The organism is Thermanaeromonas sp. C210 (assembly GCF_013167955.1).
Taxonomy (GTDB): domain Bacteria; phylum Bacillota; class DSM-521; order Neomoorellales; family Neomoorellaceae; genus UBA12545.
Map to the genome: position 1 here is coordinate 1 of NZ_BLWF01000004.1, position 57,393 is coordinate 57,393.

Annotated in this window: 55 protein-coding genes, 2 tRNA genes and 2 pseudogenes; 22 read left to right on the forward strand and 37 right to left on the reverse strand. The window is 57.4% G+C overall.

Annotated features, from left to right (window positions below; translation table 11 throughout):
* From TAMC210_RS10290 to TAMC210_RS10325, 8 genes are all read left to right on the forward strand, one after another.
* Positions 1-269, forward strand: a 269-nt coding sequence (locus TAMC210_RS10290; protein ID WP_173298737.1) for an ATP-binding protein, incomplete at its 5' end; no start/stop codon positions are given.
* Positions 270-334: 65 nt separating this feature from the next.
* Positions 335-2,617 (forward strand): vitamin B12-dependent ribonucleotide reductase, encoded by a 2,283-nt coding sequence (locus tag TAMC210_RS10295; protein WP_173298738.1) that lies wholly within the window; start codon positions 335-337, stop codon positions 2,615-2,617.
* 16 nt (positions 2,618-2,633) lie between these two features.
* The gene (locus TAMC210_RS10300) at positions 2,634-3,773 is read left to right on the forward strand and encodes a glycosyltransferase family 4 protein (RefSeq protein WP_173298739.1); all 1,140 of its coding nucleotides are present in this window, start codon (positions 2,634-2,636) and stop codon (positions 3,771-3,773) included.
* Positions 3,774-3,779: 6 nt separating this feature from the next.
* On the forward strand, positions 3,780-5,258 hold the full coding sequence (gene gltX, locus TAMC210_RS10305) for a glutamate--tRNA ligase (protein ID WP_173298740.1): 1,479 nt from the start codon (positions 3,780-3,782) through the stop codon (positions 5,256-5,258).
* 41 nt (positions 5,259-5,299) lie between these two features.
* Positions 5,300-5,373: transfer RNA gene (locus tag TAMC210_RS10310), tRNA-Gln, on the forward strand.
* A gap of 418 nt (positions 5,374-5,791) precedes the next feature.
* Positions 5,792-6,016 (forward strand): hypothetical protein, encoded by a 225-nt coding sequence (locus TAMC210_RS10315; RefSeq protein ID WP_173298741.1) that lies wholly within the window; start codon positions 5,792-5,794, stop codon positions 6,014-6,016.
* Between the two features lie 172 nt (positions 6,017-6,188).
* Positions 6,189-6,407, forward strand: a complete 219-nt coding sequence (locus TAMC210_RS10320; protein ID WP_173298742.1) for a hypothetical protein — start codon at positions 6,189-6,191, stop codon at positions 6,405-6,407.
* A complete protein-coding gene (locus TAMC210_RS10325) occupies positions 6,382-6,663 on the forward strand; it encodes a type II toxin-antitoxin system RelE family toxin (RefSeq protein WP_173298743.1) in 282 nt (93 codons plus the stop codon). Before TAMC210_RS10320 ends, TAMC210_RS10325 begins: the two co-directional genes overlap by 26 nt.
* A 678-nt stretch (positions 6,664-7,341) precedes the next feature.
* On the opposite strand, the gene TAMC210_RS10330 is transcribed toward TAMC210_RS10325, so the two are convergent.
* Positions 7,342-8,319 carry a PucR family transcriptional regulator gene (locus TAMC210_RS10330; RefSeq protein WP_173298744.1) on the reverse strand — a complete coding sequence of 326 codons (978 nt, stop codon included), beginning with the start codon at positions 8,317-8,319 and terminating at the stop codon, positions 7,342-7,344.
* Positions 8,276-8,881, reverse strand: coding sequence for a hypothetical protein (locus tag TAMC210_RS10335; RefSeq protein WP_173298745.1), 606 nt, complete (start codon positions 8,879-8,881; stop codon positions 8,276-8,278). The genes TAMC210_RS10330 and TAMC210_RS10335 overlap by 44 nt, the downstream gene beginning before the upstream one ends.
* A 439-nt stretch (positions 8,882-9,320) precedes the next feature.
* Between TAMC210_RS10335 and TAMC210_RS10340 the strand changes: the two genes are divergently transcribed.
* Positions 9,321-10,694 carry a hypothetical protein gene (locus TAMC210_RS10340; protein ID WP_217267357.1) on the forward strand — a complete coding sequence of 458 codons (1,374 nt, stop codon included), beginning with the start codon at positions 9,321-9,323 and terminating at the stop codon, positions 10,692-10,694.
* A 342-nt stretch (positions 10,695-11,036) separates the two neighbouring features.
* Entirely contained in the window at positions 11,037-11,666 is a 630-nt protein-coding gene (locus tag TAMC210_RS10345) for a hypothetical protein (protein ID WP_173298747.1), read from the forward strand.
* 111 nt (positions 11,667-11,777) lie between these two features.
* On the opposite strand, the pseudogene ltrA (TAMC210_RS10350) reads toward TAMC210_RS10345, so the two are convergent.
* Together ltrA (TAMC210_RS10350) and TAMC210_RS10355 are read right to left on the reverse strand one after the other, a co-directional pair.
* Positions 11,778-13,036, reverse strand: a pseudogene (ltrA, locus tag TAMC210_RS10350) (group II intron reverse transcriptase/maturase).
* Between the two features lie 580 nt (positions 13,037-13,616).
* Positions 13,617-14,801, reverse strand: coding sequence for a hypothetical protein (locus tag TAMC210_RS10355; RefSeq protein WP_173298748.1), 1,185 nt, complete (start codon positions 14,799-14,801; stop codon positions 13,617-13,619).
* Between the two features lie 138 nt (positions 14,802-14,939).
* Between TAMC210_RS10355 and TAMC210_RS10360 the strand changes: the two genes are divergently transcribed.
* Positions 14,940-15,251, forward strand: coding sequence for a hypothetical protein (locus TAMC210_RS10360; protein WP_173298749.1), 312 nt, complete (start codon positions 14,940-14,942; stop codon positions 15,249-15,251).
* A 102-nt stretch (positions 15,252-15,353) separates the two neighbouring features.
* Positions 15,354-16,196: a deoxyribonuclease IV gene (locus TAMC210_RS10365; RefSeq protein WP_173298750.1), complete on the forward strand. Its 843-nt coding sequence runs from the start codon at positions 15,354-15,356 to the stop codon at positions 16,194-16,196.
* 104 nt (positions 16,197-16,300) lie between these two features.
* Here the strand turns inward: TAMC210_RS10365 and TAMC210_RS10370 are convergent, their stop codons facing one another.
* Together TAMC210_RS10370 and TAMC210_RS10375 are read right to left on the reverse strand one after the other, a co-directional pair.
* A complete protein-coding gene (locus tag TAMC210_RS10370) occupies positions 16,301-17,266 on the reverse strand; it encodes a hypothetical protein (protein WP_173298751.1) in 966 nt (321 codons plus the stop codon).
* A 215-nt stretch (positions 17,267-17,481) separates the two neighbouring features.
* Positions 17,482-17,557 (reverse strand) — tRNA-Glu (locus TAMC210_RS10375).
* A gap of 173 nt (positions 17,558-17,730) precedes the next feature.
* Between TAMC210_RS10375 and TAMC210_RS10380 the strand changes: the two genes are divergently transcribed.
* Together TAMC210_RS10380 and TAMC210_RS10385 are read left to right on the forward strand one after the other, a co-directional pair.
* Positions 17,731-17,934, forward strand: a complete 204-nt coding sequence (locus tag TAMC210_RS10380; RefSeq protein WP_173298736.1) for a hypothetical protein — start codon at positions 17,731-17,733, stop codon at positions 17,932-17,934.
* Positions 17,927-18,715 (forward strand): IS4 family transposase, encoded by a 789-nt coding sequence (locus TAMC210_RS10385; RefSeq protein WP_254388639.1) that lies wholly within the window; start codon positions 17,927-17,929, stop codon positions 18,713-18,715. The genes TAMC210_RS10380 and TAMC210_RS10385 overlap by 8 nt, the downstream gene beginning before the upstream one ends.
* A gap of 266 nt (positions 18,716-18,981) precedes the next feature.
* On the opposite strand, the gene TAMC210_RS10390 is transcribed toward TAMC210_RS10385, so the two are convergent.
* The gene (locus tag TAMC210_RS10390) at positions 18,982-19,458 is read right to left on the reverse strand and encodes a MarR family winged helix-turn-helix transcriptional regulator (protein WP_173298753.1); all 477 of its coding nucleotides are present in this window, start codon (positions 19,456-19,458) and stop codon (positions 18,982-18,984) included.
* Positions 19,459-20,003: 545 nt separating this feature from the next.
* Here TAMC210_RS10390 and TAMC210_RS10395 point away from each other — a divergent pair.
* The 5 genes from TAMC210_RS10395 (at position 20,004) to TAMC210_RS10415 (ending at position 24,969) form a co-directional block, all read left to right on the forward strand.
* Entirely contained in the window at positions 20,004-20,369 is a 366-nt protein-coding gene (locus TAMC210_RS10395) for a hypothetical protein (RefSeq protein ID WP_173298754.1), read from the forward strand.
* Positions 20,370-20,451: 82 nt separating this feature from the next.
* A complete protein-coding gene (locus TAMC210_RS10400) occupies positions 20,452-21,132 on the forward strand; it encodes a hypothetical protein (RefSeq protein WP_173298755.1) in 681 nt (226 codons plus the stop codon).
* Positions 21,133-21,203: 71 nt separating this feature from the next.
* Positions 21,204-22,361 carry a hypothetical protein gene (locus TAMC210_RS10405; protein WP_173298756.1) on the forward strand — a complete coding sequence of 386 codons (1,158 nt, stop codon included), beginning with the start codon at positions 21,204-21,206 and terminating at the stop codon, positions 22,359-22,361.
* Positions 22,355-23,425: an ABC transporter ATP-binding protein gene (locus tag TAMC210_RS10410; protein WP_173298757.1), complete on the forward strand. Its 1,071-nt coding sequence runs from the start codon at positions 22,355-22,357 to the stop codon at positions 23,423-23,425. The genes TAMC210_RS10405 and TAMC210_RS10410 overlap by 7 nt, the downstream gene beginning before the upstream one ends.
* A gap of 95 nt (positions 23,426-23,520) precedes the next feature.
* Complete coding sequence (locus tag TAMC210_RS10415; protein ID WP_173298758.1) at positions 23,521-24,969, forward strand: NAD-dependent succinate-semialdehyde dehydrogenase; 1,449 nt, start codon at positions 23,521-23,523, stop codon at positions 24,967-24,969.
* 137 nt (positions 24,970-25,106) lie between these two features.
* Here the strand turns inward: TAMC210_RS10415 and TAMC210_RS10420 are convergent, their stop codons facing one another.
* The gene (locus tag TAMC210_RS10420; protein ID WP_173298759.1) at positions 25,107-25,256 is read right to left on the reverse strand and encodes a hypothetical protein; all 150 of its coding nucleotides are present in this window, start codon (positions 25,254-25,256) and stop codon (positions 25,107-25,109) included.
* A 160-nt stretch (positions 25,257-25,416) separates the two neighbouring features.
* Between TAMC210_RS10420 and TAMC210_RS13675 the strand changes: the two genes are divergently transcribed.
* The 3 genes from TAMC210_RS13675 to TAMC210_RS10430 are packed head-to-tail and all read left to right on the forward strand — an operon-like array spanning position 25,417 to position 27,298.
* Entirely contained in the window at positions 25,417-25,551 is a 135-nt protein-coding gene (locus tag TAMC210_RS13675) for a hypothetical protein (protein ID WP_256366493.1), read from the forward strand.
* 20 nt (positions 25,552-25,571) lie between these two features.
* Positions 25,572-26,996 (forward strand): hypothetical protein, encoded by a 1,425-nt coding sequence (locus tag TAMC210_RS10425; RefSeq protein ID WP_173298760.1) that lies wholly within the window; start codon positions 25,572-25,574, stop codon positions 26,994-26,996.
* A 26-nt stretch (positions 26,997-27,022) separates the two neighbouring features.
* Positions 27,023-27,298 carry an EscU/YscU/HrcU family type III secretion system export apparatus switch protein gene (locus TAMC210_RS10430; RefSeq protein WP_173298761.1) on the forward strand — a complete coding sequence of 92 codons (276 nt, stop codon included), beginning with the start codon at positions 27,023-27,025 and terminating at the stop codon, positions 27,296-27,298.
* A gap of 583 nt (positions 27,299-27,881) precedes the next feature.
* Here the strand turns inward: TAMC210_RS10430 and TAMC210_RS10435 are convergent.
* From TAMC210_RS10435 to cobI, 29 genes and pseudogenes are all read right to left on the reverse strand, one after another.
* Positions 27,882-29,165, reverse strand: coding sequence for an aminotransferase class I/II-fold pyridoxal phosphate-dependent enzyme (locus TAMC210_RS10435; RefSeq protein WP_217267358.1), 1,284 nt, complete (start codon positions 29,163-29,165; stop codon positions 27,882-27,884).
* Between the two features lie 30 nt (positions 29,166-29,195).
* On the reverse strand, positions 29,196-30,212 hold the full coding sequence (locus TAMC210_RS10440; RefSeq protein ID WP_277997711.1) for an AAA family ATPase: 1,017 nt from the start codon (positions 30,210-30,212) through the stop codon (positions 29,196-29,198).
* Positions 30,213-30,614: 402 nt separating this feature from the next.
* Complete coding sequence (locus TAMC210_RS10445; RefSeq protein ID WP_173298762.1) at positions 30,615-31,007, reverse strand: DUF1540 domain-containing protein; 393 nt, start codon at positions 31,005-31,007, stop codon at positions 30,615-30,617.
* A 137-nt stretch (positions 31,008-31,144) separates the two neighbouring features.
* A pseudogene (gene ltrA, locus TAMC210_RS10450) lies at positions 31,145-32,403 on the reverse strand (group II intron reverse transcriptase/maturase).
* A 603-nt stretch (positions 32,404-33,006) separates the two neighbouring features.
* Entirely contained in the window at positions 33,007-33,258 is a 252-nt protein-coding gene (gene hfq, locus TAMC210_RS10455) for an RNA chaperone Hfq (RefSeq protein WP_173298763.1), read from the reverse strand.
* Between the two features lie 43 nt (positions 33,259-33,301).
* Positions 33,302-34,282 carry a tRNA (adenosine(37)-N6)-dimethylallyltransferase MiaA gene (gene miaA / locus TAMC210_RS10460; protein ID WP_173298764.1) on the reverse strand — a complete coding sequence of 327 codons (981 nt, stop codon included), beginning with the start codon at positions 34,280-34,282 and terminating at the stop codon, positions 33,302-33,304.
* Between the two features lie 3 nt (positions 34,283-34,285).
* Positions 34,286-36,118: a DNA mismatch repair endonuclease MutL gene (gene mutL / locus TAMC210_RS10465; protein WP_173298765.1), complete on the reverse strand. Its 1,833-nt coding sequence runs from the start codon at positions 36,116-36,118 to the stop codon at positions 34,286-34,288.
* Positions 36,119-36,132: 14 nt separating this feature from the next.
* The gene (mutS, locus tag TAMC210_RS10470; protein WP_217267359.1) at positions 36,133-38,778 is read right to left on the reverse strand and encodes a DNA mismatch repair protein MutS; all 2,646 of its coding nucleotides are present in this window, start codon (positions 38,776-38,778) and stop codon (positions 36,133-36,135) included.
* Positions 38,775-40,094, reverse strand: coding sequence for a tRNA (N6-isopentenyl adenosine(37)-C2)-methylthiotransferase MiaB (gene miaB / locus TAMC210_RS10475; RefSeq protein WP_254388640.1), 1,320 nt, complete (start codon positions 40,092-40,094; stop codon positions 38,775-38,777). Before miaB ends, mutS begins: the two co-directional genes overlap by 4 nt.
* A 421-nt stretch (positions 40,095-40,515) precedes the next feature.
* Positions 40,516-40,998 carry a bifunctional nuclease family protein gene (locus tag TAMC210_RS10480; RefSeq protein WP_173298766.1) on the reverse strand — a complete coding sequence of 161 codons (483 nt, stop codon included), beginning with the start codon at positions 40,996-40,998 and terminating at the stop codon, positions 40,516-40,518.
* 142 nt (positions 40,999-41,140) lie between these two features.
* The gene (locus TAMC210_RS10485; protein ID WP_173298767.1) at positions 41,141-41,584 is read right to left on the reverse strand and encodes a PPC domain-containing DNA-binding protein; all 444 of its coding nucleotides are present in this window, start codon (positions 41,582-41,584) and stop codon (positions 41,141-41,143) included.
* Positions 41,585-41,611: 27 nt separating this feature from the next.
* On the reverse strand, positions 41,612-42,724 hold the full coding sequence (locus TAMC210_RS10490; RefSeq protein ID WP_217267360.1) for a DUF362 domain-containing protein: 1,113 nt from the start codon (positions 42,722-42,724) through the stop codon (positions 41,612-41,614).
* A gap of 40 nt (positions 42,725-42,764) precedes the next feature.
* Positions 42,765-44,219 (reverse strand): IMP dehydrogenase, encoded by a 1,455-nt coding sequence (gene guaB / locus TAMC210_RS10495; protein WP_173298768.1) that lies wholly within the window; start codon positions 44,217-44,219, stop codon positions 42,765-42,767.
* Positions 44,220-44,581: 362 nt separating this feature from the next.
* A complete protein-coding gene (locus tag TAMC210_RS10500; protein WP_173298769.1) occupies positions 44,582-44,809 on the reverse strand; it encodes a helix-turn-helix domain-containing protein in 228 nt (75 codons plus the stop codon).
* 42 nt (positions 44,810-44,851) lie between these two features.
* Positions 44,852-45,472 carry an alpha-ribazole phosphatase gene (gene cobC / locus TAMC210_RS10505; protein ID WP_254388641.1) on the reverse strand — a complete coding sequence of 207 codons (621 nt, stop codon included), beginning with the start codon at positions 45,470-45,472 and terminating at the stop codon, positions 44,852-44,854.
* Entirely contained in the window at positions 45,469-46,599 is a 1,131-nt protein-coding gene (cobD, locus tag TAMC210_RS10510) for a threonine-phosphate decarboxylase CobD (RefSeq protein WP_173298771.1), read from the reverse strand. Before cobD ends, cobC begins: the two co-directional genes overlap by 4 nt.
* Entirely contained in the window at positions 46,521-47,471 is a 951-nt protein-coding gene (locus TAMC210_RS10515; RefSeq protein WP_173298772.1) for a GHMP kinase, read from the reverse strand. Before TAMC210_RS10515 ends, cobD begins: the two co-directional genes overlap by 79 nt.
* 19 nt (positions 47,472-47,490) lie before the next feature.
* Positions 47,491-48,252, reverse strand: coding sequence for an adenosylcobinamide-GDP ribazoletransferase (gene cobS, locus TAMC210_RS10520; RefSeq protein WP_173298773.1), 762 nt, complete (start codon positions 48,250-48,252; stop codon positions 47,491-47,493).
* The gene (gene cobT / locus TAMC210_RS10525; RefSeq protein ID WP_173298774.1) at positions 48,249-49,310 is read right to left on the reverse strand and encodes a nicotinate-nucleotide--dimethylbenzimidazole phosphoribosyltransferase; all 1,062 of its coding nucleotides are present in this window, start codon (positions 49,308-49,310) and stop codon (positions 48,249-48,251) included. The genes cobS and cobT overlap by 4 nt, the downstream gene beginning before the upstream one ends.
* Before the next feature lie 71 nt (positions 49,311-49,381).
* On the reverse strand, positions 49,382-49,603 hold the full coding sequence (locus tag TAMC210_RS10530) for a hypothetical protein (protein WP_173298775.1): 222 nt from the start codon (positions 49,601-49,603) through the stop codon (positions 49,382-49,384).
* 16 nt (positions 49,604-49,619) lie between these two features.
* Complete coding sequence (cbiB, locus tag TAMC210_RS10535; protein WP_173298776.1) at positions 49,620-50,582, reverse strand: adenosylcobinamide-phosphate synthase CbiB; 963 nt, start codon at positions 50,580-50,582, stop codon at positions 49,620-49,622.
* Positions 50,572-52,122, reverse strand: a complete 1,551-nt coding sequence (locus TAMC210_RS10540) for a cobyric acid synthase (RefSeq protein ID WP_173298777.1) — start codon at positions 52,120-52,122, stop codon at positions 50,572-50,574. Before TAMC210_RS10540 ends, cbiB begins: the two co-directional genes overlap by 11 nt.
* A complete protein-coding gene (locus tag TAMC210_RS10545; RefSeq protein WP_173298778.1) occupies positions 52,122-52,760 on the reverse strand; it encodes a precorrin-8X methylmutase in 639 nt (212 codons plus the stop codon). Before TAMC210_RS10545 ends, TAMC210_RS10540 begins: the two co-directional genes overlap by 1 nt.
* A complete protein-coding gene (locus TAMC210_RS10550) occupies positions 52,744-53,127 on the reverse strand; it encodes a sirohydrochlorin chelatase (protein WP_173298779.1) in 384 nt (127 codons plus the stop codon). Before TAMC210_RS10550 ends, TAMC210_RS10545 begins: the two co-directional genes overlap by 17 nt.
* A gap of 10 nt (positions 53,128-53,137) precedes the next feature.
* On the reverse strand, positions 53,138-53,896 hold the full coding sequence (gene cobK / locus TAMC210_RS10555) for a precorrin-6A reductase (RefSeq protein ID WP_173298780.1): 759 nt from the start codon (positions 53,894-53,896) through the stop codon (positions 53,138-53,140).
* Entirely contained in the window at positions 53,893-54,672 is a 780-nt protein-coding gene (cobJ, locus tag TAMC210_RS10560; RefSeq protein ID WP_173298781.1) for a precorrin-3B C(17)-methyltransferase, read from the reverse strand. The genes cobK and cobJ overlap by 4 nt, the downstream gene beginning before the upstream one ends.
* A complete protein-coding gene (locus tag TAMC210_RS10565) occupies positions 54,618-55,709 on the reverse strand; it encodes a cobalt-precorrin 5A hydrolase (protein WP_173298782.1) in 1,092 nt (363 codons plus the stop codon). The genes cobJ and TAMC210_RS10565 overlap by 55 nt, the downstream gene beginning before the upstream one ends.
* Positions 55,702-56,466, reverse strand: a complete 765-nt coding sequence (gene cobM, locus TAMC210_RS10570) for a precorrin-4 C(11)-methyltransferase (protein WP_173298783.1) — start codon at positions 56,464-56,466, stop codon at positions 55,702-55,704. The genes TAMC210_RS10565 and cobM overlap by 8 nt, the downstream gene beginning before the upstream one ends.
* A complete protein-coding gene (cobI, locus tag TAMC210_RS10575) occupies positions 56,463-57,179 on the reverse strand; it encodes a precorrin-2 C(20)-methyltransferase (protein WP_173298784.1) in 717 nt (238 codons plus the stop codon). The genes cobM and cobI overlap by 4 nt, the downstream gene beginning before the upstream one ends.
* Positions 57,180-57,393: the final 214 nt, after the last annotated feature.

Consider the following 57,393-nt stretch of genomic DNA (forward strand, 5'->3'; position numbering starts at 1 on the left):
CCGCCGGGCCTAGGGGCTACATAAAGGTATGGACCCGTCATGAAAGGATGCAAGGGATGGTGGTCATTGGCGTGGAGGATAACGGCCCGGGTATACCCCCGGACAAATTGGAAAAGATCTTTGAAGCCTTTTATACCACCAAGGAACACGGCACCGGCCTGGGGCTTACCTTAAGCCGGCGAATGGTCGAAGGCCACGGTGGGAAAATAGAGGTTACCAGCCGGGTGGGTGAAGGAAGCTGCTTCAAGGTCTACCTTCCTTTGCCATGATATCCATGCAGTGGATATTGTGGATAAATCTGTAGATAACATGGAAATATTTTGGAGGAAGAATAATGAAGTTAACAGAAAATGCGCGCCTCATTCTAGAAAAGAGATATTTGCGCAAGGAAAACGGCGTGCCTGTCGAGACGCCGGAGGAAATGTTCCTGCGCGTGGCCCGGGCGGTAGCCGAAGCGGAAAAAGAGTTTGCGCCCCAGCTTTCGCCCGAGGAGCTGGAAGAATACGTCCGGAAGTTCTATGATCTTATGGTGAGTTTAGACTTCCTGCCCAACAGCCCCACCCTTATGAATGCAGGTCGCCCCCTGGGACAGCTATCGGCCTGCTTCGTCCTGCCGGTGGAAGATAGCATGGAAGAGATTTTTACCGCGCTTAAGGATGCGGCCCTTATCCACAAGAGTGGCGGCGGGACGGGCTTCTCTTTTTCCCGCCTCCGTCCTAAGAATAGTCCCGTGCGTTCCACCGGAGGGTTGGCTTCGGGGCCTGTATCTTTTATGAAGGTGTTTAACGCGGCTACGGAAGCCATCAAGCAGGGCGGCACCCGCCGGGGGGCCAATATGGGTATCTTGAGGGTGGACCACCCGGATATTGTGGAATTCATTTCCTGCAAGGAGGACAATAAGGAATTAACCAATTTCAATATCTCCGTGGGATTGACCAAAGAATTTATGGAAGCAGTGGCCCGCGACGATTACTATGAATTAAAGTTCGGGGATAAGGTGTACGAAAAACTTAAGGCCCGCGATGTTTTCGACAAGATCGTTAGCCATGCCTGGGCCAACGGGGAGCCGGGCATCGTATTCCTGGACCGGTTGAATGAAGGCAACCCTACTCCCGAGCTGGGGGAAATCGAGGCCACCAACCCCTGCGGCGAGCAGCCCCTGCTGCCCTACGAAGCATGTAATTTAGGCTCCATCAACCTTTCCCACATGGTGGAGAATGGTGAGATCCTCTGGGACAAGCTCGCCAGAACGGTTTACTGGTCGGTACGTTTTCTGGACAATGTAATAGAAATAAACCGGTTCCCCATTGAGAAGATCACCGCCATGGTGCGGGGCAACCGCAAAATCGGCCTGGGGGTCATGGGTTGGGCCGACATGCTCTTTAAGCTACGCATCCCCTATGACTCGGAAGAAGCCGTAAATCTGGGCGAAAAGGTCATGTCCTTCATCCAGGGGGAGGCCGCGAAGGCTTCCCAGAGCTTGGCGGAGGAGCGGGGCAGCTTCCCCAATATCGAAAGGAGCATTTACCGCGGCACCAAACGCCGCAATGCCACGTGTACCACCATCGCCCCCACGGGAACCATAAGTATGATCGCGGGTACCACGTCCGGCATAGAGCCGGTCTTTGCCCTGGCCTACACCAAGAACGTCCTGGACGGTGAGAGCCTCATAGAGGTCAATCCGGTTTTCGAAGAATACATCCGCACTAACTTTTCGCCGGAGATAGGCCGGGAAATCATCCGGCAGGTGGCAGCCACCGGTTCCGTGAAGGATATTGCCGAGATACCCGCCGATATGCGGCGGGTCTTCGTGACGGCCCTGGAGATCAGCCCCGAGTGGCACATCCGCATGCAGGCCGCCTTCCAGAAATTTACTGACAATGCCGTCTCTAAGACCGTCAACTTTCCTCCCACGGCCACTAAAGAGGACGTGCGCCGGGCTTACGAGCTGGCCTACCAGCTGGGGTGTAAGGGCGTTACGGTTTACCGCTCGGGGAGCCGCGAACAGGAGGTCCTGGTGACCGGAGCCCGGGCCAAAGACCGCAGGGAAGGGGACCGTAGCAGGGATAAGACGTATCCCCGTCCCCGCCCCAAGCGAACCATTGGAGTGACGGAGCAGGTTAAGACCGGCTGCGGAAAGATGTATATTACCGTCAACTACGACCAGGAGGGCCTGATCGAAACCTTTATCACCACCGGTTCCTCGGGGGGCTGCAGCGGGTTTACCGAGGGTGTTAGCCGGCTCATTTCCCTGGCCCTGAGGGCCAATATTGCCCCGGAAGCCATCATCGACCAGCTGACCTCGGTGAGCTGTCCTAATTTCCTGCGGCGCCGTGCCACGGACAAGGGGATTATAGGCAAGTCCTGCCCGGACATCATCGGCCGGGTATTGGCCCGGGAGCTCAAGAACTGGCAGGAGTTCGGCACCAATCTGGAAGCCAATTTGGCGGCGGCCTGGGAAGAAATCAGCGCCACCCTGGAGGGTTGCCGGCAGGACAACGAGCGGCCCAGTGAAGATGAATTGATAAGGCAGGGTATTTGTCCTGAATGCGGCTCGCGCCTCCGTCACCAGGAAGGGTGCGTTACTTGCAGCTGCGGCTTCAGCAAATGCGGGTAGGTGGAGGACAGCTGCCTTGCGGATAGCATTTTTTTCCGATAGCTACCTTCCTTACCGCAGCGGCGTCGTTCGCTCCATCGAGACCTTCACGCGGGAGTTGAGGCGGGCGGGACACGAGGTGTTTATTTTTGCTCCGAGTTATGGTGCTTCCGGACCGGAAGAGAACATCTATCGCTTCCCTTCCGTGCGGGCCCCCAATTTTAAAGAATTTGCCCTGGCCATTCCCTGGGCCCCCCGGCTGGGGAAACTACTTACGAGGCTTCAGCCGGATGTAATCCACGTCCATTCGCCTTTCATGGTAGGCAGGCTCGGGGCGAGGGCGGCGCGGCATCTGGACGTGCCCCTGGTATTTACTTATCATACCCTTTACGATAAATACGCCCATTACTTTCCCCTGGCGCCCGGATTAGCCGCGAAGGTTGTCCGCTGGTATGCCGTAAACTTTTGCAACCGCTGTAACCTGGTCATAGCTCCTACGACGGAAGTAGCCTCCTTTCTGAGGGAGAACGGTGTTAAGGCGAGGATTGAAGCCCTGCCCACGGGGATTGTGGTAGAAGAGTATCAAAGGGGCGACCCCGGCTGGCTGCGGCGGAAGACCGGGCTGGGGGAGGAAGACGTTGTTCTTCTCCATGTGGGCCGCCTCGGCAAGGAGAAAAACCTGGATTTTCTTTTGCGGTGTTTTGCCCGCCTGCGGCGGGAAGCCCCCTTTACCCACCTGGTCCTGGTAGGCAGCGGCCCCCTGGAAGGGCACCTGAGGGAGGAGGCCCGGCGCCTGGGGGTGTTGGAGGCGGTCCATTTCCTGGGTGCTTTCCCTTTCGAGGACATGCCGAAGGTTTACCGGGGAGCCGATGTGTTCGTTTTTGCCTCTCTGACCGAAACCCAGGGCCTGGTTATCGCCGAGGCCAAGGCTGCCGGGCTACCGGTGGTGGCCGTAGCCGCTTACGGGGTGAAAGAAATGGTGAAACACGGGGTGGACGGCTTTTTGGTGCCGCCGGATGAGGAGGAGTTCATCGCCATCCTGAAGGAAATAATTCTTAACAGGGATTTGCGCCGCCGGATGGGGACGAGGGCTGCGGAAAACGCTTACAGGTTGTCTTCGTCCGCCATGGCCCGCCGGCTGATAGACCTGTACCGAGAACTGATAGACGAGGAGTGAGACACGTTGTCCGTTCGCGTTCGGTTTGCACCGAGTCCCACAGGGAGTCTACACATAGGGGGAGCCCGCACGGCTCTTTTTAATTGGCTTTTTGCCCGGCGCCATAAAGGCTCCTTTGTTTTGCGCATCGACGACACGGACCTGGAACGTTCGTCGGAGGAATCCTACCGGTCTATCCTGCGTTCCCTGGAATGGCTGGGCTTGAATTGGGATGAAGGTCCCTATTTGGAATCAGAACGCCTGGAGCTGTACCGCCGGGCGGCAGAAAAGCTGTTGGTGGAGGACAAAGCATATCTGTGCTACTGTACGCCGGAAGAGCTGGCCGAGCGCCGGCGCGAGGCCCAGGCCAAGGGGTTGGCCCCCATGTACGACCGCCGGTGCCGGTATCTTACCCCCGATGAGCGCTCCAGGTTGGAAGCCGAGGGCCGGCGGCCCACCATACGGCTGGCGGTGCCCGACACCGGGACTACGGTAGTGTCCGATGTTATCCGGGGCGAGGTGGCCTTTGACAATGCTACCATTGATGATTTTATAATTGTCAAGTCCAACGGCATGCCCACTTATAATTTTGCCACCGTGATAGACGATCACGAGATGGGGATTACCCATGTTATCCGGGCGGAGGAGCACCTGTCCAACACACCCAAGCAGATCTTAGTCTTCCAGGCCCTTGGGTATGAGCTGCCCGTTTTTGCCCACGTGCCCATGATCCTGGCGCCGGACCGCAGCAAATTAAGCAAGAGACACGGTGCCACGTCGGTGGAGGAATACCGCGAAGCGGGCTACCTGCCGGAGGCCATCATCAACTATCTGGCCCTACTGGGCTGGTCGCCCGAGGGGGAAGAAGAAATCCTGCCCCTGGAGGCCATAATAAGCCAGTTCTCCCTGGAAAAGGTGTCAAAGAATGCGGCCATCTATGATACTAAGAAGCTTACGTGGATGAACGGTCACTATCTGAGGGAAAGCGATCTAGACAGGATTACCACAATGGCCCTGCCTTTTCTCCAGGCCCAGGGCCTGCTGCCCGATCCCTTACCCGAGGAAGATTATCCCTACGTGCGGGCCGTGGTAGAAGCCGTCCGGGACCGGGTAAAAACCCTGGCCGAAGTAGCCGAGGCGGCCAGCTATTTCTTTGCCAAGGTGACGGAATACGAAGAGAAGGGTGTACGCAAGTTCTTCGCCCGGCCCGGTGTGGCAGATTTGTTGCGGCAGGCCAAGGAGCGGCTTCAGAAGCTGGAAACCTTTGACATGGAAACCACAGAGAAGGCCTACCGGGACCTGGCCGCCGAGCTGAATATCCCCGCCGGCCAGCTCATCCATCCCACGCGGCTGGCCGTATCCGGCCGAACCATGGGACCCGGCCTCTTTGAGATATTAGAGCTCCTGGGGAAGGAGAGGGTGGTTGCCCGGCTGGAGCAGGCCATTGCGTGGATACAAGAAAATATAGAAGGGGCCGCTGAAGGCGGAAGTTTAAATGGCCCTTGACGAATGAGGCGGCCCGTGCTATCATAATTATTGCTGAACGCTGCGGGATGGTGTAGCGGTAGCACACATGACTCTGGATCATGTTGCCCTGGTTCGAATCCAGGTCCCGCAGCCAAGGAAAATCAAGGCCTCCCGAAATTGGGAGGCTTTAAAATTTACCTCGTTTGACCCCTATTTGACCCCTACAGGGAAAAAACACTCGACTGCGGCGGCCTCCAGAAACCTCCTCACCTCCTTGACGCTGAACGGGGCCGCTTCCTTTTTCCTCATGGGGGCAGCTCCGTCGCCTCGTTTACGTTCCGATGTGGACTACTTCCTTTAATACTTAAAGCAGGTGCGGGGTATCACTCCGGTTATTGTCCTGGACGAATTCCACCTGGCCGGAGAGACATCCCCGGCTTTCTTGTTTTTCAGGGTTCTGATCGAGAAAGAAGGAGAGTTTTGAGATAGGATTTTACACGCCCAACCAAGGTACACAAAACTGGAAAACAAGTGAATTTCTGGGGTATAATACTCGTGGGGTGATCGTTGACGTGCTGGATCGGATAATCAAAGAGGCCGAAGACGTCCTCGGCATACCGGGGGAGATCATCTTCAGAGAGGGTGTAAAGAAGTTCCTGCTCTCCAAGGTCGAGGAGAACAACAGCCTCATCAAATCTCTAAAGGAGAAGTACGGCGCTTCGGGATACCTGGAGCTGGAAGAAAAAATCAGGAGGGGCGACGTGCCCGAGCACCCCGCTTGGAAGGGCGTGATGTGATCCTGTGGGAGGAGCTGTCCGGGCACACCGAAGCCCTGTAGGGGCTGGTCCGCCGGCTGGAAGCAGGTGAAACCGACTGGGGGGGTCGCTTAACTGATCCTGTTCAGTAAAAACAATAACGAGGTGGTAAAATCGACAGTAAGCAGGTATAATGGTCTAGGGGGTGAATGTAATGGCTTTGCCATGCGAACCGCGCGACTATGCCAAGGTTCTCATCGACCGGTTAACCGATGAACAGGTACAGGCGCTCCTAGTCATCCTGGAGTCCATGGCCTGGCCGACAGAGCGGATTACTCCGGAAGAAGCTGAGGAGATCGAAGCAGGATTTGCCGAAATCGAAGCGGGTAAAGGCGTGAAGGCTGAAGATGTCTGGAAGGAACTTGGTATTTGAGATTATTTTCTCCCCCAAGGCCATAAGGCAGATGAAAAAGCTTGAGCGGGAAACACAGGTGAGGATCAAGTCGGCAATCGAGAGAAGCCTGCGGAGTTTCCCGCCTGAAGGAGATGTCGTGAAGTTAGAGGGGCAAAGAGATGTTTTTAGACTTCGGGTAGGTGATTGGAGGGTAACTTTCCGGTATCGGTTCGACAAGAGGGAAGTACATATTTCCGAAGTCGTCCATCGGAGCAAAGCCTACCAAGTAAGATAATTTTGTCGAGGGGTAACAGCATGATCGGATAATCTCAGGCAGTCCTGGCGGTCCCACCTGCGGGCCGTTTTCCTTTTGGCCGGTAATGGCTAGAGGAAATCGGAGCATAGAGCAAAGACCGGGCAGGCCTCCATGGGCGGCTGGTTCTTATCCGGGCCGTTCCCCGTTTGTTTATACGCCAACGACTGTCCTGCGAAAAGGGGGGTAAAGTTGGCTGCTGAGAAAAACCAGGCAGCTGAAAAAGCCCTGACCGTTGAGGATGTCTTTAGGAAGGCCGAGCTGGAGCGCCGCAGCGGAAAAGGCCGTCCGAGACAGGGCCTCCATGGTGGCGGGCGCGAAGGCGGAAGGCATAATAGAAGCAAAGCAGGATGCTATTCTTTGATACCTGAAGAAGAGGTTTGGCGGTGTCACCTGTGAGAATAAGATACGGCAGGTAAGCGCCTGACCAGGAACGCAGAAAAAGACCTTCTGAGGTTGCGGGACTTGACGCAAAGGGCTACCAAAGAGATCCTAAACCTCAAAGAAAACCCGTACAAAGGCCACCCGCTTAGAGGTAGTCTTCGTGGAGCCCGGGCATTGGAATTCTCCCTCAAAGGCGTGGCCTAAGCCTACGTGGTACTGGAAGAAGAGAAGGTCTGCCTGGTATTGTCAAAGGAAAGGAATTAAGCTATTTTGCGTTTACGAGAAGTATTCTGCTATTAAGCAGGAGAAAAAGAATAGAAAAAGTTCTTCTTCTCGGAGGGAATCTGTTCCCAGGATCTCGAATATCCGGCTTAGCCTGTAGGTCAAGGTATTTCTATGAATGAAAAGCTTCTTGGCGGTCTGCGAGATATTAAGGCCGTTTTGAAGGTAGGTATACAAACACCGGACGTATTCGGTATTGTTTTTTTCGTCGTATTCTTTGAGTTTCAGTACTAGAGGATGGCAGAGGCTTTTCAGGCTGGTGGACTTATCCAGAGATCTTAGGATATGGTCTATGTAGTAATCCCGAAAATAATACCTCCACCTGTGGGGATCCTTTTTAGTCCCTTCCGTCAGGGCTATTTTGCTCTGGATGTAAGGGTACTTGAGGTTGAGAAAGTTATAGAACTTCAGGCTGATTCCGCATTTGATGCCGATCCGTGAAAGTAGTTCATCTAGCTCCTTCAAGAAGGCCGAATCATCAAGTGAGTAGTCGTTTTCGCGGAGGACGGCAATAATTGAATTTTCGTACGTAAATATAATGGCTCTTCCAATAAGTTTCTTTATACGGTATATGTACGTCTTAAACAATACCTCGTCCAAGCTCTGTTCGGGAGATGAAAAATTGAGGAGGTAGAAGCCGTCCTCAAGACCCCACTTTCTCTTTCTTAGATGATACTCCACTACTTTCTTTTCCACTTCGAATCCGTTCAGCAACCTCTCGATGAAGTAGAAGGGTTCTTCTGTTATGTCCGTGAGCTCCCGGTTCTTGGAGATGGCTAGCTCCATCACGTTTTTCAGGTGATAGACAAGGGATAGCTGGCCCAGGGTAAAAGGTTTGTTGATGTCGATGAGACCAAAGGTGCCGAAGTGTTTTCCGTTAATGCTGAGACCGGCTATCATCTGAGTATATCTGTCCGAGGAGTTACTTTTATAAAAAAACGGTTTCTTCCTGGTGCGGACCCATTCGCTCATCTTTTTCCGCTCCGGAAAAGACAAGCTTTCCACAGGGGAATACCCGTACCGTATTACCTCTTCCCAGATGGTACCCTGGTAGTTCTCCGGAAGCTTTCCTGCGGTCATAATAAGCGCAAGGGAGGCATCGAACAGGGCGATGATTTTCCAAAGCTGTGGCGCCGATATCAAATATTGTCTGCAAGGGCTCATTCTGTATTATAGCGTCAATCATACGCCTGTTCCAGGTGGAGTATTTTTCGAAGATATCCTGGAGCATATGGAAGACTTCCAGAACATCAAGTGAGGTGTCTATATTGATAAGGTTGCAGGGGAGCTGTTGGGAAAGTCTGTCGTCCAAGGGACCAACGCAGACAACGCATAAATCTGCTGCCGCGAGTGTGTCCACCCCGCTAGCCAGAGTTTCTGCCTCCAAGACGTAAAGATAGTCTTTGGAAGGAAGGCGGGGAAGCTCTTTAACGATTCTCGCCTGTTTCAGGTGGAGCTCTATGGACTCATCGAGTTTTGCTCTGGGGTTAAAGGGCTTCAACTCGTCAAGGATGATATGCATATTGAGGTTCATTATCTCTTGCCTCCTCCGCGTCTGTTATATTCCTCCACTGATTATACCATACCTTGTGCAAAAATGACGAAAAATGAACCAGAAGTTTTGATTTTGGTGCTGAAGATTTAGAACTAAGAGGAATGTTATAAATAATAGCAGGACGGGAGAATGTGGACGTGATATAGTCCAACCGCAAGTAAACCGGGAGGAGAGGAGGTGGGGAGACATCTCTGTTTTTCGCTGGACTCGCTTATGTGCAGAGGATACGAAGCGATTTTGGTCGTAACGTAAACCGGATAACCCAGGTGGCTCTAAACCGGGTAGTAATGTCAGGGGTCAACAGGCTGTCCAAGGGTAGTGTGTATAAACTTCTGGGCGTTTGCGAAAAGCCCGACAAATTGCCTTCTGCGTTTAATCTGTGAAAAGGCCTATCTTGTGTTAAAAGGAGATGGTATTTATGTATTCGCCGAACAGTCCGGTGTATGAAGGTGCTACTTTGTTATTTGCTATACGGCCTGGGGTTCTTGTTCCTTATGAATATACTGGGTACAAAGATGAGATTCTGGCTTCAAAAACAACCGCCTGGTTCGGGCTGAGCCTCATGCTATCCCCGGTTTATGACGTGAAAGGTCCAGATGTAGTGAAATTTTTGAACTCCATCTGTGTTAACGATTTTAGCAATCTTGGTGATAAAGGGATCCGGCATGCAGTGATTTGCAATGAAAAAGGGCAGATTCTGACAGATGGTGTGGTGATTAAAATTGCAGAGGATACTTTCCGCACCTACTGGCTGAACCCGCCCATTGATTATCTAGTTAAGACGAGCGGTATGGATGTGGTAGGGGAGGACATTACTGGGAAGGAATACTTCATCCAGATTGCTGGGGAAAAGTCCTTGGAAATACTTGAAAAAGCCTGTGAGTGCGACCTGCATGATATTAAATTTGCGACTCACCGCATGGCAAAGATGGGTAACAAGGACATACGGATAATTAGGCTTGGCATGACTGGTAACCTGGCCTATGAAGTTCACGGGCCTATAGAAGATTTCGATGAAGTCTATCAGAGGATTTGGGAGGCAGGCAAGTCGTTTGGCGCCAAGAAGCTTGGTTTCCGCGCCTATTGTATGAGCCACACCGAGGGAGGGTTTCCTAATATCCATATTCACTATCCGCTGCCCTGGTTTGAATCCGACGAGGGGCGGTACGCGGTCGACGGAGGTCTGTCTGCTTATCTGAAAGGCCGTCCTGATTTGGCCTGGTACAACATGAACCGTCGGCTGATGGGAAGTGTTGGAGACGATCTTGATGTCCGTTTCGTTACTCCATACGATGTTGGCTGGGGACACCTGGTAAAGTTCAATCATGAATTTCCGGGAAGAAAGGCACTGGAGAAAATCGCTCAAAATCCTCCGCGAACCGTGGTAACCCTGGAATGGAACGCAGATGATATCGCTGCTGTCTATGCTACTCAATTTCGGGGCCGGGAAGTAGAACCTTGCGAAAGAATAGATGCCGAGCCGCTGGATCAGTACTATCTCGATAACACCGCTGGAGGGGTATTCATATATCGTGCTGACTGGGTAATGGCGAATGGCAAGAAGGTGGGGATCAGCACTGGCCGTATCTGTAGCTACTATTACAACAGAATGATATCTCTCGGGTTTATCGATCGCCAATATGCAGAGGTAGGGAAGGAACTCACATTGATCTGGGGAACACCGGGTACTCCGCAGAAAGAGATCCGCGTCAAAGTTGCCCGTTACCCGTATATTGATCTGGTTCGCAATGAGCACCGGGACGTGGAGACCATTCCACGTTATAGGAAATAGTAATGGTGAAATTGTGAACGACAGGGGTTGACAGCCATTTTGACAGCAATGGAGATAGAAAACTATGGACTCGATACACCAGATAGACGATGAAGTCCTTGAAAAATAACGGTTTAGACAACTGTAAACAAACAGATGGTGCTTCTGGATCATGTTGTCCTGGTTCGAATCCAGGTCCCGCAGCCAGAGAAAGAAAAGAGGGTTCTGTCTACTTGAAAGGGCGGAACCCTTTTTTTTGTAGCCCGAAAAGGGCCTCCTTTTGGTAACAATAGCCGGGCCGGCAAAATATGATATATCAGGCAGTAGATAGAATTCCCTGTTATTAAAGGAGGTTATCCCTCTATGTCGGAAGAGGCCGTAATCCAGCAGCAACAAATTCAGCCCGGCCCGTGCCCGCCGGAGGGTTGCCCGCCCCCGACGCGGATTGAATGCATTGTGGTGGATAAGGTTTACGACAGCTGCTTCCAGGTGGAAAACCGCAGCCGTGATACAGTAGTGAGTACCGGAGCAGGTAACGAATGGCCTACCGGCACCTTTACCGTAGGGCAGGCTGTTCCTTGCGCCCTCACGGCAGGCCAGAGCATTTCTTGCTCGGTGGTCAACTCTACTCCGGGCCAGGACGGTTTTGCCACCTTGACCCTGGTCGTCTCGGTTCCCCTTACTCTGGCCAATCCCAATGCCCCGGCGGAAACCGTTGACCGCGTTTTTACCTTTAGTAAAATCGTAACTTTGTGCGCTCCCGAAGGGGTTAATGTAGACTGCTCGGAGAGCACCCTTCTCTTCTGCAACTGCGTAATTTCCGCCGTGGCCGCGGATCAGGTTACCGTCACCTGCGACTTTGAGGTATGCTTGGTAGTGAAAACCGTCCTTACGGTACAGCTCCTGGTGCCTAGCTACGGTTTCTGCGTCCCGGCTCCCTGCGTGGTAGTTCCCGGCATCTGCCCACCTTCGCCGCCCGCCCAATGCACGTAGGCGAGGGCCGCGACAAAGCAATAACCTTACGGGTACCGATCGAGTAGGAGGGGGCGGCTAGCCCCCGTCCTCTCACACCACCGGACATGCGGGTCCGCATCCGGCGGTTCATCAAGCTTGACGAAGACAAGAATAGCGGTCGGTTAAGCTCATGAGGCCCTGGGACTGCCAATAGGCATTGCCCAGGGCTCTATTCATTGGCCCATGGGCCATCCGCCATGGCCCTTTGCGAGCATTGGCAAATTGATGTACTACCCACTCTGGTAGCCCCAGTGCACGCAGTTCGCGGTATCTTGTCCGTACTCGCTTCCACTGCTTCCAGAGACACATGCGTAGCCTCCTCCGCATCCAGCCTTCTATCTCCTCAAAGACGCTGGGCGTTTCGGCCAGGGCAAAGTATCCTATCCACCCGCCCAAGTAGGCGTTGAGACGCTCTATACGCTCGGCCATACTCACGGGTTTATTCCGGGCAGTTATCTCCCGAATTTTCCCTTTCACCCGCTCGATGGTCTGAGGCGCCAGGCGGATAAGAATTTCTCCTGTCTTGCGTTTGTGCATGCTGAACCCCAGGAATTTCAGTTTCCACGGTCGGTCTACCGCGCTCTTTTGCTCATTAATCTTGAGCTTCAACCGCTCCTGCAGGAAGTTGCGGATACTTGCCATGACCCTTTCTCCCGCTCGTTTGCTTTTGACGTAGATGTTGCAGTCGTCGGCGTAACGGACGAATTTGTGGCCCCTCTTTTCCAGTTCTTTGTCCAGGTCGTCCAGGAGGATGTTGGCCAGTAACGGGCTTAAAGGTCCACCCTGCGGCGTCCCTTCTGCCGTCTCTATGACTATTCCGTTTACCATGACGCCTGCCTGGAGATAACGGCGGATAAGGATGAGTACCCTCTTATCCGTTACTTTTCGGGCCACTCGGGCCATGAGTATGTCGTGGTTTACCCGGTCGAAGTATTTCTCGATGTCCAGGTCCACAGCCCATTCGTATCCTTCTTCTACGTACTGCCGCGCCTTCTTTACCGCGTCGTGGGCTCTCCTTCCGGGTCGAAACCCGAAACTGCCTTCTGAAAACTGCGGTTCGAAGATGGGCGTCAATACCTGCAGGAGGGCCTGCTGGATCAGGCGGTCCATCACTGTGGGTATCCCCAGCTTCCGTTTGCCTCCCCCGGGTTTCGGGATTTCGACCCGGCGCACGGGCTTTGGTCTGTAGGTTCCCGCGAGCAGTTCTCCCCGGATGCGCGGCCTTGTCAAACGCGTATTTGGTCCCGCAACCCTTCGGCCGGGATGCCGTCCACGCCGGGCGCGCCTCCGTTCCGCTCTACCCGCTTTAACGCGGCCAGCATGTTGCTCCTTTCCACCACCTGCTCCATCAGGCCGCTACCTTGGCCTCCGCGAGGTGACGTTCCGCTTTGTGCCGGAGAAGAACTCGGCCCTCCCGCGGTCCCCCGTGGCTTCACCACTTCCTCCCGCGGACAGGCCCCTTGCGGGGTTTTCTGCTGTCTTCGTCCTTCTCGCGAACGCATCGGTTTCACCTCTGACTTGATGTTCGGGCCTTCCCCTGGTGTTCATGACCCCCTGGGTACTATGCCCTCTGCTGACTCCTGCCGGTTCAGCCGTGCCTTCCGACACGGGTTGCCAGCTTTCCCTGGCTTATCCGGCAGGCCTCCCCGGGTAAGAGCGTTAACCTTCGCCCCGCGCCCGCCCCATCTACTCTACCGCCCCTTGGCAGCCTGGGATTTCGCTGTGTGTTGCCAGCTCATCCGAACGGTCTAGCCTCCTATGGGGTTCTTGTTCATCGGGCCGTGGCTTTGCCTCCGGCTTCCTTCGAATCCTACCTCGCGGTAGGCACCCTTGCCTTTGGCTAGCAGACTGTGCTGCCTCGCCTGCAGCGGACTTTCACCACCAAGTTAACGCCCATGCCGGGCGCACAACGAACAAAGCACCGCTTTATCACGGTGCTTTGTTCGTTTCCGGAGGCCCTACCGGAGCTTCCCTCTGCCCAGGGAGGGAGGCCGCCAGGCCCTTGAGCTCGGCAAAAATGTTTTCCGGAGAGGAACTAACCCGTGGCTCCAGGGAGTCGGGCAGAGCACCGGGCAATACCCGGTGCGGACAACCGGGGGCCCAGGGAAGGGAAGGGGGCTTCGCCGCCTTGCCACCTATGGCCGCGGCCCGCGGGGAGCTTTGATAGCCCCTCGCCATCAACTGGAGCCGTAAAGGGTCTATCCTGCTAGGAGGCAGTTCGGGTGTTCCCTGCCGCTTAAAGAAGTAAACGGGACCGTCACCCGGGGGGGACAGGGGGTTGGTTCCCCAGTAACGCTGTTTCCCAGGTGCCGGTGCTTTGACCTGCTTGGGGGGAGAGGGAACACCTGCCTTTGTGCTGCCGCCCTCCACGGGGAGAAGGGGGGCTTCGCGGCTGGAAGCGGCATCCCCTTCATGGCTCCTTTCTTCTCCTCGGGTAGGCGTTTGTTCTTCCATGAGGGATTCCGCCACCGCTTCCCCTTCTTGGGGTAGTGGTTCTGCTTCAACCTCTTCCGGAGGCGGCGAAGGCACATCCGAGGCTTCGCCGCCGTCTTCCGGTGTCGGCTCTTCCTCCATTTGAAGGGGCGTCCTTTCCGGCTCCTCTTGAGTTGTATCGTCACCGCGCCGGCCGTAATGGTTTATCACTCCGTTAACGATCCAGCCGGTGAGGCGTTCGATCTCCTCCGGGGTGAGGCGAAAATGGTGGAGTTCCATCAATACCAACGGTACCCCGGAATTTCTTATCAACCTGTAGTAGCGATATTGTTTTAGGAAGTCCCAACTTCGGGCCAGGGAGTAGGAGACTATTTCTCTGCCGAGGAGCATCTCCTGGACAATGGCGGCAATAACGGCTAGACTCTCCTGTCGCCTCTTACAGGAGTAATAAAAGTGTATACTGCTGTCCCCCGGAGGGCCTTCGGCCGTCCGCCCTACTTGGGTGAGGGCGATGGCCACGTCCACATTCCAGAGCTGTAATAATATTCCATCGTCCGCCCGGGCCGGGAGAAGGATGACCTTAATTCCCTGGGCCTCCAGTTCCCGATTCAGGGCAACAAATAAAGCCTGCAGCTCTGGCCCCGGTTCGGTTATCTGCCGGAGGGCAACGGTAATATCCATCTTTCACCCCTCTTTTCTCAGTAAGGAGTCAACACCCCAGTACAGAATATGTGACCTCGTCGATAAATGACCTAGGAGCAAGCCGGAAAGCCCCTTCATAAGATAAAAGTAGTCTTTAAACGGGAGGAGTGGGAAAGGGTGACTTTCTACTATGACCGCCTTAAACACCGGGCCGTCCCACCGCTGCCCCCCGAAACCCCGGGCAGGCGTGCCGCGGACATTAACCGGCAACAGCAGGTGAGCGTTACTTTGGTGATTACCAATATGACCACCAAAGACGATTGCACTAAACTGGTAGATATGCTGGGTACACTTCCCGGGGTGTCCAGGGCCATTCCCCTCTTAAGCCAGCGGCGTTTGATCGTAACTTATAATCCCTGGCAAATAACTCTAGAAACCATCTGCTTTCATATTCGCCAGCTGGGGTATCATTACGTACAAAAGATATGAAGGACTTGTTCTTGAGGGGCCGGTTCGGCCCCTTAAGGTTGACAATAGAAGGGGGTAGTGGTAAGGTATTACTGCATTTAACAAGAGTCAGGAGAATCCGCCGTGCGCATTGGTTCCCATCTATCCATCGCTCAGGGTCTGCCCAAGGCGGCCCTTATGGCCGAACGTATCGGCGCCAATACCTTCCAGTTCTTCACCCGGAACCCCCGGGGCGGCCGGGCGCGCCACATCGGGAAGGAAGAGATAGAAGAGTGGTATACGGAGAGGGAGCGGCTGGATATTTACCCGGTGGTAGGTCATCTGCCTTACACCGTCAATTTGGCCGCCTCTCCCGGGAAGCTAAAGGACTTTGCCGCTATGGTAGTGCGAGAAGATATGGCTAGGGCTGCCGCTATAGGGGCGGAATACGTAGTGAGCCATCCCGGCCGGCATAAGGGTGACCGTGAAGAGGCCCTACACCGCCTGGCCGAGGTCATCCGCCAGGGCCTGGAGGAAACCCCGGAAGTGAAAACGAGGTTCCTCCTGGAAACTATGGCAGGGCAACGGGGGGAAATAGGTAGTCTGGAGGATCTGCACCAGATTTTGGACTTACTGGATTGGTCGCCGCGGGTAGGTATTTGTATCGATTCGGCCCATCTTTTTGCCGCAGGGTGGAATCTAAAAACCCCCGACGGGTGTGATGACTTGGTGGCGGCCCTGGAGAAAAAGATCGGGCTGGAGCGCGTTAAAGTAATGCATTTAAACGATTCCCTGGCTCCCTTAGGCAGCCACCGGGACCGTCATGCCTGCATAGGTAAAGGCGAACTGGGGGACGAGGGCATCGGCGTCATTGTAAACCATCCCTTTTTAGGCAGCTTGCCCATGCTCCTGGAGACTACGGTAGAACATTACGAGGATTATGGAGACGAAATTGCCAAGGTCAAGGAATTACGGAGTAGGGGGTAGGGTAAGGGGCTCTTCTTTAAGGGGTAATTCCCTGGCGTAACCCCGAGGCTCAGGAGAAAGTGGGTGCTAAAGCGCGCTTCTGAAAAGCGGGGTGCGTCAGCCCTTTATCCGCGTGACACCAAAGCCCTGCAATAGGGCAGAATCTGTTCTGCCGTCAAAATGAGGGGCCATTGGAGGTCCAAGCCGCAGATTTTGGTAAAGGCTATCTTATCCCTACGTAAGTCGGGCCATCCGGCCACCGCTTCCAGGCAGGCAGGGAAAAAGAGATAATCGGTTTGTACTTTGCTCCAGGTTGTGCCGGGGGACTCCCTCAGGCAAAAGGTGAATTTACCCTTGGCCGTCCAGCAAAGGAGCGTTGCAGACCCCAGGATTAGCCGGACGGGGGCCCGGTCCGGTAATTCCAGTACCTCCCCCAAGTATTCCTTTCTCGATAGGCGGCGGGCCCTTTGCCGGGTATAGTAGTAAAGACCATAACTGCCGCCTTGCGGCTTCCAGACCAGCCAGTAAAGCCGTGAAGCCTCCGGTCCGTAGAAATAAATCCCGGCCTCCTTCCTTTCTTGGCCTATAATGCAGGGCGGGCTCCACCCCGCTGCCCGGGTGTAGGTGGAGGAGAGGAGAATTTTCATCCCGCCGGTGACCTCTTCCCAGCAGAGGAAAAGGCGCTCGCTATCCTCCAGCGCAAAGCATAAAGGCTCGGGGGGCAGGGTAAAGGGCAGTTCGCGGATTAGCCAGTCTCCTCCCTGATAAAGAAGGTGCTTCACTCTACCTGGACCCAAACGCAGTAATATGTGCTTCCTGCCGGTGCCGTCCACTACCAAGCCATAGGGCTCTTCTCCGTCTCGGCAAGGCAGGGATAGAGTTTGCCAGGATCGGCCCTGCCAATAGACATAAATATTGCGTCCCTCCGCCGTCCTTAGCAAAAGGTGTAGGCGCCCCGCGGGGTCGAGAGAGGAGAGGTAATAAGCGATGCCGGCGACCGGCCTTCCGGTTAGAATATAAGCATAGTTCAGCCAGCCGGGGCCGGAAGTGATATTCCATATGTCGTCCTCTAGAGTCCAGAGCAGAGGCACCGGTTTTTCACCTGCCCTAAAGTTAATATATTAACCTCGGGGCGGAACTGTACTAAAAAAATAAGCCCCTCGACGGCTGTGAGCTGGGGCTTGCAAGGAAATACAGGTTGGAAAACGACCACCCTCCTGTATCTGCGGAGGGCGGTGTCCCTGGCGGGGTTTTAGGGCAAGAAAAAATCCGGGCCGTAGCCCGGAAATGTTGATATTGCTTATTGTGGTAGCCCTACGGGGATTCGAACCCCGGTTACCGCCGTGAGAGGGCGGCGTCCTAGTCCACTAGACGATAGGGCCTCGAACCGAGATTAATTATACCATGCCTGTCTCCTTCCGTCAATCCCCTGCCGGCCTGGCGAATCCCCAGTTTTGACGATTCTAACGATTCTGAGGCTGAATATGAGAAAGGAAAAGGGAACCCTCCTTTCGAAGAGATATTTGTAAATGATAGGCACGAAAGGAGGATTCCCATGAGTTTTAAGAGATTTGTCAAGAACTTTGTAGCATGGTTTAGCGATCTTCGCAAGTCCCAAAGAAAAACACTAGCAGCCTTGGTATACGGCCTGATGAAGTCGCGCCGTGTTGGTGTCGCAGCTATAGCCCGAGGCATATACGTGGCTTGCAAATTCAAGAAAAAGATTACTTATAGCTTTGGATTGGACGGACTTGCATGATAAAAAGCATCAGGCCCTTTTTGCCAGCGTTATTTTAGATACCCGAGCCATACCTATTCTATGGCGAGTAGTTGAAAAAGAAAATCCAAGCTATAGCCAGAACCAGGAAGAAGAAAGGCTGCTAGAGAAGCTGAAAGAAATTATTCCTCAAGGGATTGAAGCTATTATACTGGCCGACCGCGGTTTTGGGCGGGTGGAGCTATTTAAGAAATTGGGGTTTTTAGGGTTCAAGTATATCATTCGAGTTTCGGGCACTGCCTGGATAGATAGTGAGCAATTTACCGGGAGTTTACAACGCTTTCCTGTGCGCCCAAACCAACTAATTGATTTTGGCCGGGTACTTTACCATAAGAAGGAGAAGTATCCGGTACGGCTCATTTACCAATTCGCACCTGGGCAGGAGGAGCCATGGTTTTTAGTTACTAATCTGGATTGGGAGGCGAAAAGAGTACCTCAGGGCTACGGACATCGCATGGATATCGAGGAAAAGTTTAAAGACTTTAAGAACCTGCGCACGGGCCTGGGGTTACACGGGGTAATTCTTTCTGCTGCTTGTCGCTATGAGCGTTTACTATTGGTAGTAGTGTATGCTTATTTCTTTCTTCTCCTGGCCGGAGCCTATGGTGAAGAGAAAGGATATCACCGGAAACTGGTGGCCAGTTCTACTACCAAAAGGCGCGTTATGGGCTTGTGGCAAGTTGGATATTATGTGTTAAAAGCTTTCAGAGTAGGTTGTCGCCGCTTATTATGTCTCCTACCTTCCTTGATGCCGGAAATTTAAAACTGGGGATGCGCCAGCCTGCCGGCCTGGTGCATCCCCATTTTCGAGGCTAGGCCTGCGCCTTGGCTTTCGCTCGCTCCAAAAGCCCAGGTCGTACCAATGGCCGCCTAGGCGGCCCTTTGGCCTTCAGGATCCGGTGAGGTTTCAGGTTGAAACCCAATCCTCCTCCCCGGCTACGGCCGCCGTGACTCCAGGCCACGACCCGCCTTCCTCAGGGCCTGAACTGGGGCTGCCGTGGAAGACTGGCCATCCTCCCAGGGTGCTCTTTACAACCGTTCGATGATTTCTATGGCTTTGCGGAGGTGCCCTATCAATTCTTCTACCTCCGATCGATCAAGTTTCTTTAGGATATTTGAGAGTATTTCCTGGTGCTCGGCCATGACCTTTTCCATATGCATCTTACCCTGGGGGGTGAGCACCACTATTTGTTTCCTCCGGTCGGCCGGTGCCTCCCTGCGGGCGACCAACCCTGCCTTCTCGAGGGAGTCCAGCAAAGTGGTAACCCCTCCCTTTTCCAAGTCCAGTTTCCTGCTGAGCTCACTAGGGGTGGCCGGACCGCCGCAGTAAAGAAGGGCGATCAGTTTTTGCTGGTTTTTCTTGAGCCGGGCGCCCGGGCTTTCACCCTCCCGAAAGGCACGAAGGAATTTCTGGTGGTGCAGCCCGAAGAATCTCACCAGGGTCCTATATAATTCTTCAGCCAGTTCTTTATCCCGTCCTCTTTCCTTTTCCGCTCCTGCACCCATACCCTCGGGCCCCTTTATACCCTTTTACAGCGCACCTCGAGTAAGGGCTCATCTGCTACACAAGTATCAGTTCGAAATCTTATTGTAAGAATTATAACTTAAAAACCGCCGTCCATCAACTTAACATTATCCTAACACCAACACCGGCCACGCTTTGCACCCGTGTACCTGAAAGGGAAGACAAAGGACGGGGATTTCGGTCCTTTATGTTCCGGGGCTTAACTATTTTAGGGTTATGGGTTATGCTGAAAATAACATAACGAGTCGCTTTTTATATTTGAACGCTACCGGATGCGCCGTTGGTATACGGTTATTTCTGACACAACTCTATCAAGGGTTAAAAAGCGGAAGGCTGGCCTGCCCAGCCCGGGTGGGAGGAAGTAAGGCCCGTGATGCTATTCTCCCTCCCGCAAGAGGGGAGACGTGCCGGCCAAAGTAAAATACTTATCTTTCTTTTTCTTCTACCGGCATTTTTCGTTGCAATCTGCACTTTCTGTTCCCGGAGCTCTTCCGCCCAATCCCCCGGGCCTACAACGGAAGTCAGGGTGGTCAAGTATGCCGCCGACAAGAAAACGGTCCTTGCGGAACGGACGGTCACTTACCGTTGGATGGAGGCCAACTTGCCGGTTTACGGGGATGGTAACACCCATTATTACCACCAAGGACCTGTTTTCGAGGGAGCCTGGCAGCAGGTTTATCCCGATAAACAATACAACCCCTGGGATCCGGAGGAAAAAGTCAATATCCAGAGCAGGGATTACGGAGCCGTAAAAGGGACCAATATTAAAGACCTGTGCGACCTGGTGGGCGGCATGTCCCCCGGTGATAAGGTTAGAATCAAAGCCGTCGACGGTTTTAGCCGGTGGTTCACTTATGAGAGCGTGTACCACCCGCCCGGAAGGGGCCATTGATTCTCTGCTGGTACAATGGCGCGGAGGGGCAGAGAGGGGAAGGGCGGGGGTTGGGCTACGTGCCCGACTACCATGAGGGGGGATGCGGTTAGTTTTCTTTGCCGCGGCAAACGCGCAAGGCTATCACTGCTTCTGCAACTGGGACATGCACGAGTGTCTTCCGGAAGAATCCTGGCACTTCTACCGCAGCGGCGGCAAGGAATATCCCTCCTCCAGCGGTCTTTCCGTGAAGTGGGTCAGTGAAATTGCCATCTACTCCCAGATATCACCCCCGGCCGAAGAGGCTGCCGGGCAAGCCCTTCCCGAAGCCGCGCCGGTTCAAGGGGCCGGTTCCGGGGAAGGCCGTTTTACTACTGACCCCGGGGTTCCCGCTCCGGAGGAGAGAAGGAATGGTGAGGGGAGCTCGCCCCCGGAAACCGAGGTGGGAACCGGTGGGCCGCGGGAGGAGTTAGCCACGGTGGGCATCTCCGTAGAACATATGCAGGTAGCCCCCCCAAGGGAGGTGGTACGCTTAATTAACAGCGGAACCGCGGAGTTGGAAGTATATTTGGCGGCCGACGAAAGGGAAAAGGGGCCGCCCGGGGAAGATAGCCCCCTGATTTATGTTAACGGTGGGCCCTATGACCCTTCCCGGGCCATTGGCCGGGTTCCGCCGGCGGGCGCATTAACGGTCGCCATTGAACTTAAGGGGCCTTATCCTGAAAACATGGCGGAGGAGGTGTGTTTTCTCTTCTGGGCCCGGCCCCTTCTGGATTTTCAGTAGCGTCCCACTTACAAGGCGAACAGAGACCTTGCCGTCCGCCGGTAAATTTCTTGTATGGAGGGTTTTGGAGAATGATCTTGAGAAGACTATCTCTACGGCCTTACCGGCTTTTGCCGGGCATCGCCCTTTCCCTTCTAATAATGGCCCTTTGGGGGCTCTGGCTAGCCCTTCCGGCTGCTGCGAGTGCGGCAACTACCTCCGTACGTATTGTCAAATATGCGGCCGATGGGAAAACCGTAGTGGCCGAGGAGGAAGTAGATTACCGTTGGATGGAAGAAAATCTCCAGGTGTACGGCGACGGAATAACCCATTACTATCATCAGGGACCGACCTTTGATGAGGGTAACCTGTGGGATCCCGCCGAAGAGGTAAATTTAAAGGATCAGGGCGCGGTTAAAGGGACGAATATCAAAGATCTTTGTGATCTCGTCGGGGGAATGGTTCCCGGAGAAACGGTGAGGATTCGAGCGACGGACGGTTTCTCCAAGGACTTCCCTTACGAGAACGTTTATAATCCCCGGCCGGAACAAGGGCCTCTAGTGCTTACCTGGTACTGCGACGGGAAATATATACCCGAATACGAGGATGGCATGAAATTGGTTTTCCTCGCCCAGACTCCCAATAACCAGGGGCAGTACGTCTTCGGGAGCGCCGATATGCAACAGTGCCTCCCGGAGCAGTACCGGCATTATTACGATATTTACCCCACGAGCAACGGTTACACGGTAAAGAACGTCAATGAAATAATAATTTTCGGCAAGGAAGAGCCGTTGGAAACGGGACCGGCCTGGGAATTGGAGTTGAGCGGGGCCCTAAACAAAAAGGTAAGCTGGGAGGAGTTGGCCGAGGGTGTAAGGTGTCAAGGGGTGGAGTACGAGGATGATAGCGGTACGTGGCGGGGAATACCCCTCTGGTACCTTATGGGCTACGTAGATGATACTAACGAACACGGTACGGGGGCCTTTAACGACAGGCTCGCCCAGGAGGGGTATTCCGTCACGCTCTTGGCCGGTGATGGCTATGCTGTAACCCCGGATTCTAAGACGGTAGCCCGCAACGACAACTACTTGGTGGCCTGTTACCTTAACGGCGCACCTCTACCGGAGACGGATGCCAAAGGAAAGCCCCTGGCACCCTTAAAACTGGTCGGCCCCGGCGTTAGCGGGGGGCAAAGAAGCGGTTTTCGTCCTGGTAAGGTTGGCGGCGGGAGGAACAAGTTCTCATGTTAAGAGTCACTGACCTGGAAGTACGGCTGCCCTCCTTTAGCCTTAGGAATATAAGCTTTCAGGTGGAGGAGGGAGAATTTTTCTTCATCCTGGGACCCTCGGGAGCCGGTAAAACCGTATTGTTGGAAGCCCTGGCCGGGTTACACAGACCTCGGCAGGGGAGGATTATCATGGAAGGAAGGGATATTACGTTTCTTCCTGCGGAAAAGCGACCCTTTTCCATTGTGTACCAGGATTTTACCCTTTTCCCTCACCTGACGGTAGAAGAGAATATCCGTTATCCCCTGCGCTTTCGCTGGCCGAACACCGGCTTTACTTGGCAGCAATGGGTGGAAGTGTTGGGAATAGGGTCGCTGCTGTCCCAATACCCCCATACTTTAAGCGGCGGTGAAAAGCAGCGTGTCGCCCTGGCGCGGGCTTTGGCAGCTTGCCCGCGCCTGCTCATGCTGGACGAACCCCTTGTCAACCTCCATCCGGCCCTGCGGGGCGAAATAGGGAAGGAGCTGAAGCGCCTAAACCGCGACTTCGGCCTCACGACAATCATGGTAACCCACGATTTTTCCGAGGTCTTCTCGTACGGGGAGCGGGTTGCAGTACTCATAGGAGGGCAAATGGTGCAAATCGGAACGCCCGAGGAGGTATTCAGGACGCCGGTCTCACCGGCAGTGGCCGGGTTCGTGGGATTGAACAATCTCATCCCCTTGGTGTGGCACGAGGGAAAGTGGCACATATTGGGCCGTCCTGTAGAGACAGATTATGGTTTTTCCCCTCGGGGCCTATTGGCCGGGGTGCGTCCGGAGGATGTGCGGGTAAGCCGTCAACCCCTTTTGCTTACTTATTCATGGCCGGGAGAGGTGAAGGGCCTGACCAACATGGGACCGGTATTCCGCCTGGAGGTAGAGGTAGACGGCTTTAAACTTGACGCAGATGTAGCCGGCTACCGGGTCCTGGAAGAAGGGCTAAGGGTTGGAGCAAAGGTCTACGCAGGGTTCGCGACCGAGCACCTTTGCTTCCTGCCGGGCGAACCGGAGGCACCCCATCCCAAACCGCCGGAAGGGGAGAGATAACCGGTACTTTAGACTTGCAGATGTAATTACATCTTGACATAAATACATAGGCGCGTTATGCTAATGTTAGCATAACCGGAAAGGAGAGGAACCTCATGCCGCAACACAACGCCTTCATGTTAATAAACGGCAAGATTATCTATGAAGGTTCCAGCCCATCGAGGAAGGAGATTATCAATCCGGCCACCTTGGAAGTCATCGGTAGCGTATCTGAAGCGGGAGACACCGAGATCCAGCTTGCCCTCAATGCCGCCGACAGGGCCTACCGGGAATGGTCCAGGCTAACTCCCGCTCGAAGGGGGGAAATGCTCCATCGGGCCGCTTCGGAAGTCAGGGCCAGGGTCGACAGCATAGCGCGGCTTTTGACTATGGAGCAGGGGAAGCCCCTGGCAGAAGCCCGCGGAGAAGTAACTTCGGCGGCCCAGGCCCTGGATTATTACGCAGAAGAGGCGCAACGTATTGTCGGAGAAGTATTGCCTACGAACAAGGATGACACGAGAAGCCTGGTGATAAGGCAGCCCCTCGGTGTAGTTGCCGCCTTTGTACCCTGGAATTATCCCGTGTTGTTAGCTGCCTGGAAAATTGCTCCTGCCCTGGCTGCCGGCAACTCCGTAATCGTTAAACCCGCCAGCAATACCCCTCTGGCTACCGGTGAATTCGTGCGCATCATCGACGAGTGTCTAGAGCCTAAGGGCGTCATAAATTTAGTTTTGGGCTCCGGTGCCCGGATCGGGCCCGCACTTATATCCAGCCCCGTGGTCCAGAAAGTAACCCTCACCGGCTCCACCGAAACGGGCAAACAGATCATGGGCCTGGCCGCTCCCTATCTCAAAAAGGTTTCCCTCGAACTGGGAGGAAACTGCCCCATTATCGTCTGTAGGGATGCCGACCTGGATGCCGCGGCACAGGGAACGGTCTACCGGTCATTCCGCAACATGGGGCAAGTCTGCAATGCCATCAACCGGGTATACGTGGACGAACGGGTCGCCGAGGCTTTTTGTGCCAGGGTGGTAGAAAAGGCGAGCAGACTAACCATCGGAGATGGTTTGCTGAACCCCGATGCTGATCTCGGACCCATGGCTACGGCAGAGGGATTAGAAAAGACCCGTGCGCACCTGGAAGATGCTGTAGCTAAGGGTGCTAAGGTGCTCTACGGCGGCCGGCGTCCGGAGAACGCCGGGCCGGGTTATTTCTTCATGCCGACGGTACTGGTTAACGTAAACCACCAAATGCGGGTTATGACCGAGGAAACCTTTGGCCCTCTGGCACCCATTATGACCTTTTCCGACCTGGAACAGGCGGTTGCCTTAGCCAACGATAGCCCCTATGGTCTTGTGGCTTACGTCTATACAGCCAGTCTCAAGACCGCCTTCTATTTGAGCGAACACCTCCAATTCGGCACCGTAGGGGTAAACAACGTTACCGGCGGAGAGGTGGCTTTTCCCTACGGCGGTTGGAAAGAGAGCGGGATGGGAGTAGAGTTATCGCACCACGGTTTAAATGAGTATCTGGCCTTAAAACATATCCGGCTAACCCTGTTATAGGGCTACTTTGTAGGGCGGCCCGGCCGGTTGAGGCGGTTTGCACTGGATAACCTCCGAAAAAAAGTGGATTATGTTTACGGCCAACCCCATTGCCCGCAGAGGGCAGATTGCCCTTCACGGAGGAAAAAGGAGGGGGCTTACCCCTGGGGCGAGGGCTGCTCCCTCCGGTGACCGAAGAAACGAGCCAACAGGGCTCCGTGAATCAACCCCATCGGGTAAGCCAACCATGCGAGCCAGCGCAGCCACGATCTCTCGCGCCTGCGCACAAACATACGAGCTCGGAGCATAGTTATCCCTCCTGTTTTTTTAGTTTCCGCCGTCGTAAATTTTTCTATACCGTTGTGCCTTACCAGTAATTGTTGCCCCGGTGCAGCTTTAAGAAACAAACCGGCTTGGCAAAATAAAATATAAAAAAAGTTCACCGGGCAAAAGGAGAATACAGGTAAAATGAAGAAGAGATTTAGATTAAGCCGCAACCGCCTCAACCAGGATAGGCGAGCCCAGGTTCACGCCCGCGAGCTCCATGTTATTCGCGGTAATCAAATCCTGGTTGATCCGGAAAGAGGGCCGGAAAACAAGTAGCAAGGGTGCAGAGATATCCTATGGATTTGATTTTGAGCGCCCCGGGGCAGGTTAGAGCTGGCGGGCAAGCTACCCTTGGCCTGCCCCCTTCCCGCCATAAAGGAGGGCTTCCTGCCTGGCGGGTGGGGCAGGTGATAGGGGGAAGGGTCCTGGCCCGGATATCGGCGAACAGTTACCTTCTGGTAGTGGAAGGCCAGGAGGTGCTGGCCCGCTCGGCCTTCTCCCTGGAGGCAGGGCAGTTCGTGGTAATGGAGGTACAAGAGTTCAGGGACAGCAGGTACATGGTGAGATTGCTCTCCCCGGGTCCGGAGCAAAAGGAAAAGGGCGAGGAAGCCATGAAATCCCTTCCCCACCAACTGGGCCTCAAGGACACTCCCGTGCACCGCGCTCTAATCCAGGCCTTTATCGCCCAGAAGTTGCCCCTGACTGCCGGGCGGATTAAAGAAGCCGCTCTTATGCTGGGTTTTCTCCAGGCCCGGGCCGGTGAAGTTCCCTCACCGGAGGAAATCGCCACCGTTTTACATGCCTTAAAGAGGGAACTCCCACCCAGGCCCGAAGTCCTCCAAGCCCTCCATGCTTTTGTGAACGCTGAAAAGGAAGGTCGCCAGGGGACCATGACCCGGCTAGTGAGCTTCCTTTTCTCGGCTTCTCCCGTCCTGGAAGAGTTCCTTACCGATGCACAAGGCAGATCCCTGTGGCTCCAGCTTAAGGCCGCAGCGAAGGCCCTGGTGCTCAGGCCCCATGAGGGGCCGGCCGGGGTGGCGGAGCAGCTGCGCAGCCTCCTGGGCGCCCAGCTGCCGCGGGCCGAACCGTCCCACGGGTACGAGGAAGGGATAGGGAAGGGGTTTGAAGGTCGCCGGTACGGAGAAGTATCTCCACCGGGAAGGGATTTACCCACCAGGTTGAGACAGTTTATCCGCCATTTGGATCAATATGAAGCTACGGGCGAAAAGCCGGCCTTTTTGGCCTCCATCAAGGAAGAAGGGCATGGCCTCGCAAGGCAGCTTTGGGGCCAGTATCTCTGGCAAACGGGCAAGGGGGAAGGGGAGGCTTACCTCTATTTTAGCCTGCCTGTCCTGCTGGATGGGCAAATCCTGAAGTGGGGAGAGCTCCTTATAAAAAAAGATCGGGGATCCACCGTCGTCATCGATCCCCAGGACTTTACAGTAACTATCCTGCTACATACCCGCCATTTAGGGACCCTCAGCCTGGAAATAAGAGTCCGGAAGTCCGAAGTCACGGTGCAGGGAAAAGTGGAATATGCCTGGGTGGGTCGGCTCCTGGACAGCTCCTGGTCTACCCTGGAGGAAGCCCTGGAGGGTCTGGGCTACCGCCTCCACAAGGCCACCTGGGCGGTATGCCGGGTCACCTCTATATTTAACCCCCAAGGGACGCCGGGTTCGGGTACAGCGCCCGGAGTAATTTCAGTAGACGTTAAGGTCTGAAATTGAACTTTCCGTGGAGGCTAGGGATGAAACAGGAGGACAAAGTAAAAAAGGCCGTGGCCCTGCGGTACGAAGAAAATGAAGACCCGGCTCCCCAGGTAGTAGCCTCGGGCAGGGGGCCGGTGGCCGAGCGGATTATCGAAACCGCCCAAAAATCGGGGGTCCCTATCCACCGGGATCCGGATCTGGCGGAAATGCTTTCCACCTTAGACATCGGCACCCAGATCCCCCCAGAGCTGTACCAGGTCGTTGCCGAGGTACTGGTCTTCATTTATTCCCTGGACCAGAAGGCCCCAAAATGAAACCGGGCGGCTCTGGCCTCCCCGCCGCAGGGGAGCCCGGGGGAGAACCCTAACAAGGTTTACATAAAGCGTTTCCCGCGCGAAGAAGCCTAGCGCCTTAAGCCACCTTCGAATCACCATCCCGGACATCAAATCGCATCGACGCAGCTTCCGGCTTAGCCGCCGGCCGTCGCCCGCCATATACCGAACAATCCTCAGGGGCCCGGTTCTAAAGTTGACCCTCAGGGATAAGTCCTCAATGCCAGGGATACGCGGAGGGGGTCTCCGCGTCAACGCCCCCAGGGCTCGGAAAGCAGCGCTTATCGCATCCTCGGCCCTAGGGGTGCCTATTTATGCTAGGGACCGAGGCCCGAGGGATTGCGGACCTTTAGCAGGTTCTATGGTAATTTATATTCAGGTGATAATAAATACGTCCCGGCTGTTAGCCGACGGCCAAGGGGCCATCAGGCGCCCGGCGCCGGCGTTCCTATTGAAAGAGCCCTTTCGTGCCGGCACTCCTTTGGTTGCCTTACTTATATCTCTCATCTGGTTAACATAATCATTATTATCGGAAGTTGTTTATTATCTCATAAAGTATCCTTTCCTAAATACCCTGTTCCTCTTCTATTTCCCCGGCGGCCAAAAGAAGGGCTACTCGGGTGTAGGCCAGGGATATCCCGCCCTGGAGGAAGACTCTATAAGGCGGTCTTAAGGGCGCATCGGCGGTCAATTCCAGAGAAGCCCCCTGTACGAAGGTACCGCCGGCCATGATGACTTCCCCGGTATAACCCGGCAGAGGGGCCGGTTCGGGCATAACCTGGGCCTCTACCGGGCTGCCGCGCTGCAGCCCCCGGCAAAAGGCCATAAGGACTTCCGGCCGGCCCAGAGTGATGGTTTGTACAATATCGTGCCTTTCTTCCCACGGCATGGGATCTACGGGGTAGCCCAATTTGTGGAAAAATGCAGCCGCCAAAATGGCGCCCTTTAAGGCCTCCCTCACCACCAGGGGTGCCTGGAATAATCCCTGATAAAAGATCCTCTTTCCGGTAAAGGCCCCCAGTTCTCGGCCCAATCCCGGAGCCGTCAAATAGGCCGCAACTTCTTCGACCAGCCCTTCCTTCCCCACGATATAGCCCCCGCCCGGCGCCAGGGTGCCCCCTGGGTTCTTAATGAGGGACCCGGCCGTCAAGTCCGCTCCTACCTCGCAGGGTTCCCGGTCCTCCACCATTTCACCGTAGCAGTTGTCTACCAGGCAAAGGGTGTAGGGGTAAGCACCTTTCACCGTTTCAATTATCTCCCCAATAGCCGCCACCCCCAGGGAGGACCGGTCTTGGTAGCCCCGGGAGCGCTGAATGAGGCACAGGCGGGGCTTAAGCCGGGCCACCTCCCGCGCGATGGCGGGCAAGTCCGGCCCTTCGGGCGCCGGATCCACTTGGGCATAGCGGATGCCCCTGTCGGAGAGGCGGCTCCTCACCGGCGGTCCCAGGCCGATGACCGTAGAGAGGGTATCGTACGGCCTGCCGTAGGCGGCCAGGACGGTATCCCCCGACCCCAGGAGGGCCTGCAGGCAGAGGCTTAAAGCATGGGTACCGGATACAATCTGGGGTCTCACCAGGGCCGCCTCTCCGCCGAAGATCCGGGCATAGAGCTGCTCGAGGGCTTCCCGGCCTACGTCACCATAACCGTATCCGGTAGAATCTTGAAAATGAAACTCATTTATCCCTAAATCCTGAAAGGCCTTTAAGACCTTTAAATGGACCCGGGCGTTCACGGCTTCCACCCGGTCAAAGTAGCCCCCCTCCCGGCACTCTTCCTCAGCCTCGGCAAGTTTCTCTACCAGCCAGGGGGAAATGGAAAAATAATTCTGGATAATACTGGTAAATGTCAAGGACGTTTTGACCCCCCCCTAACTTTCACCTTACGAGGGATCATTATAGCAGATGTGGCAGGGTTCTTGTAGGTTTGCCCCTACGGGCCGCAGGTTGCTTCTGGGCTGCCTGTTGCCGCCCAGGCCCACCAGATCTTCCCTAGTTATGGCCATGAGGTCCTCTCTGGTGAGGACGGCCCTCCCCATAAGTCTTACGGCCTGGCGGCGAACGGCTTTTTCGACGAGATTACGGGCCAACCGGGCGTTACCGTTGTAGCGGTGGCCGAATACTGCTTCCCGGCGAAGGATCCGCTCCAATTCAGACCTGGCCTCCGGAGTTAGAAAATACTGGCGTTCCTTTAACATCAATTCGGCAATGCTTAGGAGTTCGTCTACGGAATAGTCGGGAAATTCCAGATGAATGGCAAAGCGCGAGCGCAGCCCGGGATTGGTTTCCAGAAAATACTCCATTTCTTCTTTGTACCCGGCTAAAATCAGAATAAGGTTATCCCGGTGATCCTCCATCCCCTTTACCAGGACGTCGATGGCCTCGCGTCCGAAATCCTTCTCCCCTCCCCTGGCCAGGGAATAGGCCTCATCTATAAAAAGTATTCCTCCCACGGCCTTGCGCAGCTGCTCCCTGGTCTTATGAGCCGTGTGCCCGATGTACTCCCCCACCAGGTCGGCCCGCTCAACCTCCACCAAATGCCCATGGGTGAGCAATCCCAACTCCTTGAAAAGACGGCCCAGGAGGCGGGCGACGGTGCTCTTTCCGGTGCCGGGATTGCCTTTGAAGATCATGTGGAGGCTCATGGGCGAAACCACCAGCCCTTCCGCCTGGCGCCTTTTCTGTATCTCCACATATGCGCGTATTTCCTTTACTAGTTCCTTAACGTTAGCCAGTCCGATGAGTTTGTCTAGATCCTTCAAAAGGGCCTCGACTCTCCCCGGCCCGGCCTCCTTTACCGCGCCCAACCTTTCTTTACGGGCCGTAGGGACGTTCTTTTTCCCTGCCGATCTCCCCGGGCTCGCAACCTTGCCGGAACCGAAGCCGATTTTAATCTGCAACCCCCTTCACCCCGCCCTCGGCTGCCTTTCCTAAGAAATTATATGCTCCCGGACCGCGCCGCTAACGGGGTTCCGCCATCCCAGTAGCAGGCAATCGAGCTATCTCTATTGTTAGCCGGGATGTTCTCTACGCCGGTACGGGACAGCTTGGGGCAGGTCGTGGGCAAGATTGGGCCCCAGGGAGGACGGAATGGGGGCCGGAGTACCGGCTAATGCCGGGGTATGAAGGCAAAAGGCTTTGGCAAGAGGCTGCGGGAGTCCCCAGAGGGCTGGTTAATCACTCCGGTCTGCGAAGCCTATCGGGGAAGGCGAAGTACGCATTCCTTTCCCCAAACCCGCCATTAACCGGAGGTAGTTCCGGCCTGGAGGGAAAAACCCCGTTTCGGGAGATGCTTTGCCACCTCAGGGGGCGGCCTTAGGCCGGAAGGTGTAGCAATTAGTGTCCTGGCATTCGTCAGCATTGGCGCCCACCACGTCGATCTCCGGCGCCCTACACCGGTTGCCTTCCACCCAGTACTCACAACTGCTCACGGTGCAGGTTACGGAGGGATACACCTGGCTCCCCGGCAGCAAAGTGCTGGTTATCCAGCCTCCCCAGTTTACATTGTCCAGGGAACCCAGGGTGTTGGCGACGCCCCGCCGCTGGTAAAAGGTCTTACACTGGGTGTGCTCGGCAATGTGGGACATCTTACCCTCTTCTTCGTGGGTAATATCGATATTATTGGCATTGCACTGATTTCCCTTTAACCAGTGGACGCAAGTATTCACGGTGCATTTCACTTTCGGACCGTCCATTTCGCTCCTCCTTTTCGGGTGGCTTTAGCTCTAGTGTTATACGCCTTACCTGCCTTTATACCAAATCGAGTAGGAGGGGGCGGCTAGCCCCCGTCCTCTCACACCACCGGACATGCGGGTCCGCATCCGGCGGTTCATCAAGCTTGACGAAGACAAGAATAGCGGTCGGTTAAGCTCATGAGGCCCTGGGACTGCCAATAGGCATTGCCCAGGGCTCTATTCATTGGCCCATGGGCCATCCGCCATGGCCCTTTGCGAGCATTGGCAAATTGATGTACTACCCACTCTGGTAGCCCCAGTGCACGCAGTTCGCGGTATCTTGTCCGTACTCGCTTCCACTGCTTCCAGAGACACATGCGTAGCCTCCTCCGCATCCAGCCTTCTATCTCCTCAAAGACGCTGGGCGTTTCGGCCAGGGCAAAGTATCCTATCCACCCGCCCAAGTAGGCGTTGAGACGCTCTATACGCTCGGCCATACTCACGGGTTTATTCCGGGCAGTTATCTCCCGAATTTTCCCTTTCACCCGCTCGATGGTCTGAGGCGCCAGGCGGATAAGAATTTCTCCTGTCTTGCGTTTGTGCATGCTGAACCCCAGGAATTTCAGTTTCCACGGTCGGTCTACCGCGCTCTTTTGCTCATTAATCTTGAGCTTCAACCGCTCCTGCAGGAAGTTGCGGATACTTGCCATGACCCTTTCTCCCGCTCGTTTGCTTTTGACGTAGATGTTGCAGTCGTCGGCGTAACGGACGAATTTGTGGCCCCTCTTTTCCAGTTCTTTGTCCAGGTCGTCCAGGAGGATGTTGGCCAGTAACGGGCTTAAAGGTCCACCCTGCGGCGTCCCTTCTGCCGTCTCTATGACTATTCCGTTTACCATGACGCCTGCCTGGAGATAACGGCGGATAAGGATGAGTACCCTCTTATCCGTTACTTTTCGGGCCACTCGGGCCATGAGTATGTCGTGGTTTACCCGGTCGAAGTATTTCTCGATGTCCAGGTCCACAGCCCATTCGTATCCTTCTTCTACGTACTGCCGCGCCTTCTTTACCGCGTCGTGGGCTCTCCTTCCGGGTCGAAACCCGAAACTGCCTTCTGAAAACTGCGGTTCGAAGATGGGCGTCAATACCTGCAGGAGGGCCTGCTGGATCAGGCGGTCCATCACTGTGGGTATCCCCAGCTTCCGTTTGCCTCCCCCGGGTTTCGGGATTTCGACCCGGCGCACGGGCTTTGGTCTGTAGGTTCCCGCGAGCAGTTCTCCCCGGATGCGCGGCCTTGTCAAACGCGTATTTGGTCCCGCAACCCTTCGGCCGGGATGCCGTCCACGCCGGGCGCGCCTCCGTTCCGCTCTACCCGCTTTAACGCGGCCAGCATGTTGCTCCTTTCCACCACCTGCTCCATCAGGCCGCTACCTTGGCCTCCGCGAGGTGACGTTCCGCTTTGTGCCGGAGAAGAACTCGGCCCTCCCGCGGTCCCCCGTGGCTTCACCACTTCCTCCCGCGGACAGGCCCCTTGCGGGGTTTTCTGCTGTCTTCGTCCTTCTCGCGAACGCATCGGTTTCACCTCTGACTTGATGTTCGGGCCTTCCCCTGGTGTTCATGACCCCCTGGGTACTATGCCCTCTGCTGACTCCTGCCGGTTCAGCCGTGCCTTCCGACACGGGTTGCCAGCTTTCCCTGGCTTATCCGGCAGGCCTCCCCGGGTAAGAGCGTTAACCTTCGCCCCGCGCCCGCCCCATCTACTCTACCGCCCCTTGGCAGCCTGGGATTTCGCTGTGTGTTGCCAGCTCATCCGAACGGTCTAGCCTCCTATGGGGTTCTTGTTCATCGGGCCGTGGCTTTGCCTCCGGCTTCCTTCGAATCCTACCTCGCGGTAGGCACCCTTGCCTTTGGCTAGCAGACTGTGCTGCCTCGCCTGCAGCGGACTTTCACCACCAAGTTAACGCCCATGCCGGGCGCACAATAAAAGGAGCCCCGATTTTAGGGGCTCCACCTCGCGTTGTTGCTACTCGTTTTTATTCTCTGCCTTGTTTTCGGCGGCCAGACTCACCGGCCGGTGGGGCATAACCGTGGAAATGGCGTGCTTATATACCATTTGCTGCTTGCCTTCAGAATCTAGCAGGACGGTGAAATTATCGAAACCCCGCACCACTCCTCTAAGCTGAAATCCGTTCACCAGGTAAATGGTGACGGGTACGTTGTCTTTCCGGATTTGGTTGAGGAAGACATCCTGTAAGTTTCCTTGTCCCTTGCTCATCTTGTCCCCTCCAGCCTGGCATTATTTGTTTTTTTAGTATACCCTATTCTACACAGATATCCAATTGTCCTGCCATCCACCGGCTTATGGCGTCAGAAATTTCCTCCCTGTTGTCGGGCGTAACTTCCCACCATACTATCCGGGGATCCCGCCTGAACCACGTCCACTGCCTCTTAGCGTACCGTCGGGTGTTGCGCTTCAAAAGGGAAACGGCCTCGGCGAAGGTCAGATGCCCCTGGAGGTAAAGGGCCATCTCCTTGTAACCCAGTATCTGCAGGGCTGGCGTTTGGAGGTCATATCCCTTGCGGAGAAGGTCCCGCACCTCCTCCACTAGGCCGGCCGCAATCATCTCATCCACCCGCCGGTTAATTCGTTCGTAGAGAACTTCCCTTTCCATGGTCAAACCAGCCAGGGCCAGCCGGTAGGGAGAGCCGGACCACCTGCCCTTCCAGGTGGCGGAAATGGGCTCCCCGGTCAAAAGGTACACCTCCAGGGCCCGGATGATGCGGCGCCGGTCATGGGGGTGTATGCGGGCCGCCGCTACGGGGTCTACCTCCTTTAGCCACCGGTAGAGGTGTTCGTTGCCGTAGCTCTCGGCCTCCCCTTGCAAACGCGCGCGCAAATCGCTATCCCGGGCCCCGGGAGCAAAAAAATAAGGGTCCACCACTGCCTGAAAATAGAGGCCCGTCCCCCCTACCAGCAGGGGCAGGTGTCCCCGGTCGTGAATGCCGGCGATGGCTTCACGGGCCAGCCGCTGGTATTCGGCTACGCTGAAGGATTGATGGGGTTCAACAACATCCAAGAGGTGATGGGGGATGGGTTTGCCCGACCTGCTCACCCGCTGGTGGGGAAGGAGCTTAGCCGTTCCGATGTCGAGCCCCCGGTACACCTGGGCCGAATCCGCCGAGACAATCTCCCCCTCCAGGCGGGCAGCCACCTCCAGGGCAATTTCCGACTTTCCCACCGCCGTGGGACCTACAAGGGCCCCGAGGGGAGGCTTGGAGGACGAGGAGTTAGCCCCCAAGGTTTACTGCCCCCCCTCCCCGGCAGTTTGCGGCCGGTGAAAGTACCGGGCCAGTTCCTCCCGGCTTATTTTTATTACTGCTGGGCGGCCGTGGGGACAGGTATGGGGGTGCGGGCTTTCCACCAATTCTTGTAAGAGCATGTTCATTTCAGCCGGCGAAAGGGGATCCCCGGCCTTGACGGCTCCGTGGCAGGCCATGGATTTTAGCAGCCTCTCTTCCAGGGACCCCAGGTCTTCGGGTTCCGGTTCCTGTAAAAGTTCTTCCAGCACTTCCCTTTCCTGGCCGGCCGGGACGCCGGCCGGTGCCCCCCGCAGCAAAAAGGTATTTGTCCCGAAGGGCTCCACGATAAATCCCAGGGCTTTCAGGGCCTCCTGCCGGGTAAGGATTTCCAGGGACTGGGAGGGACTCGGCCGGAGCAACACGGGTGGCTCCGCCACCTGGGTGGGCCAGGTATCCCGACGCCGGGCCTTCAGACGCTCAAAGCGGCAGCGCTCGTGGGCCGCATGCTGGTCGATGATGTACAGGCCGTCTTCCCCCTCGGCCAAAATATATGTATTCAGCACCTGGCCCACGGCTCTTAACGGAGGCAATCCTCCTTCCGTATCCAGGGAGACGCCCGCACCGGCCTCTCCCTTCGGGGGCGCCGGGGGCGGATGGATACCGCCAGCCCTTACCCCTTCCGCCGGGTTTCCCGGTAGTCCCAGCGGCCTCTCCTCCCGTCCTTCCCTCAACATAAGCCCCAATTCCTGCTGGCGTGCCGCCGCCGGCGAGCCCGGTGCCCAGTGGGCAGGGAATCTCCGGCTGCTCCTCGGGGCCCACGCGGCCCTGCCTACCCCCGCAGGAGTTTGGAGGGCCCGTTTGACGGCCCGCCCGATATGCGCCGCCAGGGCTTCCTCATCCCTGATTTTAACGATGAGCTTAGAGGGATGGACGTTAACATCCAACCACGAAGAAGGCAAGTGCAGGTGCAGAACAAAGACCGGCCGTCTCTGTTCGGGAATTAAGGTGTGGTATGCCGCCTCTACTTCGCGGGTAATGGTCCTACTCAGCACGTAACGACCATTTACAATCAACACCTGCTGTTCCCGGCCGTACCGGTGAAGCCACGGGGGCGAAACCAAGCCCTCAAGGCTGGCCCCCTCTTCTATAGTTTCCCTCACCGGTAAGAGGTTTTGCCCCATGTCCAGTCCCCAGAGGGCGGCCACGGTAGAGCGCAGGTCATTATTACCCGGCGTGTTTAAACTGCGCCGACCCTCGATGACCAATTGAAAGGCGATTTCCGGGTGGGCCAGGGCCAGCCGCTCTACCACTCCCGCCACCCGCGAAGCCTCTGTAGCCGGTTTCTTTAAATGGCGCCGCCGGGCGGGGGTGTTAAAGAAAAGGTCGGCCACTGTTACGGTGGTCCCTTCGGGACAGCCGGCTTCTTCCACGGCCAGCTGTCGCCCGCCTTCTATTCTTATACGCGTCCCCAGGGTCAGGCCCGCGGGACGAGTAAGGAGCTCCACCCGCGCTACGGCCGCAATGCTGGGCAGCGCCTCGCCGCGGAAGCCCAGGGTCTGAACATTGAACAAGTCCTCTATCCCCCGGATTTTACTGGTAGCGTGGCGGGCAAAGGCCAGAACCGCATCCTCTGCGTCCATCCCTGTGCCGTCGTCTTGCACCCTTATATAGTCTCTGCCGCCGCCTTTAATTTCAATTTTTATGTGTCGCGCCTGGGCATCGATGGCGTTCTCCACCAATTCTTTAACTACGGAAACCGGCCGCTCCACGATTTCGCCGGCGGCTATTTGATCCGCCGTATGCGGGTCCAGGATGGCAATCTTAGCGGGTGCCATGGCTTTTTCCTCCTTTACCCCCACCACCTCAACTGGTGCTCATTCTGGACGGAGCGGCGACGGGACGAGAGCTTTTTCTGCCAGTTGAATATGGCCTGCATGGCTTCGAGGGGAGTTTTGGTCATAAGATTGTATTCTTCCAGTTCCCTCAGGACTTCGGCCTCCACTTCTTTGCTCCTCCTGGACTTCCCGCCCGCCCCCTCGGGCCGGACGACCTCGCGGACTTCTTCGCTTCTGCCCGTCCCGGCGACTTTAGAGGAGCCATCCAGCAGCTCTCCCGCCCGTTGCAGCACTTCTTCCGGCAGCCCCGCAAGGCGGGCCACATGCAGCCCATAGCTCCGGTCCGTACCGCCGGGCACAATGGTATGTAAGAAAACTACGTTTTCTCCCTCTTCCCTGACGGCAATGCTGTAGTTCTTTACTCCCGGCAGATATTCCTCTAACTCCACCAGCTCGTGGTAATGGGTGGCAAAGAGGGTACGGCTCCCGAGATGGTCATGGAGGTATTCCACCACCGCCCGAGCTATGCTTAACCCGTCGGCCGTGCTCGTCCCGCGTCCCACCTCATCTAAAATGACCAGGCTCCGCCGGGTAGCCTGGCGCAAAATGTAGGCGACTTCCTGCATTTCCACCATAAAGGTGCTTTGGCCCGCGACGAGGTCGTCTGCCGCCCCCACCCGGGTCATAATCCGGTCCACCAGCCCGATCCGGGCAAAGCTGGCAGGCACGAAGCTGCCCATCTGGGCCAGCAGCACTATAAGGGCCACCTGGCGGATGTAAGTAGACTTGCCGGCCATGTTCGGACCGGTTATAATATGTATCCGCTGGGAACCACCGTCCAACACCGTGTCATTGGGTACGAATTCCTTGTCCTGCACCACCCTTTCTACCACGGGATGCCGGCCCTGGCGTATTTCAATGCGGTCCCCCTCATCAACAACGGGACACGTATAATTATAGTCCGCAGCCACCGCGGCCAGGGAGCACAGCGCGTCTAGAATGCCCAGGGCTTTGGCCGTTCCCTGCACCCGGGGCAGTACGGACAAGACCCGATCCCGGAGTTCCTGAAAAAGCTCGTACTCGAGGGCCGCCAGCCTCTCCTCCGAACCGAGAACCTGCTGCTCCAACTCCTTTAACCGGGGGGTAATGAAACGCTCCGCATTGGCCAGGGTCTGTTTTCGCTCATAATCCTCCGGTACCAGAGGGAGATTGGGCTTGGTTACTTCGATATAGTAACCGAAAACCCGGTTATATCCTACTTTGAGGGACTTAATACCCGTCCGCTCCCGTTCTTGGTTTTCCAACCCGGCAATCCACTCCCGGCCGTGGTTCACCGCGTCCCGAAGACGGTCCACCTCGGGATGGAACCCCGGCCTTATGAGTCCGCCCTCCTTCACCCCGGCCGGTGGGTCGTCCACCAGAGCCCTGGCGATGAGGTCGGTAACCTCTTCTACGGCGTCCAACCGGGCGGAGACCTTTCTCAGGAGAGCAGACTTAGCCCCTTGAAGGATTTCTCTTAAAGGGCCCACTACCTCCAGGGATTGGCGCAGGGCCTGTAATTCTCGACCCCCTGCGGTCCCGTAAGCCACCCGGCCGCCCAGCCGCTCCAGGTCCCTGACTTGTTTTAAATATCCCTCCACCTCCTGCCGCAACAGGAAATTGCTCACCAGTTCCCCTACAGCTTCCTGCCGTTCCCGGATGGCCTCCAGTTTAACCAGGGGCTGTTCGACCCACCGCCGCAAAGTCCGGCCTCCCATGGCCGTGCAGGTCCGGTCCAGCACCCACAGCAGGGAACCCCGCCTCCCGGGCTCCCTTCCGGCCACGGTAAGCTCCAGGTTGCGCCGGCTGGCCTGGTCTAATCCCATATAAGTCACTTCATCTTCTAAACTGGGGGGTTCCAGATGGGCGAGGGAATTTTTCTGGGTGGCGGTGAGGAAACTTAAAATCATGGCTCCGGCCATGAGCGCCGCTTCCCCGGCCTCGAGGCGCCAGTCCTGGCCGAAACGTTCCCTGAGGATCCTTAGGGCAGCATCCGCTTCAAACCCTTGGTCCCAGGGAGTCAGCACGCCGGCACAGTATGGGCGAAGGCGCTGGATAAAGCCCGCATCCTTAAGCCAGGCGGAAGGGAGCAGGCATTCCGCCGGTTCCAGGCGAACCAGCTCATCGACCAGCTCCGGAAAGCGGTTGCACAGGTGGAGACGAAACTCCCCGGTAGACACATCCACCCAGGCCAAGCCGTAGTTGCCGTGGTGGGGGGCTACGGACACCAGGAAGTTATTGCCCTTCTCCGGCAGATATTTGTCATCGGTAAAGGTCCCCGGCGTGATGATGCGTACCACTTCCCGGCGCACCAGCCCCTTGGCGGTACGGGGATCCTCCACCTGTTCACAAATGGCTACCTTGTAACCCCTCGACACCAGGCGGGCGATGTAGCCGTCGGCCGAGTGATACGGCACGCCGCACATGGGAGGAGCGTCTTCCCCTGATTCCCTTGAGGTTAGAACGATCCCCAGTTCCCGGGAAGCCACCACTGCGTCTTCGAAGAACATTTCGTAGAAATCGCCCAGCCGGAAAAAGAGGATGGCGTCGGGGTGCCGGTCTTTCAAAGCCTTGTACTGCCGCATCATGGGTGTAAGGGTGGCCTCCCTGCCCTTCGTCATGCCACTACCTCTCCCTTAAGGAGCCACGTCTGGGCCTGGGTTATTCTCACCTGTACCAGCTTACCGATGAGTTCCTGGGACCCCGGGAAATGGACCAGTTTATGGGTGCGGGTGCGGCCGCTCAGTTGAGTAGGATCGTTTTCGCTGGTCCCTTCCACCAGCACCTCCATTTCCCTTCCCACCAGCGCCTCATTTTTGGCCCGGCTGATGCGGTTCTGCAGCTCCATCAAGCGCTGCAGGCGCTCCTTCTTCACTTCCAGCGGAAGCTGGCCCGGGAGGCCGGCGGCGGCGGTCCCGCGGCGGGGCGAGTACATGAAGGTAAAGGCATTATCAAACTGGACCCGCTCCACCAGATCCAAAGTGGCAGCAAAGTCCTCTTCCGTCTCTCCGGGAAAACCGACGATAAGATCAGTGGTGATACTCACCCCGGGTAAATGGCGCCGCAAATTGTCCACCAGGACAAAATAATCCTCGCGGGTATAGCCGCGGTTCATGAGTTCCAGTATGCGGTTGCTCCCCGCCTGCACGGGCAAGTGGACGTGTTCGCATACCTTGTCCAAGCGACTTAAGGTCCGGATGAGATCCAGTGTAAAATCCCGCGGGTGGGAAGTCATATAGCGGATGCGCCGGAGCCCTTCGATCCCGTTGACCATCTCCAGAAGGCGGGCAAAGTCTATCTCCCCCGGCAAGTCTCGACCGTAAGAATTCACGTTCTGGCCCAGGAGCATCACTTCAAGTACCCCGTCGTCCACCAGCTCCTGGACCTCCTTGACAATATCCTCGGGCCGCCGGCTGCGCTCCCTACCCCGCACGTAGGGCACAATGCAATAGGAACAGAAATTATTGCAGCCATAACTTATCGTTACTAAAGCCTTAACACCACCCGCCGTCCGGTGGGGCAGCCCCTCCACGATCTCCCCTTCTGTGTCCCAAATGGAGGCCACCGGCTGACGGAGAAAGCTTACCCGCTCCAGTAAGTTCGGCAGCTCATGGATATTGTGGGTGCCGTAGATAAGATCCACATGGGGCGCCTTCTGGCGCATCTCTTCCGCCGCCCCCGGCTGCTGGGTCATGCAGCCTCCCACGGCAATGATTAAATCCGGGTTCTTGCTCTTTAGCCGAGCAAGCTGACCCAGCTTGCCGTAAACTTTGTTTTCTGCTTTTTCCCGTACACAACAGGTATGAAGTATAATGACGTCGGCCTTTTCGAGAGCCGGAGCCCTGGTGTATCCCCTTTCTTCTAACAAGCCAGCGATGATCTCGCTATCCCGCTCATTCATCTGACAACCGTAGACTATGGTCCAGTAACTTTTCACTGAATGTTAAGCCTCCCGGTCTTATCTTTCTGCCACCCTGGTCAACTTATATAATAATTATATCCTCCCGGCCACCTTTAAACAAAGGATGACTTCCCCCGGCCCTTAACAACAAAAAAGCCACCTCTCCACGAGGCGGCTCGGCCCAGCTATCCCCGACTTTTTATCCAGGCGTTATGCAGCTCGGGTTCCCTCCGCAAGTTTCGCGGGCGCCAACCTAGTCCTCCCTGTGAGGAGTGCGGCGGGTTGCCCGTATCCTCCGGCATCCTTCCTTAAAAGGCCCCGTCCGCCAGCTTATTACTCCCCTACCCCGCCCCTGCCCTCCATTGCGGTAGGCCTACTTCCTTTGGCTAAAATTCCCTACCTTCCCCCCTAACCCGCGTACTTAAATCTGCGGATAAGCCAGGACGCCCCGTATGCCCTAGTGCAGGGATTTTTTGTCAATTTCCGGCTTGCTCTGTTCCAGTAATTCCTGCCGCTCCTCTTCCGACTGCCCCGCCAGTACATCCTCTACAGCAAGGGTATAGGCGGCCACCTTCTCCGAAATGTAGAGAGGAGCATTGGTGCGCAGGGCTAAGGCAATAGCATCGCTGGGTCGCGCATCAACCACTACTTCTTTGCCTTCGTGGTCGAGGTACAGCTCGGCATAATAGGTGCCGTCGCGGATATCCTGGACGAGCACGCGGCTCACTTTAGCCCCGAGGCTCTCGCACAAGGTTCGCAGCAGGTCGTGGGTCATGGGCCGAGGCGTGAGTATCCCCTGTAATGCCATGGCAATGGCCTGCGCCTCAAAGGGCCCCACCCAGATGGGTAATACCTGGGATTCCTCCTGGTCGACAAGGAGTACGACCGGGCTCATGCTTTGATCCAGGACGATCTGCTTCACCTTGACCGGTATAAGCATACCAACCCACCTCCCTGCCCTTCATTGGACTTACGCAACCTTCCCCGCACCGGGGCTGCAGCCGCCGGCCCCTTGCAGGATGGCCGGCGGTCTACCACGAATAGCTCTCCTTTACTTTATTACCAAGCCTGGTTAATCTATACTATACCCACAGGTACAATCCCGTGACCTCGTCGTAGACCCGCTGGGGAGGGGCCGGCAAGGCCAGTTCCTGGATGAACACCTCCCCTGCCACCACCACCGTCCCTTCCATCAAGTGGCCTCCCAGCACCTTCCCTTCCTTGTTCAAGAAGGTTACGTGGGCATGAACGAAGGGGCGGCCTTCCTTCAGGCTTATGTTTCCCATACCGGAGAGTATTTCCATGGGCTCATCCAGGTCAAGGGTGATAAATTCCTTGCGGTCCTGGAGATAGTACCCGACCCTAGCCTTTTTTACCCCGCCCAAAAATTTGATCCACCCAAAGCGAACATCCTCTTCCCCAGCTATACCCTGCAAGGCTCCCAATAAATCGGCTCCGTAGCTGAGGCGAAAGGCGAGGACCCTTCCCGGCCTGCCTTCCCACTTCTTAAAATATAGATTCGTCATCGGCGGCCAACCTCCTCCCTCCGGGGGCTAAACTTTTATAAGGGTGTACTTCCTGGTACCCAGACCTATTTCTTCTCCGTAAGCCAGCTGATGGGTCCCATCATAGCCGCTTACGGCCAGAAATTTATCCGCAGCATCCCCTTTACCGTCCAGGCGCGTACCTGGGAGGGGCGGCTGCGCATTCACCAGGTCCAGGCTGGCTTGATCCAGGGCCACCGGGTCGTAGGACGCCAGGATCCCGACGTCGCCTACCAGGGCGGCATCGTTCCAGGAGTTACAGTCGCATTCCGGGGCAACGTTGGTAACGAAATTAAAGAAGGCCACTTTGCCCTTCTTGTTCTGTAGAGCTCCGTAGGCGTATTCCACAACTTTTTCCTGCAGGGCTTCCGGCTCGGATTTAAAGTTCGGTTTGATGGCCCGGTAGGGACAGGTGACGGTGCATTCTCCGCAGCCGATGCACTTTTCCTCGTCGATTACGGCGTGCTCTTCAACCGTAATGGCCCCGGCCGGGCACCACCGCCGGCACCTGCCGCAGGCTATACATTTTTCCACCGTAACCTTCGGCAAAACGTCGGAGTGCATCATCTGTTTGCCGCTTGGGCTGCCGCAGCCCATGCCCAGATTCTTTAAGGCCCCACCGAAGCTGGTAAGCTCGTGACCCTTAAAATGACTCAGCACCACCAGGGCATCGGCATGATATATGGCGCTACCTATTTTTACTTCTTTGAACCGCTTTAGATTAACCGGGACGTTTAGATAATCTTTACCCCGTAGACCGTCGGCTATAATTACCGGCGCGCCCACCACGGCGTAGGCAAAACCGTTTTCCACCGCCGTCTGCAAATGGTCCACGGCATTAGAGCGCGATCCTACATATAGAGTATTGGTATCCGTCAAAAAGGGTTTTCCCCCTTTCCGGCGGATCAACTCGACTATGCGCCGGACGAAGGCGGGGTGTATATAGGCCAAGTTGCCCTTTTCACCAAAGTGCAGTTTCACGGCCACCAGATCGCCCTCGGCTATAATTTCCCCGAAACCCGCCCGCTGCCAGAGGCGTTCCACCTTGTCGATGAGATTCTTGCCCTTTTCCGTACGCATATCCGACCAGAAGACCTCGGCTGTTCTGCCCTCAACCGTCATATTTCCGGCTCTCCCCTCTTCCAACCTGCCTGGCTACGGGTTAAATGCGGTAATTAGGAGCTTCTTTGGTGATCATTACATCGTGGGGATGGCTTTCCCTCAAACCGGCCTGGGTTATGCGGATAAAGCGGCCTTTCTCCTGGAGTTCGGCTATAGTCCGGCACCCGGTGTAACCCATCCCGGCCCTCAGTCCCCCCACCAGCTGGTAGAGGGTCTCCGATACCGGACCCTTGTAGGGAACCCGGCCTTCGATGCCCTCGGGGACCAACTTGTCGGCTTCCTCCTGAAAGTACCGGTCCCTGCTGCCCTCCTTCATGGCCGCGAGGGAACCCATGCCCCGATAGCTCTTAAAACTACGACCCTGGTAAATTTCGATCTCCCCCGGACTCTCCTCGGTGCCGGCAAGCAAACTACCTATCATAACGGTACTGGCCCCTGCGGCAATAGCCTTGGTAATGTCTCCCGAATACTTGATGCCCCCGTCGGCAATGATCGGGACGCCTCTTTCCCGGGCCACCCGGGCGCAGTTGAGGATGGCCGTAAGCTGGGGTACCCCGATACCGGCAATCACCCTGGTAGTGCAGATAGAACCCGGTCCCACGCCCACCTTGACGGCGTCGGCGCCCGCCTCGATTAGGGCCAGGGTACCTTCAGCCGTGGCCACGTTGCCCCCCACCACTTCCAGGGAAGGAAAACGCTGTTTAATCCGGGCCACCGTCCGGAGGACGTTTTCCGAGTGGCCGTGGGCCGTATCCACCACTACCGCGTCCACCCCGGCCGCCACCAGGGCCTCCACCCTTTCCATGGTGTCTTTGCCCACCCCGACGGCGGCGGCCACCAAGAGCCGTCCCTTTTCGTCCTTGGCCGAATTCGGATACTTCCGCGCCTTCTCAATATCCTTGATGGTGATCAATCCTCTGAGGTTAAAATATTTGTCTACCAGGGGCAGCTTCTCGATTTTGTGCCGCCGCAGGATCTCCTTGGCTTCTTCCAGGGTGGTGCCCACCGGCGCCGTCACCAGATTTTCCCTGGTCATCACTTCCCCAATAGGGCGGCTGTAGTCCTGTTCAAAACGTATATCACGGTTAGTAATTATGCCCACCAGCCGGCCCTTTACCGTTATCGGTACCCCTGAGATATGGTAGTGTTCCATAATTCTAACGGCTTCTCCGATGGTATGTTCGGGGCTTAAAAAAATGGGATCGGTAATGACTCCGTGCTCCGATCGCTTGACCCGGTCTACTTGCCTGGCCTGCTGCTCGATGGGCATGTTCTTATGAATAACTCCGATGCCGCCCTCCCGGGCCATGGCGATGGCCATCCGGGCTTCGGTCACTGTATCCATGCCGGCACTGGCAATGGGAATGTTCAGCTTAATACGGCGGGTGAAATAAGAACTGACGTCCACCTCCCGCGGGAGAACGGCCGAAGCGGCCGGCACCAGCAGAACATCGTCAAAGGTCAACCCTTCACCCAGGATTTTATCTTCCGGCAACCATCTCCCTCCTTCTATACCCCTTGGCAGGACCTGACCCTACTCCAGAGGGCCCACAACTCAAATCCCGTCCGCTTTATTGCCTATTATAGCGCAGCCGGAAAAGGAAGTAAACTAATCCCCTCCCCTGGCCATGTCCCCTTGCCTTCGGCCGCGACCCGGCCCTTTCTTTCACAGTTTTGCGGGCCGCACTGGCCCTCCCTTGTCGGCCTCCGGCCGAAACCCGCCGAACAGCTTTGGGCCCTACCCAGCAAGGCCCCTGCACTACCCCCGTCCGGCCGATTTCCAATTTCGCTAAAGTTCCGTCTCCTGCTGGTCTCCGGTCCTTCCCCGGCGAACTCAATTACCTTGCCTGGGGTAACTCAGTCCTCCCCCACAATGGATTGCAGGCCGTAACGTTCAAAATGCTCCCGCAGGCGGCTGATCACCTCCGGAGGAACCCCAAAGGCCGCCGCCATCTCCGTATCGGACTTATTGGCAGCCAGCGCGCCCATGAAGGCGTCGAAGTCTATACCAACTTCCTCCGCCATGCTCTTTAAGCTCGGACGGGTGCTCCAGGGTACCCGGGCGGGTGCAAACCTTTCACTCATAAAAAATACCTCCCTTCGGAGGTAGTGTGCCTCGGGATATCCTCACTTATCCTTTAAGTGACTGATATCATTTAGCAGGCTCAGGACGTTACAGTTCCCGTAGCAGTCCACAATGCTGACACTGGCATTGTCCAGGTGGAACCGCCATATGCCTGCCAGACCCAGGCCCAGGAGGCTGGAAATTACCGTACTCAGAGTGCCGCCGTGGGAAACTACGGCCACCGCCTGCCCGGGATGTTGGGCTATGATTTCCCGGACGGCCCGACAAGCCCTCTCCTGGAGTTCGGCGAAGCTCTCACCACCCGGAACCTGTTTAGTACCGGGATCGGCCAGCCATTCCTCAACGTCTCTGGGAAAGGCCTTCCGGATCTCCTCATAGGTTAGGCCTTCCCACAGGCCGAAGTCCATTTCCCGCAGATCCCTCACCTGGAGGATCTCTAAACCGTGCATCCGGGCTACCGCCGCTGCCGTTTCCCGGGCACGCCTGAGGTCGCTGGTATAAACAGCATCCACCTTCTCCCCCTGCAGGCGGCGGCCCACAAGTTCGGCCTGCCGCCGGCCTTCGGGGCTCAAGGCTACATCCATATGTCCCTGGTACCTTCCGCTGTGGTTCCATTCCGTCTGGGCATGGCGGACCAGGTACAGACGGGTACCTCGGCTCACGGGCATCCCCCTGACAGTAATTCTCTTAACACGGCCAAAAGGATGTTATTGGCCTGCCGGTCCCTGACGGCGACCCGGATATGAACATCCCCCAACCCGGCAAAGGAAGCGCAATCTCGCACAAGTACCTTGCGACGGGCGCAGGCCTCTGCCAGGCGGCCGGAACTCCAACCGGTCCGTCCGATGTCCACGAGAATAAAATTAGCCTCCGGCGGGTAAGGCCTGCTGCCGGACAGGGAAGCCAGGCCCCGGTAAAGATACTCTTTTTCTTCCTCCAGCCATTTCCTGGTGTTCACGACAAACTCCCTATCCTTGAGGGCCTCTACTCCGGCCATCTGGGCCAGGATGTTGACGGACCAGGGATCCCGTCTCCCTTCGAGATGCCTTATCAGGGAGGGTGAAGCTACGGCATACCCTAGGCGAAGCCCAGGAAGGGCATAAAACTTGGTCAAGGACCGGAGCACCACCACGTTCGGATATCGAAGGGCTTCCCGGCACAGGGACCGCCGCCGATCTTCCTGCACAAAATCCAAAAAGGATTCGTCCACCACCAGCCAGGTCCCCTGTCTGCGGCTTTCCTCGAGTACGGCTGCCAGATCCCGGTCCTCGATTAGGTTGCCTACGGGATTGTTGGGGTTGCAGAGAAAGGCCATATCGACGCGGGCCAGACACCGGCTATATTCCGCTCCGTCCAGGCGGAAGCCCTCACCGGCCGGTAAAGGCAGGGAAAGCACCCGGGCACCGGCCGCCTCCGCCGCCCGCCTGTATTCCGCAAAGGTGGGTTCGGCCACCAGCACGGCCCGCGGCTTCAACAAAAAGCACAGGCTGTATATAATATCCGTGGCCCCATTGCCGATAAGTAGGGCCCCGGGCGGCACCTGAAGTTCAAGGGACAGGGCTTCTTTAAGCTCTTTGCTGGCCGGATCCGGGTACCGGCAAACCGCCCGGAGGTTGGCCGTCAGACATGCCCATACGCCGGCAGGCGGCCCCAGGGGATTGATGTTGGCGCTGAAATCCAGGATTTCTTCCGGCTTCCAGCCGTATTTATCTAGCGCTCCCCGCCAGTCACCGCCGTGAAGCGGCCCGGACGGTACCCCGTCCTCAACACCCCGTTGCCTTTCGACCATCGTTCACGCCAGGCCTCCATTCTACCACCGGTCACCCTCGCCCGGATAAAATTTACATAGGGAAAGGTCGCCCGGATCTTTCCTTCCAGTTCCGCGCAATCTACCGACCCGGGTCGGTAGAGGATGCCTGCCACGGTGCCGCTGTGGGCCACATTAACCCCCAGGGCCCCAAAGGCGGTAGCTATCTCCACCAGGGTTTCCAGCTCCGGTTTGTAAAGAATCCCCTGGTTGGCCAGGGCGCTGATTGTCGCGCCCCGGGCGACCAATTCTTCCCGGCCGCTTGTCAAACCTTCCCGCACCAGGGCCACCGCCCGGCGGACGGCTTCCTCCTTGGCCCGGTTTAAAGCCATTAGATCCGTGCGCCGGTTAAAAAGGAGGGTGTCGACCGTGCCTCCCCGATCGACTATCAATACCGCCAGGGGCGGCGGTTCTCCGAGGCTCTCCCAGAATTCGCCCCGGAGGTGATCAAAGAGTACGATGCCCGGCAGGAAGGTACCGTCGCTCGGTTCAACGGACAGGGCTATATCCTTAATCTCTTCAAGGGAAAGCTCCGCCCCCAAGGCTTTAGCCGTAGCGGCTGACGCCGCCGCCACGTCGGCGGTGCTGCTGGCCAGGCCCTTGCCCGGCGGCAGGGGGTTGAAAATCTTCAGGGCGGCCCCCCAGCGCCTTTCTCCCAGCCGTTCCATGGTCAGGCGGGCCGCCGCCAGAGCCTTTTGCTTTCCCGCAGGAGCCTCAAAGCGGCGACCGGGAATTAAAGTAACCACCACTTCAGTGCAAATATCTATGGGACAGGTAATAAGGAAATATCTACCGTCGACCATCCCCTGGACTAATTCGCCGCAGGCACCGCTAACCCGAGCTACACCTCGCACGGCTAGCCACCCCCTTTTACTACGGCCGTAGATAATAAACTGCCAGGAAAAAAACCTCAACGATTTCGGCCAGGGCGCCGTAGGTATCCCCCGTCAGACCGCCTAAAAGCCGCCGGACCCACCTGCACCACCCCAGGGACACCAGGGCCGCAAGGAGCAGATAAAAAAGACCAGCAGGCCCCATTATAAACCACGCCACCAGGGCGGCTACCAGGGTGGCGGAAAACAGGTTGCGGCGCCCGCGGCCGGCCTGGAATAGGGAACCCATCCCTTCCTTACGGGCGTAAGGGAAGCACGTTAGGGCCGGCACCATGGCCCACCGGCTCAAAACGGGCATCAACACCAGCGGCGGCGGCAGCGGGAGGCCGGCCAGCCGGAGGTTCCCGGACGGCAGGGCGGCCAAAAGGCTGAATTTCAAAACCAGCAGGGTGACCACCGCCGTAACGCCATGGGCACCCACGCGGCTGTCCTTCATGATAGCCAGGATACGTTCCCGGTCTCTGCCAGAAAAAAGGCCGTCCATGCTGTCGATAAAGCCGTCCAGGTGAAGGCCCCCGCTTAAGAAAACCGCCAGGGCCAGGACCAGCCCCGCCCGGGGAAGGTCCGGTACCAGTAAGCTCAATGCCTGCCAGGCCGCGGCCAAAATGAGACCTAAAACCAGGCCTACCAGGGGAAAGTAGGCGACGCTTTGCTGCCAGGCTTCTCCGGTATTATCACCGCTCTTTAAGGGAATCCGGGTCAAAAACTTCAGGGCCACAAGAAAGGCATTAAACCCCTTCAACTATCCAGCGCCCCCGAAACCCCGGCCTGGCTGAAGGTAGCCATTTCATGATAGATTTTAATGGCCGCTTCTACCAAGGTCATCCCCAGAGCGGCCCCGGTGCCCTCGCCCAGGCGCATCGCCATGGTCAGCATGGGTTTAAGGCCCAGGAGTTCCAGGACGGCGGCGTGACCAGGTTCTTCCGAAAGATGGGAGGCCAGAATATAGTCAGCGGCTCCCGGGGCCAGGCGAGCGGCCACCAAGGCAGCAGCTCCGGAAATAAGGCCGTCGATAATTACCGGCACCCGTTTAGCGGCTCCCGCCAGGATCACCCCAGCCATGCCGGCTATTTCCAGTCCCCCCACCTTGGCCAGAACATCCAGGGGATCGGCAGGATTGGGGCGATTTACTTCCAAGCCCCGACGAATAGCATTGATTTTTAGCTGCAGGCGCTTATCATCGATACCCGTCCCCCTACCGGTAATCTTTTCCACCGGCAAACCGCTGAAAGCGGCGACGATGGCTGTGCTGGGGGTGGTGTTGCCGATGCCCATTTCCCCGATGCCTAAGAGTTCGCTCCCGGCGGCAATTTGCTCGTTAGCAACCTCGATACCGATTTCCAAGGCGGCAACGGCCTGTTCCCTGGTCATGGCCGGCCCCCTCGCAAGGTTGGCCGTACCCGGGGCTACCTTTCTTTTCAACAAGCCCGGGAGGTCCGGCAGTTCCGCCGCTACCCCGACATCTACCAGGACGAGCTCCGCCCCGGCATGACGGGCCAGAACGTTGATTGCCGCCCCGCCCCGGGCAAAATTTAATACCATCTGGGGCGTAACCTCCTGGGGAAAAGCGCTCACCCCTTCCGCCACCACCCCGTGGTCACCAGCCATAAGGATATGGGTTTTGCGGGTTAAGCGGCGCGGCACTTCCCCCTTTATCCCGGCCAGTTGCCGGGCAATAGCTTCCAGGGCGCCCAGGCTTCCTGGCGGCTTGGTGAGATCATCGAGGTGGGCCTGGGCTCGAACCATGGCCTCCCTGTCCAGGGGGCTGATGGCAGCCAGGGTCCGGTTTAACAAATCCATGGGGCATTCCTCCTTCGCGGCAGGCCTTCATGAAGCGCCTGCACGCCGTCATAAAATTATTTGCGGCTTCTTTATTGAAGCCAATATCCTTGTGCGGTATAACCGTCGCGGTACAACTTTTGGCCGACCTGCCAGGTATAGGCGTAAGGGAAATCATCGTCCGTACCGGTCAGCGAGGAATAGTGGAACTCGTGGCCCCGGACGGTATCGCCCCTTTTGCCCAATATGGTAGCGATGCTCGTCTTGCCTACCGCGCTGCGGCTACCGGCTATGACAATTCGCTTATAGCCCATATAAATACCCCTTTTTTCAGTACCAGCGCCCGGCAAAGGCCAAAATCGAACCGCCGACAAGCGAAACGAGGAAAGTGGCAACCGCCATGAGGCAGACGGCCAGGCCGATATGCTCTTTCTTTAAAGGCTGCCGGGCCTCCCCGATGAGAGGGCGTTGAGAGGGCCGCCCCTGATAATAATTGAGACCGCCCAGCTGCACTCCCAGGGCGCCGGCGACCGCCGCCTCCGGAAAACCGCTGTTGGGGCTGGGGTGCCGGCGGGCATCGCGCAGCATAATCGTCCAGGCCCGCCGGCCATAACCCAGCAGGGCGGCCGCCACGCATAAGGCTATCCCCGTTAGCCTGGCGGGAAGATAATTAGCCACATCGTCCAGCCTGGCTGCCGCCCGGCCGAAAAAAAGGTAGCGGTCGTTTTTGTAACCCAGCATGGAATCCAGGGTGTTGACGGCCCGGTAGGCCATGGCCAGGGGAACCCCTCCTAGGAAAAAATAGAAAAGGGGGGCAATAACACCATCGCTGGTATTCTCAGCCACAGTTTCCACCGTCGCCCGGACTACCTCCCCTTCGTCCAGGCCCGCCGTATCCCGGCCCACTATCCGGCTTACCCGGCGGCGAGCGCAGATCAAGTCTCCTGTTTCAAGGGCCCGGGCGACGCCGGCGGCCGCTGTAGCCAGGCCCCGGGGGGCAATGGTTGTAGCCAGCAGCCACGCGGCCAGCAATACCTCCACCCAGTAATTAATCCGGCCGGCTGCTGCCAGCAAGCCCCAGGTGATGGCCCAGCTGCCCCCGACGATGCCGACGACCACCACCCCGCCCGTAGCTAACAGGTAGCCCCGGGAAGCATTCGGCCGCCACAAAAGTTTTTCCAGGGCGCTGATACCCGCCCCCATGACCTGGGTCGGGTGCAGGAGCCAGGGCGGGTCCCCCACCGCCAGGTCCAGGAGCAGGGCCAGGACCAGCAAAAGGACGCTAGGCTCCAAAGCCGTCACCTGCCAGGGGCCGGTCCAGACCCATGATCGCCGCCAGTCGTTTCAGATCTAAGTGCCTGGCCACCACGGCAGCCAGGGCATCAAAACGGCGCTCCTGGTCGGCGTCGAATTCCAGACCGCTCTCCCTGGCCGGCAGGCCGCGCCTGGCCCTTAAAACATCTAGGATCCGATGGCGGAAGGCGTCATTATCCCAGATGCCGTGGATGTAGGTACCCCACACCAGACCGTCGTCGCTCTGGGCGCCGTCGTCGATGTCCACCAAAACGCTGCCGCGCCGAGTGATTTTAAAGGCTGGCTGGCCGGCCACCAGGCTGCTTGCCCCCATATGGATCTCATAGCCCTTCACTTCCAGGCCCTGCAACGGCCCCAAGAAGGGTCCCGTGCCGGTTACCCGGCCTTCAACAAGGTTAGTGGCCTTGGTCGGCTGAAACACCGTCCGCACCGGCAGGAGGCCCATGCCGTCAATGCCGTCATAGTCGGTTTCTACATGGCCGGGATCGGCAATTTCCCGGCCCAGCATTTGATAACCGCCGCAGATACCCACCACCGGGGTGCCCCGCGCCGCCAGCTCTTTAATGGCATCTTCCAGGCCCCGCTGCCGCAGCCACAACAGATCACCAATGGTGTTCTTGCTCCCCGGCAGGATGATGAGGTCCGGATTCCCGAGGGCGTTCTTGTCCTCTACATAGCGCAGGTTAACGCCCTCTTCCCTTGCCAGGGCGTCAAAATCGGTAAAGTTGGCGATGCACGGCAGCTTTATTACGACAATTTCCACCTCGCCGGGGGCAGTGGGGCGGGCAGCGGCCTTTTCGAGGACCACGGAATCCTCCTCGGGCAGACCGTGGGCCAGGAAGGGGATGACCCCCAGAACAGGCTTGCCGGTTTTCTTTTCTAAAAAGTCCAGGGCCGGCTGCAGCAAAGCCATGTCGCCCCGGAACTTGTTGATGATCAAACCGGCCACCAGTTCCCTCTCGTCTTCCTCTAAAAGCTCCAAAGTCCCGACAATGGCCGCCAGGGCACCGCCGCGGTCGATATCGGCCACCAGGAGCACCGGCGCTCCGGCCATCTTGGCCACCCGCATATTGGCGATTTCCCTATCCTTAAGGTTAACCTCCGCCGGGCTGCCGGCGCCTTCGATAACGATAACCTCGAATTCCTTATCCAGGGCGGCATAAGCCGCCTCCACGTAACGCCACAGCTCCTGGTTAAAGCTTCCATGATAATCCCTGGCTCCCACATTGCCCACCGGCCGCCCCAGGAGAATCACCTGGGAGCGGGCGTGGGCCGTGGGTTTGAGCAAGATCGGATTCATTTCCACCCGCGGCTGCACCCCGGCGGCATAAGCCTGCACCAACTGGGCGCGTCCCATTTCCCCGCCGTCCGCAGTGGCGCCGGAGTTTAAAGCCATGTTCTGGGATTTAAAAGGGGCTACCCGGTAGCCGGCGCGGTAAAAAATCCGGCACAGGGCCGCCGCCAAGACGCTCTTGCCGACGTTGGAGCTGGTCCCCTGGAGCATGACCGCCCGGGCCATCAATCTTCACCTTCCCCGTCCCAAGTCAGGTGCAGCAGGGCATTGACGGCAGCCACCGCCACCGTGCTGCCGCCCCTGGTGCCCCTGACGGTGACAAAGGGTACGCCGGACCTCTCTAAGGCTGCCTTGGCTTCCGCCGCGCCCACAAAGCCCACCGGAGTGCCGATGACGGCCGCCGGTGCCACCTGGCCTGCGGCCATCAATTCTAGAAGGCGAAACAGGGCCGTGGGAGCATTGCCGATGGCCACGACGGCTCCCGTCATCCGGGGCGCCAGGTACTCCATGGCGGCCATAGCCCTGGTTATTCCCCTGGCCGCCGCTGCCGCAGCCACCTCCCTTTCCCGGATGGCGCAGATTACCCTCCCGCCGCCCCGGGCAAGGATTTGGCTGTTGATCCCCTGGCGCACCATTTCGATGTCGGTAATGATGTCCGCCCCGCCGCACAGGGCCGCAGTCGCCGCTGCAACCAGCCGGGGGTGAATAACCACCAGCCGGGCGTATTCCAGGTCGCCGGTGGCATGAACGATTCGGGTAACGATGTTCCTTTCCTCCGCCCCCAAACCGAGATCGCCTAGCTGCGCCGCGATGATGGCCCGGCTTTGGGCCTCAATGGCCCGGGGATTATTGAGGTACGACACCCGGAGCCACCTCCCGGATACGTTCGACTATAATCTCGGCGATCCGCCTATCGGCGCCCAGGTTGCTGCCGTAAATCAAGGTAACCCCTGGAAACCGCTCCCGGGCCGTAGCCAACTGCTCGGGAATATCCCGCTGGACGTGGAGGCCGTTGCAGAAAAACATGGGTATCACGACTATCTGCCGCAGGCCTTCCTCCACCAGCATGGCAATACCTTCCAAGAGATTGGGATGGGTGCGCATCATGTAGCAGGGCTGTATCCGGACATCGCCCAGAAATTCCCGCACGTGGCCCGCCAAAAGCTTCAAATGCTCGTTGGCCTCGGGGATGCGGCTGCCGTGGCCCAGTAAAATAATACCTATATCCATTTCGGTCCTCCTATCTCCCTAGGGCTTCCCCCAGCATGGGGATGATTTCCTCCAGTGGCAGGCCGCCGGACTCGGACGGGCGGCGGACGACCACGACCGTCAGGCCCAAATCCAGGGCGGCCCGGACTTTTTCTTCGACTCCGCCGGTGCTCCCGCTCTCTTTGGTAACCACCACATCGGCTTGGTACTGCCGATACAGGGCGCGGTTTAACTCATAGCTTAAGGGGCCTTGAATGGCCACAATATCCCGCGGCCAGATTCCCAGCCGCCGGCACCTGGCCAGGGAATCCTCCTCGGGCAGCACCCGGACGACGAGCCTTTTCCCTTTCAGGGCCGGTGCATCGGTAAAACACTCCAAATGGCGCGTCCCGATGGTTAGAAATATTACCTGGCCGCGGGCGGCCAGCACGGCCGCTTCCTCAAAACTGGAGGCCGGCAGAAGGTTGGGGTAGGAAGGTAGGCGCACCTCCGGCCGGCGGTAACGGAAATAGGGGAGCCCCAAGGCGCGGCAAGCCTCCCGAGCGTTCTCGGTAATGTTAACGGCAAAGGGATGGGTGGCGTCAATTACGGCAACAATGCCGTGTCTTTTAAGATAATTTGCCAGTTCTTCTTGCCCCAGGGGACCTGTGCGGACTAAATCAGCCCCCGCTTGCCTGGCTAATCTGGCTCCGTACTCAGTAACGACGCTGGCGGCCACCCGGTAACCCTCTGATTTTAAAACGCCGATAACTTGGGAGGCGTCGGCGGTGCCGGCCAGCACCAGGATCACAACCGATACCCCCTGGGTGTCACCAGACGGCCGTCCAGCACCCTGGTCTGGCTGTTGCCGATGATTACCGTGCTTACCATATCCACCGGCAAATCTAGAAAGGTAGCCAGGTCACGGATCCACGCTTCTTCCCCTTCCCGGCCGGCATTGCGCACCACTCCCACCGGCGTGGCCGGGTGGCGGAACCGGAGGATAATATCCCGGGCCCGGCGAAGGTGGTCGGGTCGCCCGTGGCTGCGGGGGTTGTACAGCACCAGGACGAAATCGGCCGCCGCCGCATGCTCGAGGCGGGCGGCGATAACCTCCCAGTGGGTCAGGCGATCGCTTAAGCTGATGACGGCAAAGTCGTGCATCAGGGGGGCCCCCAGGGCGGCCGCCGCAGCAGTGGCCGCTGTCACGCCGGGAACGACGTCGACCTTTATCCCTTGGCCCCGGGGATGGGTGGCCAAGATTTCCAGGAGCAGCCCGGCCATACCGTAGACACCGGGATCGCCGCTGGAAACAACAGCCACCCGGGCTCCGGCGGCAGCCCTCTCCACCGCCTCCCGGCACCGCTCCACCTCCCCCGTCATCCCGGTAACTACTACCTCCTTGCCCTCGGTCATGGAGGTTATCAAGTCGACATAAGTGCGGTAACCGACGATTACTTCCGCCTGCTCCAGGGCCTGCCTGGCGCGGTAGGTCATCTCCGCCTCCCCGCCCGGTCCCAGGCCCACAACCGCTATCTCGCCAGGGCCAGGGCGACGGTAACTCCCCGGTAGCTCTTTTTCGGCCATAATAATTCCCCCTCTCCAGCCGCCAGGACTGCCGCCGGCTCGCAAACCCCGGGAATGCCGGTAAACCTTTTAACCCTTTCCGAGCGGTTAAGATAGGGCCGTCTATCCAGGCAGCCTACCAGCTCCTCAGGCGTAAAGGTTAAAAGCTTAACGCCGAGGCGCGCGGCAGCTTCTTTAAGCCCGGGCTCCCTTCCCTTAAAATCGACGGTGGCGAGGGAGGCAAGGCTGCGGCGGCTGAGGCCTGCCTCCGCCAGGGCCAGGCCCAGGGCGTAAAGAATCATACGGGCGGTTGCCCCCCGGCGGCAGCCGATGCCGGCGCTGATCACCCGGGGCCTCCAGTAGACCCACCGCGGCCCCGGAAGGGGCAGGCGCCGCCAGGTTACCAGAATCCCGGCTTCGGCCACGCCCTGGGGAAGGGGGTTTTTTAAGGGGCGCACCCTTAACCCGGGAAGCAAGCCCTCCACGGCCCTAAGTAAAGGACTTTCCACCAGCACCTCCACCGGTTCGCCATTGACCAGGGCCGCCATCACTTTGGTGAAAACGGCCGCCGGCCAGACATCCACGTTCAGATCCCGGGCCACCAAATCCAGGGCCGGAAGCCCCAGGACCTCGCCGGCGGTAGTAATCACCGCCCGACCGTTTAGGATGTCCGCCACCTGGCGGGCCAGAGCGTTGGCCCCGCCCAGGTGGCCGGAAAGGAGGCTTACGGCGTATTGTCCCGCCACGTCCACCACTACCACTGCCGGATCCGCCTTTTTAGAAACAAGGTGGGGACTCAGGGCCCGCACGGCAATTCCCACGGCCATAACCATGATTAACGAACGGTAGTGGGGAAAAATCTGACCCAGGAACCGGGATAACGGTCCGGAATAGCTTGTTATATTGAATGAATTTCCGTCCTCCCCTTCTGCCGCCGGGCTCAAACCGACAGGGACGAAGACGGTACTCTTCTCCGCTAAAGCCCGGGCCAGCCTTCGGGCCGTCTCGTATCCGGGCCGGGTCAAAGTGATGATGGCTACCCTGCCGCCTTCATCCACCGGATTTCTCCACCTTCCGGTAGCCGTGGCCGAAGGACGGGTGGTAGAGGCAGGAGCGCTGGTAAGGGCCGGCCAGGAAATCGCCGACCAGGAGGAGTGCCGTCCGCTCAATACCTTCCTGCCGGGCCTTAGCTGCAATATCCTCGAGGCTGCCCCAAATTACCTTTTCTTCCGGCCAGGAAGCTTTATAAACCACGGCCGCCGGCGTCTGCTCCCCGTACCCGCAGGCCAGTTCGGCCGTAGCCTCCTCCAGGCAGTGGGCGCTCAGGAAGAGGCAGAGGCTCGCGCGGTGGGCACTCAGGGCCCTCAGATTTTCGGCCTGAGGCACGGGAGTCCGGCCCCCGCGGCGGGTGAGGATAAGGGTCTGGCTCCGTCCTGGCACGGTAAATTCCCGGCCCAGGGCGGCGGCCGCCGCCGAGAAGGAACTCACTCCCGGCACCACCTCATAGGGGATGCCGCGGGCCTCCAGGGCCTCCATTTGTTCCCGTATAGCACCGTACAGGGAAGGATCGCCCGTATGTAGCCTTACCACCTCCCGTCCCCGCCGGACGGCCCCTTCCATAATCTCAACAATCTCCTCCAGGGTAAGAGAGGAGCTGTCGTAACATACCGCTTCCGGGTGCGCCCAGGCCAGCAAAGCCGGATTAACCAGGGATCCGGCATAGATAATGACCCCCGCCTGCTCCAATAGCCGTCTACCCTTAACGGTGATTAGTTCCGGGTCGCCCGGACCGGCCCCTACAAAGTAAACCTTCATTGCCGCTTTCCCCGCCCCTTTACGATAATCAAGGAAAGATAATCATGCCTTTGTCCCATGCCGGCTTCCAGATCCCAGGAAAAGGTTTCCCCCTTCTGGCCGCACCGGGTGGCGAGGACAGAGGTCCTCACCACGCCGGCCCGGGTCAGGACGCGAACGATCTCGTCGTAACGCCTCGCCACCTTCATGAGCACCAGATTGGGAAATAAGGGTATCAGCCCTTCCAAGGCCTCGGGGTCCTCCAGGGCGGGTATAATGGCCAGCGCCTCATCGCCCTTGGCCAGGGGCAGATTCAGCCTGGCGGCTGCCGCCGAGAAAGAAGTGATTCCCGGTACGGTTTCTATGGGGATGGAAGGGTCCAACCCTTGGATAATTTCCATAAGGTAACTGTAAGTGCTGTAAAGGCTTGCGTCTCCCAGGGTCAAAAAAGCCACATCCCTACCCTCCCGGAGCTTCCCCAGCAGCTCCCGCGCCGCCGCCTCCCAGCAGCGCTCGAGGTAAGAGCGGTCGCGGCTCATGGGCATAAACAGGGAGAGTATCTCCTGGTTTGGCCGCACAAAGGCCTGCACCACCCCCAGGGCGAGGCTTTCCTCTCCCCGCTGGGAAACGGGTACTGCCAGGACGGGCACCCTTTCCAAAATCCGTCGGGCTTTCAGGGTGAGGAGCTCTGGATCACCGGGACCCACTCCCACGCCGTATAATTTGCCGCTCATGGCCTTCCTCCTCCCACCGGCCTCCGGGCCTTTAGGGCCGGCTGTATCTCCTCTTCCCAACCCTGGTGGACCGGGATCCCCTGGTAGAACCTCCCGGCCCGGACGGCCCTTCGCCTCCGACCCCTTTCTCCGGCCCCACCGGGGATCCGCTATCACCCGCTAACACCCCACACGGCCCGGGACTTGACGCCTGGACCTGACGGACTAAAGCAGG

Coding starts and splice junctions, on each gene's coding strand:
- TAMC210_RS10340 (WP_217267357.1), top strand. CDS start 9,321: ATGTATTCGCCGAACAGTCCGGTGTATGAAGGTGCTACTTTGTTATTT.
- TAMC210_RS10445 (WP_173298762.1), bottom strand. CDS start 31,007: ATGGACGGTCCGAAAGTGAAATGCACCGTGAATACTTGCGTCCACTGG.
- TAMC210_RS10500 (WP_173298769.1), bottom strand. CDS start 44,809: ATGAGTGAAAGGTTTGCACCCGCCCGGGTACCCTGGAGCACCCGTCCG.
- TAMC210_RS10480 (WP_173298766.1), bottom strand. CDS start 40,998: ATGCTTATACCGGTCAAGGTGAAGCAGATCGTCCTGGATCAAAGCATG.
- TAMC210_RS10320 (WP_173298742.1), top strand. CDS start 6,189: ATGGCTTTGCCATGCGAACCGCGCGACTATGCCAAGGTTCTCATCGAC.
- TAMC210_RS10550 (WP_173298779.1), bottom strand. CDS start 53,127: ATGGATATAGGTATTATTTTACTGGGCCACGGCAGCCGCATCCCCGAG.
- TAMC210_RS10380 (WP_173298736.1), top strand. CDS start 17,731: ATGAGTTTTAAGAGATTTGTCAAGAACTTTGTAGCATGGTTTAGCGAT.
- TAMC210_RS10325 (WP_173298743.1), top strand. CDS start 6,382: ATGTCTGGAAGGAACTTGGTATTTGAGATTATTTTCTCCCCCAAGGCC.
- TAMC210_RS10415 (WP_173298758.1), top strand. CDS start 23,521: ATGCCGCAACACAACGCCTTCATGTTAATAAACGGCAAGATTATCTAT.
- TAMC210_RS10400 (WP_173298755.1), top strand. CDS start 20,452: ATGCGGTTAGTTTTCTTTGCCGCGGCAAACGCGCAAGGCTATCACTGC.
- TAMC210_RS10540 (WP_173298777.1), bottom strand. CDS start 52,122: ATGGCCCGGGCGGTCATGCTCCAGGGGACCAGCTCCAACGTCGGCAAG.
- TAMC210_RS10485 (WP_173298767.1), bottom strand. CDS start 41,584: ATGACGAATCTATATTTTAAGAAGTGGGAAGGCAGGCCGGGAAGGGTC.
- TAMC210_RS10335 (WP_173298745.1), bottom strand. CDS start 8,881: ATGAACCTCAATATGCATATCATCCTTGACGAGTTGAAGCCCTTTAAC.
- TAMC210_RS10405 (WP_173298756.1), top strand. CDS start 21,204: ATGATCTTGAGAAGACTATCTCTACGGCCTTACCGGCTTTTGCCGGGC.
- cobT (WP_173298774.1), bottom strand. CDS start 49,310: ATGGATTTGTTAAACCGGACCCTGGCTGCCATCAGCCCCCTGGACAGG.
- TAMC210_RS10345 (WP_173298747.1), top strand. CDS start 11,037: ATGTCGGAAGAGGCCGTAATCCAGCAGCAACAAATTCAGCCCGGCCCG.
- TAMC210_RS10430 (WP_173298761.1), top strand. CDS start 27,023: ATGAAACAGGAGGACAAAGTAAAAAAGGCCGTGGCCCTGCGGTACGAA.
- TAMC210_RS10490 (WP_217267360.1), bottom strand. CDS start 42,724: ATGACGGTTGAGGGCAGAACAGCCGAGGTCTTCTGGTCGGATATGCGT.
- cobM (WP_173298783.1), bottom strand. CDS start 56,466: ATGAAGGTTTACTTTGTAGGGGCCGGTCCGGGCGACCCGGAACTAATC.
- TAMC210_RS10425 (WP_173298760.1), top strand. CDS start 25,572: ATGGATTTGATTTTGAGCGCCCCGGGGCAGGTTAGAGCTGGCGGGCAA.
- TAMC210_RS10410 (WP_173298757.1), top strand. CDS start 22,355: ATGTTAAGAGTCACTGACCTGGAAGTACGGCTGCCCTCCTTTAGCCTT.
- TAMC210_RS10355 (WP_173298748.1), bottom strand. CDS start 14,801: ATGGATATTACCGTTGCCCTCCGGCAGATAACCGAACCGGGGCCAGAG.
- TAMC210_RS10420 (WP_173298759.1), bottom strand. CDS start 25,256: ATGCTCCGAGCTCGTATGTTTGTGCGCAGGCGCGAGAGATCGTGGCTG.
- hfq (WP_173298763.1), bottom strand. CDS start 33,258: ATGAGCAAGGGACAAGGAAACTTACAGGATGTCTTCCTCAACCAAATC.
- TAMC210_RS10530 (WP_173298775.1), bottom strand. CDS start 49,603: ATGGGCTATAAGCGAATTGTCATAGCCGGTAGCCGCAGCGCGGTAGGC.
- TAMC210_RS10330 (WP_173298744.1), bottom strand. CDS start 8,319: ATGAGCGAATGGGTCCGCACCAGGAAGAAACCGTTTTTTTATAAAAGT.
- TAMC210_RS10390 (WP_173298753.1), bottom strand. CDS start 19,458: ATGGGTGCAGGAGCGGAAAAGGAAAGAGGACGGGATAAAGAACTGGCT.
- cobI (WP_173298784.1), bottom strand. CDS start 57,179: ATGAGCGGCAAATTATACGGCGTGGGAGTGGGTCCCGGTGATCCAGAG.
- mutS (WP_217267359.1), bottom strand. CDS start 38,778: ATGACGAAGGGCAGGGAGGCCACCCTTACACCCATGATGCGGCAGTAC.
- TAMC210_RS13675 (WP_256366493.1), top strand. CDS start 25,417: ATGAAGAAGAGATTTAGATTAAGCCGCAACCGCCTCAACCAGGATAGG.
- TAMC210_RS10295 (WP_173298738.1), top strand. CDS start 335: ATGAAGTTAACAGAAAATGCGCGCCTCATTCTAGAAAAGAGATATTTG.
- mutL (WP_173298765.1), bottom strand. CDS start 36,118: ATGGCACCCGCTAAGATTGCCATCCTGGACCCGCATACGGCGGATCAA.
- cobJ (WP_173298781.1), bottom strand. CDS start 54,672: ATGGCCGAAAAAGAGCTACCGGGGAGTTACCGTCGCCCTGGCCCTGGC.
- cobD (WP_173298771.1), bottom strand. CDS start 46,599: ATGGTCGAAAGGCAACGGGGTGTTGAGGACGGGGTACCGTCCGGGCCG.